This window comes from Paenibacillus sp. JCM 18996 (assembly GCF_055392555.1).
This window is the reverse complement of record NZ_AP043884.1, coordinates 2,616,000-2,673,279: the sequence shown is the minus strand read 5'-3', so window position 1 is coordinate 2,673,279 and position 57,280 is coordinate 2,616,000. Positions and strand designations below refer to the sequence as shown.

The following is a 57,280-nucleotide window of genomic DNA, read 5'->3' as shown; positions in this document are numbered from 1 at the left end:
GAGCAGGAGCAGCTTAGGCTCCTTGACGAGAGCGCGGGCAATGGCGACGCGCTGCTGCTGTCCGCCGGACAGTTGCCCCGGCTTGCGGTCCATCAGGTGGCCGATTTGCACGAGGTCCGCCATTTTGCGAGCCCGGTCCAACGCTTCGCGTTTGGGCATTTTTTTCATTTTGAGGGGGAATAGAATGTTCTGCTGAACCGTCATATGCGGATATAACGCGTAATTTTGGAAAACCATTCCGATTTCACGGTTCTCCGGTTCTACACGGTTGACATTGCTTCCATCGAACAAAATTTCTCCGCCAGTCGGTTTATATAATCCAGCGAGCATAAAAAGCGTTGTGCTCTTGCCGCAGCCGCTCGGTCCGAGCAAAGCGACCAAATCCCCGCTTTCCATGACAGCGTTCAGCTTGTCTACTGCGACTGCGCCTGGAAATTGCATCGTTATGTCCTTTAACTCGATACGCAGGTGAGATCCCCCTTTCTATATAAATACGAGATGCGATAAACCGGCAAACAGGTTACATTGTACCACAGGTTTATTTTCACATTGTTAAGCTGGTATTAAGGAGGAGTAAAGCGGGCCTCCAGATTGTGGAAGTGGAGTCGAGTGGGAGCAACGCGTTAATAATGGAATAATTTGTAGAAAAACTGTAAATGTGGGCGAAAATTAGAGGAGAGACGAGTTGAACGGGCAAAATGGGAGAATAAAGAAATATCTGAATATTTACACAATTTTAACAATGGGCTATACTCAAAGTGTACCAAATAACCCAGGGATTTCACCTCACAAGTTTAGACGGATATTATTCAGTATTAGGCCATTGCAGGTGTTAAACCAGTGCTTGCCGCAGGCAATGCCGTTCACCTGAAAGTGAATTAAAGCCTAAACTGATTAATATAAACAGTTTAACCTGAAAGGGGATAGTCCAATGAATTAGGTAAGCGAAGCATGTTTTATTGCAGGTTACAAATTCGGGGAAAAGCAGGTGACAGCTTTTTCAGTAAGCTGCAGGCATGCGGGAACTCACCAAGGAAAGTGCAGGGTTTGGTTGGACATGCCGGTCATGTCTGTGGGATCAGCAAAATTAAAGGCATGCAGGGCATGTAAGGAAAGGAAGACTAACAAAATTGAATAGAATGAGCACGAAGTAGCTCCGTTTATGACGATATGAACGGGGCTGCTTTATTTGTGTGCGATCCTATCCGATTGGTTTTAGAAGAATTCCGCAGAAAGTTTTCCATAGATGTATTTATTTCGACATAAGCGGCTGTGAAAAAGGTTTAAGCCAGTTTCAGCGGGCTGAACCGGTTTTCCTCTTTCGCGACCGTGCGATATAATAGGAAAAGAGTTTTTTATAGATAAAAATCGGGGAGTGGAGATATTTTGACTTATCATGAGTTATTGGGACGCCAGAGTGAAATGTTAAGAAAGAACATCCAGCAGCAGCTCATTTCAAAAAATCAGAATGGACTGAACGCGCAGCAAGGCTTTCTTCTAAAGCAAATGATCAAAGAATATCACCAAAAAACGCATGAGATCCATTCCATCAAGTCCGGAGAGTGATCTTTCGAAAATGAGGGTGCCGCTTTAGGCACTCTTTTTTTTGTGGGATCATTTTGTCAGCGAAAATATGGAAAAATAATAGATTTAGAGGTAGAATAGAAGAGCGAACCTGCGTTCGTAAGGAAAATGAGTGCAGGAGGGATTTGTTCGAGATGTCCTTTGAGTTTCAAGCCGGCCTGTATCCTGAACGTCCCGGTTGTTATATCATGAAAAATTCGGAGGGGCGCATTCTTTACGTGGGAAAATCCATCAATTTGCGCAGCCGGCTCCGGTCCTATTTTCAGCAGAGGCAAACCCGTAAACGGATGGTACAGCTCGTCCGGGAAATTGCCGTGATCGAAATTGTGCTGGTCAATAATGAGGCGGAGAGTCTGCTGCTCGAGAACAACTTGATCAAGATCCACAAGCCCCCCTATAACCGCGCGTTAAAAAGGGACAACAGCGGATACGCATACCTGCAGCTGACATCTGAGAGGCTGCCCCGGCTTGATGTATTCTACCGAGACAGACGCGAGGGTGCGGATCGCATTGGGTCAGCCGGCGAAAAGCGGCAGCCTAAGGAACAAGGCCACCGGTTCGGCCCGTACAGAAGCTCGCGGTTTCGGAACGAAGTGCTGGAATTTGTAACGGATCACTTTCGTCTGAGGACATGCACAAACATGCCCAAGCGAGCCTGTCTGCTGTATCATATCGGCAAGTGCAGCGGCGTGTGCGAAGGCCTGATTTCGGAAGCCGAATATCGGGAGGACGCAGGCCAGGCAGCCGCGCTGCTGGCAAATCAGGGCGAAGAGCTGATTGCGGCGATGTACCGCAGGATGGAACAGTACGCCGAACGGCTCGAATTCGAGCAGGCAAATAATATGCTTCGCCATATCCGCATTCTGGAGCAGGTGCCGGGCAAACAGATTGTCGACAGGGAGGCCGTCATTGACCAGGATGTGCTCTATTTCGGCGACGGCCGGGTGATGGTCGCCAAGGTGCAGGAAGGGATGCTGCGCGATTTCCAACTGTTCGAGCTGGATCAGCGGCACGAAGAATCCGCGTGCGACCGGTTTGTTATATCCCGCTACGCCAACGTGCGGCCTGACGAGCTCATCGTCAATACAATCGGCGATGTGGGCAGGGTGCGCTCCGCGCTCCGGCATGCCGGAGGCAGGACGGTGAAGATAACGCAGCCGAAACGGGGCTTGAAATATGACCTGCTCCAATTATGCAAGGATAATTTCGAATACCGGATGAATTCCATTCCATCCGCCAACCAGGAGATTATATGAATTTGACGCCGCGATTTTCCGAAGAGGCGACGGTTACTCTGCTCATTTTTGTGCTGCTGTTCGTCCTTCGAATTCCATATATCGGGAGCTCTCCCTATGAATATGAGTCTTGGAGGCAGTCGGATACCGAGGCAATCGCACGCAATTTTGTCGAGGCCCGCTTCAATATCTTTTTCCCTCAGCTGAATTATCAGGGCCCCCTGCCGAACTATGTTCAATTGGAGCTCCAGATCATTCCCTTTTTAATCGCAATTTTATACAAATGCTTCGGCTATCATTATGAATTGGCAAGAATTATACCGGTGCTGTTCTTTTTAGGCTCGGCTCTCTTTGTCTATCTGACAGCTAGACGTTATTATTCGCTGCGCACAGCGTGGCTGGCGCTTTTGTTGTACGGCACGGTCCCGGTTAATTTGCTTTACTCCCGCGCAATCATGCCGGAATCCGCCGCATTGTTTTTTTTTACCGGCGCCTTTTATTTTTTTAGCGAGTGGATACGGCTTGAGAGATTTTCTATTCTTATTACCGCAGCTGTATTCACCTCATTCGCGATTCTAGAGAAAGTCCCGACTGTCTTTGTAGTGATCCCGATGGCGGCCATGGCGGTGGTGAAGTATAAAAAGAGTGCATTTATCAAAAGGGAATTCGTCGTTTTTGCCCTTATCGCGATAGTTCCGGCTGTATTATATTATTTATGGCTGCAGATGATCGCCGAGAGCGCGTTTGTCTCGGGGATCGCGACCAAGCATATTATTCCGCAAATGTTAACGTCGATTTTTACCAAAAAGGCGCAGCTGTTTTTTATCCGGGATTTCCCAAGAACTTTTACTTGGTATATAGTAATATTGGGAATAGGCGGTTTTTTTTCAATACCCTGGAAGGAAGATTTTCCCATAAAATGCTTCGCGTTAGCGATGGCGCTTGAACTCGTTACCATTGCGGCTGTGATTCAGTTCAACTATTATCTGATCTTCTTCGGTCCCCCGCTGGTTATGTGCGCTGCAAACCTTTTGGACCGTCTAATGCGGTCGTCCTTTGCCGGAAAGCTGCTCAGCTGCGCGGTGCTGGTTTTGTTTGCGGTTTCTGCTTATGGGCATGTGCATCCTTTAATCGGTGCGCAGGACGAGAAAATTTTGAAGCAGGCGCAAATAGTTGAAACCATAACCGATAAGAAGGACCTGATCGTCTCCGGTGTGGATGACCCGAGTCTTTTAAACGCGAGTCACAGAGCCGGCTGGCGCGTGATGAACTCCATTCCTGCGGATCCTGTCACGGAGCTCAATTTCTTTGTGGCGGGTGGCGCGCGATATTTTGTGCCGTTAAATGGATATATCGAGAATGATCCTGACGGCAGGTTAAGGATTTACCTGGATACACATTTCACCAAAATCGAAGCGGAGAAAGGATATGAGATTTATAAATTAACCGGAAAGTAACGCACAATCCGCTTTTTGCCAACCGATCAACAGGGTAATAAACCTTTAAAAATCATATTTGGACTGGGAGCTTGCCATGGATAACCAGATTATTGTCGGACTTCCCGCTTTTAACGAAGAATCAGCCCTGCCAAGAATTATAGAAAAAATCAATCTGCTCGGTCCCGAGATGAGAAATGCGCTGCAGATCGTCGTTGTGAATGACGGCAGCACAGATGATACCGGCCGGGTTTTGCAGGAATTATCGGAAGCGTTTTCGTATGTAAGCTTTGTCACCCATCCAAGCAACCTGGGGCTGGGACAAGCGATGAACACTTTATTCGAATATGTGGTTGAACATTACAGCAGCGGCGATATCCTTTTTACATTAGATGCCGATAATACGCACAATCCGTGCATTATTCCCATTATGGCCGACAAGTTGAAGGCTGAAAAACTGGATCTTGTAATCGCTTCACGTTTTGTTCCAGGAGGAAAGGAGCTTGGCCTGTCCTTATCAAGAAAAATGCTCAGCAGGGGAGCGAGGCTTTTTTTCAAGCTTTTCTTTCCGATCGAGAACATCAATGATTATTCCAGCGGATTCAGAGGCTACAGCGTCCAATATTTGAAGAAGGCGATCCATGCTTACCATGGCAATCTTATTACTTCGGGCGGTTTTGAATGTACAGCGGAAATTATCGCCAGGTTCAGCAAAATCGGGGTGAAAGCGGCGGAGTACCCTTTGGTGCTTGAGTACGATTTAAAGGAAGGCAAAAGCAAGATGAGGGTGATGCGCACGATAATGGGGTATTTCAATCTTGTACGCAAAGTAAAGAGACCGTCAGAGACGAATAACGAGAAAGTGAACAATATGATATGAACCAGCTTTTTCTCATCCTGCTTTCGGTGGTCTTGGGGGCAGTCGGGCAGGTGCTTTTAAAATTGGGGGCCAATAAACTGGTCGGATTTTCGCTTGCATATCCTCATCTTTTCAGGAATGTGCTTCTCATTTTTAAAGCTCCCGAAATTCTCATAGGCCTCGTTTTGTTCGGTACCAGCTTCCTGCTGTGGATCCAGGTGTTGACCAAATCGCAGCTCAGCTACGCTTACCCTATGGTCAGCCTGGGGTACATTATTGTCGTGACACTTTCCTACTTTTTGTTCCATGAAACCTTCACTTTAAGCAAAATCATAGGCGTCATAGTTATTCTAGTCGGGGTCATTATCATTAACAGGTAGGCAAAAAAAAGCATCGGCTGCGGCAGGCTGGTGCTTTATTTGGCTAATTTGAACCGGGCGGCAGACTGAAGCGGAAGGCGGTTAGCTTTTTCCAAACAAACACATACTAAACTCCTATTCTAACACAAGGTGAAAACAGATTATGGCGGATATTGTTGAGATTATAATAAGATGCTTCGTCACTTTCCTTTTACTGCTGCTGCTGGCGCATTGGATTGGCAAAGAGATGATCGGCCAGATGACATATCTGCATTATATGTCGGCGATTACCCTAGGGTCGATTGCGGGAAATATGGTGTTTAATATCAAGATCAAATTTGTGGATTTTCTCGTGTCCATTGTGCTTTTCGGTGTTATTACCTGGGTACTGGCGTTCATTTCTTTCCGGAACCGGAAGACAAGGAAATGGATTGAGGGGGAACCCACGGTCATTATAAAAAATGGCAGAATCTTGGAAGATCAGATGAAGAAATTCAGCTATACGATCGAACTCTTGAATCAGGGACTGAGGAAAAAGGATATTTTTGATATGAATGAAGTCGATTTTGCGGTGCTCGAGGCGGATGGCAGCTTGTCGGTGCTGAAAAAACCGGAATATTTGCCGGCCGCCAAAAATGATCTGGGCAGCGCCAAGCCCAAGCAGACTCAGTATCCGGTCGAATTGGTGATGGAAGGCCGAATCCTCGAAGACAATCTGAAAGACGCAGAGATCACAGAGGATTGGTTGAAGAACGAGATGGACAAAAGGGGACTTGCGCTGGAGGACATTTTTTATGCGTTAAAAGGGACGAAGGGGCAGATATACTTCGATTTGTACGAACAAAAGCGGAAGTAAAAATTTAACGCTTGATTTTTTTGTTGAGGTTATTTACCATAGGTTAATATTAATTGAATATCAGACCTCATCAGAACGGTGAGGTAGAGGTCGCGGTTTTTATCAGTAGCCTGGTGGAGGTCCCAGCTTAAGACCCTTGATGCCGGAGGAAAGGAAAAACCGCCGAAGTCCGCGCGTACTGGCCGTGCGGGTTGGGGCCGCTGCCGAAAGGGGCGGAACTGTCACATTTGCGGGATAAGCAGATGTGTTGAGCTATCTTTTCAAGTATGATGAGGGTAATGACAGCCGCCCGGAGTCTGATACGATCCCCTCATAGTAGACAGAAAAAAGAAAGCCATTTACTATGTCTATTGTGGAGGGGATTTTTTCTATGGGCGAAATAGCGAGAACATACGATGTTGCATTCAAGAAAAAGGCAGTAGACCTTTATCTTAAAGAAGGAATGGGCTATAAGACCGTAGCGAGGGAATTAGCGATTGACCCTTCCCTTGTTCGTCGGTGGGTGAAGAATTTTGAGGCAGAGGGCATAAAGGGGCTTGAGGAAAAACGGGGAAAAGCAAATGGCCCTGGAAAAGGCAGACCGAGAACACGACCCGAAGATCCGGAGGTGAAGCTGAAACGTCTTGAAGCGGAGAATGAACTGCTAAAAAAGCTCTTAAAAATGTGAAAGGAGGCATGGATGCTGTACAAAGCGGTAAAAAGTTTGCCATTATCCAGGAATTAGCCAGCAAGGGTTACGATGTCATCTTGCTATGTGAGCTGGCCCAAGTGTCCAGAAGTGGTTTCTATAGATGGAAAAAACGACAGACATTTGTGTCCCAAAAACAACGGGAAGACGAGGCAATTAAAGGGAAAATGTTAGAATGCCATGGACAATTGAAAGGGATTTATGGATACCGTCGTGTAAAGGTCTGGCTTATGCGGAAACATGGGCTGCACCTCAACCATAAGCGTGTGCAAAGGCTCATGCGAGAGCTAGGGATAAAGGCAGTCATTCGAAAGAAAAGACCTTACTACGGCAAGAAAGAGGCTTACGTTATCTCGGACAACCACCTTAACCGGGAATTTACAGCCTCTAATCTAAATGAGAAGTGGGTAACCGATATTACTTATCTAATTTTCAATGGACAGAAACTTTATTTGTCTGCGATTAAAGACCTGTACAACAATGAGATTGTAGCCTACCACATCAGTCGCAGAAACGATTTAAAGCTGGTGTTTGACACGATCAGGAAGGCAAAGAGAAAACGGAATGTGAAAGGGATCCTCCTGCATAGCGACCAAGGCTTCCAGTACACGTCTCGTCAATTTAACAACTTGCTTAAACGATACCATATGAAAGGTAGCATGTCCCGAAAAGGAAACTGTTGGGACAATGCATGTATGGAGAACTTTTTCAGTCATTTTAAGTCAGAGTGCTTTGATCTTTATTCCTTTCATTCGGTTGAACAAGTAAAGCACGCTGTTCAACGTTATATCCATTTTTATAACAATGAACGTTTCCAGAAAAAATTAAACAACCTGAGTCCTTATGAATACAAGACTCAGGCTGCTTAAAAGTTCTTTTTAATAGCTGTCTACTTGACAGGGGTCACATCAGTCCGGGGACAGCTGTTTTTTTACGTTAAAGGAGAGAATCGAATTGGCACAATCCAAAGTAAACCGTCCACCGTCGACGAGCGGAGGCATGAATAAGAGTACGAACGGGCGAACATCCGGCAGCTCTCTGAAAAGATCTTTGAAATCCAGACACATGGCGATGATCTCTCTCGGGGGCTCTATCGGTACCGGTTTATTCCTTGCGAGCGGGGGGGCGATTCATACGGCCGGACCGGGTGGAGCTCTGCTCGCTTACATCGTCATCGGCATCATGGTGTATTTCCTTATGACCTCCTTGGGCGAGATGGCTACCTATATGCCGGTCTCCGGCACGTTCAGTACGTACGCGACACGGTTCGTAGACCCGGCATTCGGTTTTGCCCTAGGCTGGAATTACTGGTACAACTGGGCGATTACCATCGCCGCTGAATTGTCCGCCGCAACCTTAATAATGAAGTTCTGGTTTCCGGGCAGTCCATCCTTGTTATGGAGCGGTTTATTCCTTGTGCTGATGCTGGCTCTGAATCTCCTTTCAGTCAAAGGATACGGGGAAACGGAATACTGGCTCGCGCTGATCAAGATCATTACCGTTATTGTATTTATCGTTGTCGGTATTCTGATGATCGTGGGCATCTGGGGTGGACAGGCGGTCGGCTTCCGCAACCTCACTGTCGGTGAGGCTCCGTTTCCGGGCGGGTTCCTTGCCGCTCTGGGCGTGTTCATGGCGGCAGGCTTCTCGTTCCAGGGAACGGAGCTGGTCGGAATCGCCGCGGGGGAAAGCGAAAATCCGAAGAGCAGCGTCCCTAGGGCAATTCGTTCGGTATTCTGGCGCATTCTGCTGTTCTATGTGCTGGCTATTCTTGTAATAGGACTGCTGATACCTTACACGAATGAAAACCTGGCAAGCGACAGCGTTACGATGAGTCCTTTTACGATTGTCTTCGAGAAAGCGGGACTAAGCGTCGCGGCATCCGTGATGAACGCGGTTATTCTGACGGCTGTGCTTTCAGCGGGAAATTCGGGAATGTACGCCTCGACCCGTATGCTATGGGTGCTCGCCAAGGAAGGGAAGGCTCCTAAATTTTTAGCGGTGTTAAATAAAAGAGGTGTGCCGGTCGCGGCGCTGTTAGCTACAGGAGCTTTGGGCTTGCTGGCGTTCCTCTCCTCCCTCTTCGGAGACGGAATAGTGTACACTTGGCTGCTCAACGCCTCCGGTATGTCCGGTTTTATCGCCTGGCTGGGTATCGCGATCAGCCACTACAGATTCCGTAAAGCCTATACCGCCCAAGGGAAGCAGCTGCAGGCTCTGCCATACCGGGCCAAATGGTTTCCGTTCGGTCCGATTCTTGCGGGGATGTTATGCCTCGTAGTTATCGTCGGACAGTGTATGGGCGCAATCTCCGACGGGAAAATCAACTGGCCTTTCCTGGTTGCATCATATATCGGTATTCCGCTGTTCCTGGCCACTTGGCTCGGCTACAAGTGGAAGCACCGCACCAAGCTGCTGAAGCTGGAAGAATGTGTGTTTGACGATGAATTGAGAAGTTAATATGATTAATCGAAGCAGCCCCCCGCGGCTGCTTTTTTGTAAGAATAAGAAAGCATAAATCCGTGGGCTCCGGGCTCTGCAGATATTACTCTGTTTTTCTTAACCAGGTTCTAGGGGGTAATTAGGGGGTAAGTAATATCTTGAAAATTAGGGAACAAACCCTATAATTTATGTTTTAAACAACAGCCGCAAGGGAGGAGCCCAGATGAGCAAACCCAATCAGAACCCGATATTATTGTCGTTTCCGGAAAGCTTTGAGACACAACGATTGCTGATCCGCTCACCGATGTACGGCGACGGGGTTTTAGTGCATAAGGCTCTGCATGAAAGCGCAGCGGAACTGAGGCCCTGGATGCCTTGGACTCAAAATTTGCCGTCCCTTGAAGAATCGGAAGTGAATGCGCGGATGGCGAGGCTACATTTTTTGGAAAGGTCCGATCTGCGCCTCCATTTGATCCATAAAGAAACAGGTCTTTTTATAGGTTCCAGTGGTCTTCACCGCATTGATTGGAATTCGCGAAAATTTGAAATCGGATATTGGATACATACCTCATGGAGCGGTCAGGGACTTATGACTGAGGCGGTTGCGGGAATCACAGCTTTTGCGGTGGGGGAGCTCCAGGCCAATCGGCTGGAAATCCGCTGCGATGCCAGAAATACACGAAGCCTCAAAGTCGCGGAAAGGCTGGGATTCACCTTGGAAGGGGTTTTACGCAGTGAAATGCGTGACGTCTCCGGGGAATTAAGAGATACGTTGGTATTCGCCAAAGTGAAGGGCAGAGAATTTTAGTGGAAGCTCGAAAGCTGGGGCATACAAATGAATTTACACACTGTACTCGGGGTACTGGGATTCAGAATTTTTGTGGAAGACAGGGCTCAAAAGCTGGGCTGTGCAGGTACATGGCTTGTGAGCGGACTAAAAAGAAAAGAACAAGCACACCGGTTTTATGAAGATTTAGGATATGAAGTAACTGGACACAGGTTTGTGAAAATGTTTGGGAGGCAGGAATGAATACAAAAGGAGGGGATACTGCCATGTCGTCATCTAGCAAATACCGCGCAACGGGCGCCGCTATTTTGGTTGGATGCCTGTTGTTTGCCATTTCTTCCGCATTTCATCCGCCTGCGGCGAATCCATGGACGGGCAGGGAAGTCATCCGGATGATTGCCCAATCTCCCGCTCATTGGCAATGGGATCATATTGGAATGCTGGCTGCAGTTGTGCTCCTGTTCACAGGCCTGTCTTGTGTTGAATCGTTTGCAAAAGAAAGGGCGTCGGCCCGGCTGGCCGCACGCTTCTTTACGGCAGGCCTTTCGATATGGCTGGTTATCCTGTCTATGGAGCTAACAGTTATGCCCGTTGTGTCAACGTATTGGGGAGGCGAGCCTGAGGCCGGTGCGGCTGTCATATCGGAGGGGCTGTTTGCGTTAGGCATCGTTGCGGGTGACTTCGCGATGGGACTCGCGTGGTCTGGAATCGCTTTATTAGGGGTTGCTATGCCGGGGCGGGCAGGTGTCACAAGGAGATTCGCGCGGCTGGGAGTCATAACAGGCATTTGGGGGACGGCGGGGATTGCCGCATCTCTTTTGCTGCCGGACTATAGTCTGCCGATTTTACTGGCGACTTCCGGGCCGGCTTTTGTCTGGACGGTTCTGCTCGGTTGGCGTCTGTATAAACATACACCGCTTCATGCAGATTAATCTGTGAGGAGGATGGTACAGTGACTGCATTTAATTATCAGGATGATGGTTTAGAAGCCGATGTTTACGGAGTGCTCGGGGAAGAGATGGAGGTTGACTCTGATGTGAACGAGGATCCCGGCAGGGAATTGCAATTGGACGATTCGTATGAGGTATGGTATCGAAACATCGGTTATTGGGTGGAGCAGAAGGATGAGATCACCCAGGTTCCGCAGACAAATGCATTCGAAGCGGCAACAGGAGAGCAGGAAGAGTAGCTGGAGTGGACTCACCACACGGGCTCATTTCTTTCTTTTGTATTCGACTACAGCAGCTGCTTCAGCTCCTTTTTGTATCTGCGGATGCGTTGTGAACCCGGAGGGGCGAGCCGGCGCGGATAACCGATTCTGAGCTGCCGGATGTAGGGATAGGGAACCAGCAGCAACGCGTACAGCAGATGCAGATCCGCCGCGCTCAAAGGGCGCTTTCGGTCATAGTACTCGACCCAGCGGAGCATTTCTTTACCTCGCCAAGGGAAATTACGGTGAAGAAGGTGGGAAAGGTCGAGCATTCTGCAATTTAACGAGGTATTGTCAAAATCGATCATATGAAGCGTCCGGGTGGAATCCAGCACCAGATTCGGATAATTGTAGTCTCCATGCACATAAGCGAGTGCAGACTGCTCTTGTTCCATGGCCGTTCGCACCATAGGATGGGTGAGCTGCAGCAGCGCTTCTTCGCAGAGGGACTGAAACCGGGTTGTGCCCGGATGGGTGTTCAATATTTGTCGATACTGCTCAATCTTGGCTCCTGACCAGCCGTAACGTATCCTCCCCTGTGGGGGATCATGCACAAGCGGGCCCTGCGCGAGAGAGTGGAACCTGGCCAAGAGGCGGATCGCTTTTTTAAAATCCCGTTTGTGCCGAAAATCAGGATGTTCTCCTATCACCCAGTTGCTCAGCATGTAGTGGACATTCTCCCTTGTCAAGAAGGAGGAGCCCTGCAGGGTAAGAAGCACATTCGGGCTGTTAGGCAGGCCCGCTTCATTAATGTGCTTAAGGATTAGCGCAATAAATTCAACCTCGGGCTCGGGCGCCTTAAAGCTCTTCAAGCACAAAACGCCGTGCGTATCCGTAAACAACCGGTAAACATCCCGGATACGCTCCCATCGTGCAATGGCAAGGCCATACTCGCGTTCAACTTCCGATAGGATGATCATCCTTGATCACCATTCTTATCCACCGGTGATGAATCTGGAGCCGACGGCTGTAGCCCGGCCCAGTCATCCATCAGCCGGATCGATTTAAGACGGTCGTCCCACGTTACTTTCAGCACACGATACACCTCCCGTTCTTTACGTAGGAGAAGGTCGGCTGCCGCTATCCAGGCTTCCCTCGGCAGACGGTAAAAGGCGGCTATCAAACGGCGCTGCTCAGGCTTTAGCGGGTTGATTTCCTCATAGCCCCGAAGCAAAGACTGAATGAGATGCGTCTGGTAACTTGTGTTGTTCAGCAGCGTCTTGGCGATCTCATAATAGATGGAGTCCATTCTTAAGCGCTCCCAATCAATGAGGAACAAGCCGTCCGCCCGGATAACCACATTAGGATAGGTTACGTCTCCGTGCACCAGGGCGGGAAAGTTGTCTTCTTCCTCCATGATTTTCTTCACGTCAGCCTTCCGGAACACCTCCCACGCTTCCTCGGCTAACCGGATGCACTCCTTTCCGTGCTTGCGGAACCATATGCCCCTGTTCCTGACTTTCCGAAGCCTGGCCAAGCGCAGCCGGAACAAGCGGTCCTGGTTTATAAAAAAACGCATTTGCGTCAAAGTGCGCAGGCCCATCGCAGGGAGTGCCTCCGCCGTGCAGGCCGTATGGAGCCTGGCCAACGCTCTTCCCAGATTTGCGAAGTCTTCTTCGTTTAATTCCAGGTTGCGTCCCTCTACCCACTCCATCATATAATAATAAGACTCGTTATGATTCACCCAGCTTCGTCCGGAGGAGGTTTGCAGCCAGGAGGGCATATGGGGATACCCGCTCTGCTTCAGTAAGTCCGCATAAGAAAAAAGCCGTCTGATCTGCTTTCTCGTCGATAATCCGGGCTCAAGCATATTTCTGTAAAAGGCTTTGACGGCAAAGTCCCCTTTGTTCGTGGTCGCTCGGAAAGCGGAATTTTTCTTATAAAGCGAATCATAGGGTTTAACGCGGTCCAGCTTCATTCCATACTTTTGTGTAACAGCCTTGCATAGGTTGAAAGTACGTTTTGTCAAAATCGCACCTCCGAATCGATTGATAGAGCGCTGTAATAGTCTATTCGGCGGATGGCGGAAGGTGCGGAATAATAATATTTTAATTTTATGACGTTAATAATGTAGGCCCGTTAAGGGCGCCCAAAAGCGGAAGGATGATTTCATTGAATGATGACCCGCAAGATTATTTATACACTTATGTATGCCATGAGGATGAGATCCCGCTTTGCGGGTTGGAGCTGCGGAGCTTGTTCGGGATAGAAGCGCGGGGGGGATTTTTGCTCAGCGCGAAAGACGTGGATGTGAGCCGGAGCCCTTTTGTGAAGGCAAAGGTCCGTGTCCTGTACGATGGCGTTAGCCTAGAGTCGATCATTCGGCAGCTCGGCGGGCTGGAGCCAGGCGGGGCTTCATTCAAGGTTGTGTTTGTGGAAGCCGAGCTTAAATTGCCATATGAGGAAAAGCTGCAGGTCGAGCGGGAAGTGGGAGCGAACATCGGGGGAAGAGCCGATATGCGTAAACCGGAGAAGCTGTATGGTATAGCTTATGCGTTAGGCAGATGGAGGTTTGGCGAGTATACCAGGAATGACGCAGTATGGCTGCGTCACAAGGACAAGCCTCAGAATTATTCCACCGCGCTTAGCACGCGTATGGCGAGAGCTGCGGCCAATATTGCCGTGCCCGATCCAGCCGGCATCAAAGCCATCGATCCCTGCTGCGGCATCGGCACGGTATTGATAGAGGCGCACTCCATGGGCATCGACATCGTCGGGTGCGACATGAATCCTCTGGCTGTGCAGGGGGCGAGGGCGAATCTGGCCCATTTCGGCTTTCCCGGCGTAGTTGAGCTGAAAGATATGAAGGAGCTGTCCGGCCGTTATGACGCCGCGATCCTCGATCTGCCTTATAATTTATGCTCGGTGATATCGGAGGCGGAGCAACTGTCCATGCTCCAAAGCGCCCGGAGGCTTGCCGGCAGAGCCGTCATCATCACGACTGAACCGATCGATTCGCTGATCGAAAGCGCTGGCTTCCGCATTCATGACCGCTGTGCCGTCAGGAAGGGAAGCTTCTCCCGGCAGTTGATCGTGTGCCAGTAGCTCGAACCGGGCAGTCTGATAGAGGTGCGCGGGGCAAAGATAGCCAACCGGCTGCATTGGATGGACATAGCACTCCTGCCCGCTCTCCTGCTGCTTCAGCTTTTACAGCTGCTCGCAGGAAATAACAAGCCTGCAGCGGAGCGATTCGCCGGAGGGTATCAGCGTGAGCTCGCGCTTGCGGTTCAATTCGTCGGGAGGAGCCATCCATGGCTCGACGCATACAAAGGGTTTGTCCGGAACGGACCAAAGCATCACATAGGCAAATTCGTCGCTGTAGCTCATGCTTATGCGGTGTTTTTTCGTCGGCATGAAGGAAATGCGTCGTGTGCGGGCATCCAGCAGATTGGCCGACTCAACCATAGTGCTCAAGTCGAGGCGCCCTTGGTACGGCTTGACCAGGTGGTCGTTATAGTCCATATATGAGGCGGCGTCCGTGTCATAGGCAATGTCTTTGCGGTCGGCGGCAAAATAGGGATGAAACCCTGCGTACATCGGCATCGCTTCAGAGGACAAGTTTTTGTACTGCTGTTCAATGTGAAGCTGAGCGTCTTTCAATGAGTAGGTGAACAGCAGCTCAAATTCAAAAGGAAAAGCCTCCAAAGTCGAAGCGCCGCTCTTCAGCTTTAAAGTTAGAGAGGCTCGCCCGTCTTCGCTGGATTGGGCCACTTCCCATGGATGCGTTCTTGCCACACCATGATTTTTCATCGCATACGTCAGGCCCTTCCATTCATACTTCCCGTCCGACAGAAACCCGCAGATCGGGAATAGCACCGGAATGCCGCCGCGGATATTCGCCTTGGGATCAAGGAACGTGTTCCTGTCCAAATAAAGCAGCTCTTCCCCCCGTACCGAATAATTCAGCACAATACCCCCGCGCTCGGGACAAACGGTCACCCTGGAGGACGTCGCCTTTTCTTTTAGCTCATAGAGTGTATAAGTATCTTTGGTGCTGGTCACTTCATAGGCAGACATCAGTTTTCTCCTTTGCATGGTAATGGCATAATCGGATAAAAGGCACCGGCTGAGACAGCCAGTGCCCTGCACTATTTGAGATAAAGGACAGGTTAAGACTTAAGCACGTCATGGTCCACATAACGCTCGCCTTTCAGCTCGCTGATCACATTGATCGCGACTTTGGCCCCGTCACCGGAGGTGATGATCGTGTGCATACTTACGCCGGCCACCGTTCCCGCGGCCCAAATGCCCTGCTCACTCGTTTGGCCATTGGCATCGGTTTCGATGATCGTTTTGATGCGCGGCTCGGTGCCGGGTTTGGTCCGCAGCCCGATTTTCTCGGCCAGATCGGCCATCATGCCAGTTGCGAGGATGACATGCTTGGCCTGGAAAGTACCGTTATCGCTCTCCACCCGGAAGCCTTCCTCTTCTTTGACTACATCGGCCACTTTGCCTTCTATGAGCTCTACTCCGAACTTGACGGCCTGTTTCCTGCCAGTTTCAACCAGGTCCGGCCCCGAAATTTCCATTACACCATAATGATTCTCGATCCACGCCCTTTTCGTAACGCTCTGGTTGCTGTCGATCAATAGCGTCTTCAGGCCCGCTTTTCCGCAAAATAAAGCTGCGCTCGCGCCTGTCGGCCCCGCGCCGATAATGGCTACATCGTGCATGTACAACATCTCCTTCTTTCTTATTTTTTTGTGTCTCCATTGTCACTTTAACAAATTTACTATAAAAAGGAAAGTTAAGAGCACGTGCCGAACCAGATTGCGCGGCAAGAAAAGGGCTGACCGCCTATGGCTTCTTTTTTAACCCGGAGACGGCCAGCAGCAGCAACGGATAGCCCAGACCGATGATGAAATAGGGAATCGTTATTGAAGTCAGAATGACAGTAAGGTGATACGTAATGTTCGGGCTTATTACTATGGAAAGCGGAACAAGAAGCATGGCGAGCGGATAAGTCAGCGGCTTATAGTGTTTCAGGTTAAAAGTATGGGCAAAAGAGAGAGCGGCGCAATAAAAAGAAATCGTCAGCTTAAAAAAAATGGAAAGAAACCATGCACCTCCCAAAATTACTTCGATCCGTGTCAGAAACTCGCCGACTTTTATTTTTCTCGCCAAGGCAATAGTCGGATAAATACTGATCCCCAGGTATCCCCCTCCCAGCACCAAAACAGTGAACGCAGTGATTAATACTAAAATGCCTCCGCCTATGAGGGTTCCTGCGATGTATCCGTTCCTGGCTTTACCCGGTTGATTGAGACTGGGAATGAGCATCAAAAATATAAATAATTCAAGAAAGGGAAAAGCGATAAACGGGAGCGAAGCCCGCAGATCCTGTATCAGCCCCAGCTCCAGGACGGGCCGCACGTTATTTATTTTTATATCGGGTATGAGAGCAAAGATCATGGTCAACAGCAGCAGGATCACCCACGAAAAAAAGATTTCCGCACTGCGCGCAATCACCGGAAGGCCCAGACGTGTGCCTATGGTGATAATAATCATAAACATGATATGGATCGCCAGTATTGGCGTATCTTCGAGAATTTGGGTAGTGACAAAATCGCCCATATTTCGAAGGATTAAAGCGCAAAGAATAAAAATTCCGATAAAGAGCAGAAAGGAGACGGCCCTTCCCGCCCGTTTCCCTAACAATTGGTCGCTGTATTCCATGAGGGTCAAATCGGGAAACCGTTTTCCCAACGTACCGTACAGCCAGACGGCCAGCAGCCCCGCAAGCAATCCGAGAATCGCCGCAAGCCAGGCGTCTTGTTTGGCACGGGTAAAAAGCAGGCTGGGAGCCAGCAGAATCGATGTGCCGATCGTAAACAGGACAACAAGAATGCTGAACTGCCGCACTGTTAATTTTCCTTTCTCAAGCATGGGCGTCAGATCTCCTCCGGTCGGTTCTATCGCGCTACTGTATCTATGGTTCTCTTTGTGAAATATTTCTAAACGTGTTTGGTACGGAAGACTTCCTGGATTTTGCTTTGCCGCTTCGGAAGGTAATATCTTTCGCGCGATTTGGACAATATACGGAAAACTAGAAGAAAAGCTCTTTAGTTACAGAAGGTAGGTTCGAGCGGGATGAATAAAACGAAATTATCCGCGCATCAATTATTTTCCTTAATAGTTTTATTTGAACTCGGAAGCGCGATCGTCGTCGGTGTGGGAAAGGAAGCAAAACAGGACGCATGGCTGGCTGTTCTGCTCGGTATGGTTGCTGGACTTGGCCTGTTTATGATTTACGGCTGGCTGCACAAACTTTATCCGGAGCTGAGCTTGAGCAATATTTTGGAAAAGGTGCTGGGCAAATGGTTAGGCCGTTTGCTTGGCGTTCTGTATATCCTTTATTTTCTTTACATTTCTTGTCGGCTGCTCAGGGATTTCGGAGCGCTCTTGTTAACGGCTGCTTTACCCGAGACCCCTATCTATATTGTTACTTTCATGATGGCTCTCGTGATCGTCTACGCATCTTATTTAGGAATAGAAACGATAGGCAAAACCGGGGAGCTTTTATATATTTTTACGATGATGTTGGGACTTGCGGGACTCGTGCTTATTTTGATATCCAATGTGATGAAAGCGGAGAATTTGATGCCTGTTTTGGAAAGAGGATGGAAGCCGGTTGTGAACGCAGCCTTTCCGCAGGTTTACACCTTCCCCTTTGGAGAGATGGTTATCTTCACTATGCTTATGCCTTATTTGCACGATCCCCGTCGAGCCATCCAGACAGGACTTAAGGGGATGCTGCTGAGCGGACTCATCCTGACGCTGATGAGCGTAATTTATATAGGTGTCCTTGGTGTCTACGGGATGGAGAACGCGGTCTTTCCGCTGTTAAAAATGACCGCCCGAATCCAGGTTGGAGACTTCATCCAGCATTTGGAATCTATTGCGCTTGTCATATTGATTGTCGGAGGATTTCTCAAATGCCTCCTCTTTTTTTACGGGGCCGGAATCGGTTTGAACGGGTTTATTCCTTCTAAGAAAGGACGCGCGTACATTTACCCGGTGACCGGGATCGCCATATGGATGAGTTCCCATTTCATAGCGCGCAGCTTCCCGGAACATCTCAGGATCGGGCTGAAGATCGTGCCGCTGTATGTACATCTTCCTTTTCAAACTGTTATCCCGGTTCTTCTGCTGATTGTGGCGAAGATCAGAAAACGATCCTGAATACTTGCACAGAAGGAAGGGAACCGCATGAATTATTTTTTTAAAAGGAAAGCTAAACGATACCCGTCTTCAAAAAGCGGCACAATTAAGCAATCCCGCGACCGGCAACCTTTAACTTGCAATATCACCGATACTGTGGACCGCATCCGCGAGAGTTTTAAGGACATGGACGATCTTATTGTAAGAGAAACCCGGCTGGCCGCGTTTCCGGATATCCGGCTTGCACTGGTCTACATTAAGGGTATGTCTGATACCGCTTCTCTGCAGCAGGGTTTTCTGTCGGAACGAGGCGCGCGGCCCCATCCTGATGCGTTTATCGATCAAGATGTCGTGGATTACATCAAAGAAGCCGTCCTTAACCTGTCGGAAACAGAAGAAATCCGTGATTTCGATGCGCTGAACACGGCCATTATGTCGGGAGACGCGGTGATTCTCGCGGAAGGCCATGCATTGGCACTCGCTGTCGGAATGAAAGGCGGGGACAGGCGGGGAGTGGAGGAACCGAACACGCAGTCGGTCATCCGCGGTCCGCGGCAGGGCTTCACGGAGACGATCGGCATCAATACCACATTGGTGCGGCGTATAATCAAAGACACCCGGCTCCGGATGGAAAGCAGGCAGCTCGGCAGGATCACAAAGACCAAAGTAGTGACGATGTACATTCAAGGCATTGCCAATGACAGTGTTCTTGAAGAAGTCCGCTCCCGCATGGACAAGATTGATATCGAAGCCGTTTTGGAAAGCGGCTATATTGAGGAGCTGGTACAGGAAACGAAATTTACTCCCTTTCCTACGGTATTCAATACCGAACGTCCGGATGTCGCAGCAGCTTGGCTGCTGGAAGGCCGTGTAGCGATTTTTGTTGACGGGACCCCGTTCGTGCTGCTCGTTCCGGCTCTGTTCGGCCAATTCTTTAACGCTCCGGAAGATTATTATCAGCGTGCCGATTTCGCCACACTTTTGCGCCTGCTGAGATATTTAAGCTTGTTTATCGCATTACTCGCGCCTTCCATTTACATTACCTTTACCACTTTTCACCAGGAATTATTGCCGACTACCCTATTGGTCAGCTTGGCTGGACAGAGGGAGGGAGTGCCTTTTCCTGCGTTTGTCGAGGCGCTGATGATGGAAATTACTTTCGAGATTTTGCGGGAAGCGGGGGTCAGGATGCCTAAAACAATCGGCCAGTCCGTATCCATTGTAGGCACTCTGGTCATCGGCCAGTCGGCGGTAGAAGCGGGCATAGTCTCTCCTGCCATGGTGATCGTCGTTGCCATTACGGCGATTGCCAACTTTGTTATTCCCGCATTCAGTATGGGGATTTCCATTCGTATGTTACGTATGGCGATGATGGGACTCGCTGCTTCTTTTGGCCTGTTCGGCTTGATTCTTGGCGTGATCGCGCTCATTCTTCACTTGTGCAGTCTGCAGTCATTCGGCGTTTCTTATATGTCGCCTTTTGCACCGTTGGTTCCAGCGGAGCTGAAAGATTCCATCATCCGCCTGCCCAGAAGGATCAAATTGTTCGGTTCCGGCTCCACCGGCAAGAAAAAGTCCGCCAGAAGACAGAAGGGCACGATCCCTAGTCCGGAAGAGGAGAAGCGGCCATGAAATTGTTCCTTCGTTCTTTCCCCATCCTGATGCTGTTGTCTTTCACGCTTACCGGATGCTGGAGCCGCAGAGAGCTCAATCAGCTGGCCATAGCCGCAGCGGTTGGCATCGATAAGACGGGCAGTCAATATGAAGTTTCCTCGCAAATCGTAAATCCCGGAGAAATTGCGAAACAAAAGGGAGCGGGAGGGAGGGCGCCGGTCGTTACTTATTCAACAAACGGGGCCACGGTGCTGCAGGCATTGCGGAGAATGACCACCGAATCGCCCAGAAAAATCTATTTTGCCCACTTGCGGATCATTGTCATTGGAGAGGAATTGGCGAAGGAGGGAATTGCCGAAATGTTGGACTTTCTTGTAAGAGATCAGGAGGTGCGGGGGGATTTCTATGTCGTTATTGCCAAAGGAGGAAAAACGGCGAAAGAAATATTGAGCACCTTCACGACATTGGAAAAAGTACCTGCTAACCATCTGTTCACTTCTTTAGAAATGTCGGAAAGAAAATGGGCCGCCACCGGGAAAATCACTTTAAATGAGCTGATTTCGAATATCATAACCGAGGGAAGGCATCCGGTCCTGACGGGAATTGAAATTAGAGGAAACAGTAAGATAGGCACCAGCAAAGAGAATACGCAAAATGCGAAAACGCCTGCCGTTCTGCGCTATTCAGGAATGGCGGTTTTTAAACACGATAAACTGATCGGCTGGTTAAACGAGCAGGAAAGCAAAGGGTACAACTACACCCAGGGCCATGTGCAGAGCACCGTAGTCGTCTATGCTTGTCCCGAAGGCGGCGGAGGAACGATGTCAACGGAAGTGGTCCGTACGAAAAAAACCGTCAAGAGCAGGATGGTGAACGGAAAACCGGTGATCAACGTCAAAATCAAGGGCGAGGGGATCGTGGGGGAATCCGGATGCAAGATCGATATGACCAAACCGGAGACGATCAGCGAATTGGAAAGAAAAACGAATGAGGATATAGAAGGCAAAATCCAGCAAGCGATCAATGTCATAAAAAAGAAGTACAAATCGGACATTTTCGGATTCGGGGAAGTCGTTCACCGGTCCTATCCGAAAGCCTGGAAGGAATTAAAGAATGATTGGGATGAACAAATAGGGAGTCTTGAGGTCAATGTGGATGTGGATATCAAAATCAGACGCTTGGGCACCATTACCCAATCCATTGAACAAAAAATAAAGGAGTAAGCTGATGTGGGTCACCGGAGCAATACTGGCAGTGGCTGCGGTAATTATATATCTGGAAGTGCCGCGGCTGGCGAAGGATAAATTGAAAAAAGAGATGTGGTGCTTTTTTATTCTGCTTATTGCCGGAGCATGCTTAAGCATTGCCCTCGGCATGAATGCGCCTGTTCCCAATCCCATAGATTGGCTGGCTTTTGTGTTTGGGCCGATGACGGTGAAACTTCTGGGGCGGTAAACAGTCGGAAAGCCCGCAAAGGGGAAGAATTTAGTTTCCAAATCATCCCTTCTTTTGATATAATAAGAATTAACAAGTTAAGCGCTTAACTGAAATGGGTTAAGCGCTGTTAAACACCCTGAATGTAACCGCTTACCAATACGGTTCCTTAAACTTTCGGAAAGTAGGGATGGCAGGATGAGCACGATTCGGCTTACGATGGCCCAGGCGCTGCTGCGCTTCCTGGACAGGCAGTACATCTCCATAGACGGGCAGGAGACTAGATTTGTGAAAGGAGTCATGGGCATATTCGGACATGGCAATGTGACGGGGATCGGCGAGGCTTTGGAGCGAGCCGCAGGGGATCTGCTGTTCATTCAGGGCAAGAATGAACAGGGAATGGTCCATGCGGCGGCTGCTTTCGCCAAGCAGAACAACCGCAGGCAGATCTTCGCCTGTACGACGTCGATTGGGCCGGGAGCGTTAAACATGATAACCGCAGCCGCGACGGCAACGGTCAACCGGATCCCGGTGCTGCTTCTTCCGGGCGACAATTTTGCCTCAAGGCAGCCCGACCCGGTACTGCAGCAGTTGGAAGTGGCCGGCGACTATACGGTTTCGGCGACCGACCCGTTTAAGGGAGTGAGCAAGTATTGGGACCGCATCGTGCGTCCCGAGCAGCTGATGACGGCCGCGGTGCAGGCTATGCGGGTGCTGACGGACCCGGCGGAGACGGGGGCCGTGACGCTTGCGCTGCCGCAGGACGTCCAGGCGGAAGCGTACGATTATCCTGCAGCCTTCTTCGAGAAGAAGGTGCACTATATTGACCGCAGGCCGCCTGCGGCGGATGCGGTGAAGCGGGCGGCGGAGCTGATCGCCGGCAGCAAAAGGCCGCTGATCGTGTCGGGCGGCGGCACGCTTTATTCTTCCGCGGAGCGTGAGCTCACGGAATTCGCGGAAGCGTTCGGCATTCCCGTGGCGGAGACACAGGCAGGCAAGAGCGCTTTGCCATGGGGCCACCGGTTGAACGTCGGCGCGGTCGGAGTGACAGGCTCGCTTGCGGCGAACCTGTTGGCCAAAGAGGCGGATCTCATCATCGGGGTCGGCACCAGGTACTCGGATTTTACTACGGCGTCGAAATCCGCGTTCGCGAATCCGGGTGTCCGGTTTGTGAACATCAATATAAGCGGTTTTGATTCGGCAAAGCTGAACGGGGAGGCCATTACCGCGGATGCCAAAGAAGCGATCAGCGCACTTGGGAAAGCGCTGTCATCATCGAATTATCGAAGCGGATACGAAGCGTCGGAGATGTGTCGGCTCAAGGAGCAGTGGGACCGGGAGGTGGACCGCTTATACGGCCTGGAGCACGGCGAAGGATTGGCCCAGACGAGGGCGCTCGGCGTGATCAACGAGACCATCGATCCGTCGGCAGTGATCGTCTGCGCCGCCGGCAGCCTGCCCGGCGACCTGCACCGGCTGTGGAGGCCGACTGCGCCAAAGACGTATCACATGGAATACGGCTTCTCCTGTATGGGATACGAGGTCAGCGGAGCGTTCGGCGCCGCCTTGGCCGAGCCGGCCCGCGAGGTTTACGCGCTTGTTGGGGACGGCAGCTACCTGATGCTGCATTCCGAGCTCGTTACGAGCCTTCAGGAAGGGCGCAAAATTACGGTGCTGCTGTTCAACAACCACGGGTTCCAATGCATCCACAACCTGCAGAGGGGCCACGGCAGCGATGGCTTCGGCAACGAATTCCGCTACCGGGAAGAGGCCGTCGGTACCTATACGGGCGGCTATCTGCCGATCGATTTCGTGTCGCATGCCCGCAGCCTGGGAGCCAAGGCATACAAAGCGGAAACGGCGGAACAGCTCAGGGACGCGCTGCAGCAGGCCAGACAGGAGCAGGTGACCACCTTGGTAGAGATCCCTGTTGTGCCGGGAACGAACACGGACGGCTACGAGTCCTGGTGGCAGGTCGGCGTGCCGGAAGTATCCGTAAGCGGCAAGGTTCTGGAAGCGTACGAAGAGATGAAAGCCCGCATTCAGGCGGCCAGGAGCTTTTAAACATAAAGGAGGACATACCGATGCTAGAGCTGCCGTTTAAGCTGGGCATCCATCCGATCAATTGGGTCGGAGAGGATGTCAAGGAGCATGGCGAGGGCACCCGTTACGAGCAAATATTGGACGACATCCGGCTGCTTGGACTGACCGGAACGGAAATGGGACGAAAGTACCCCGCAGACACCGAAACGTTGAAGCGGGAGCTGTCGAAGCGGGGCATCCAGCTGGTTTCGCAGTGGAAGTCGGTGCTGTTCTCCGATCCAGCTTTTCGCGAAGAAGAACTGAAAGCATACCGCAAGCATGCGGAGTTTCTAACGGAAATGGGCAGCACGGTGATCAGCACGGCGGAGGTGGGCGGCTCGCTGCATTTCGATCCCCGCCGTACTTCCCATGAAAAAGAAGTGCTGCGCCTGGGCGAAGCGGGCTGGCAGAGTCTGGCGGAAGGTCTGAACGCCGCCGGCGCGATTGCGCAGGAATACGGCTTGAAGCTGACCTACCATCACCATGGGGGGACGGTCGTGGAGCAGCCGGAGGAGATTGACCGCCTGATGGAGCTGACCGATCCTTCGCTCGTCTACCTGCTGTTCGACACCGGCCACGCCTATTACGGCGGCGCGCAGCCTCTGGATGTGCTGCGCAAGCATTATGACCGGATCGCTTACATCCATTTAAAGGATATCCGGCAGGAGGTGCTGGACGAGGCCAGGGCTGAGCGGGCCAACTTTATCACCTGCATCCGCAAAGGGGTCTTTACGGTGCCGGGAGACGGCTGCCTCGATTTCGCCCCGGTTTTCCGGGAGCTGCTTCAGCGTGGATACAACGGATGGGCGATGCTGGAAGGCGAGCAGGATCCGGCGGAGCATAACCCTTACGAATACGCCAAAAGATCGCTGGAGTATATCGAGTCTCTCATTTCACAGGAAAGAAGGTCCTAGCCATGACTTATGTACCCTTTTCGGCGGAAAAGCCGCTGGATTTTGTCGCTGTCGGCCGGCTGTGCATCGATTTGAACGCCAATGAAATCCACCGTCCCATGGAAGAAACGATGACGTTTACGAAATATGTCGGCGGTTCTCCGGCGAATATAACGATCGGCATGGCCAGATTGGGAATGAGCACCGCCTTTATCGGCAAAATTGCGGACGACCAGATGGGCCGCTTCATCGAAGCTTACCTGCGCCGCAATAACATCCGCACCTCCAATGTAGTGACCGATCATACCGGAGCGGTCACGGGGCTCGCTTTTACGGAAATCAAGAGCCCGACGGACTGCAGCATCCTGATGTACCGCGATAACGCGGCCGATCTCTTGCTAACGCCTGCCGAAGTGCAGGAACCGCTGATCGCGCAGTCGAAGGTGCTGCTGATCTCAGGCACCGCTCTCGCCCAAAGCCCGTCCCGGGAGGCGGTGTTCCAGGCGCTGAGCTACGCCAGGAAGCACGGGGCCGTGATTGTTTTTGACCTGGATTACCGGCCTTATACGTGGACTTCTCCCGAAGAAACGGCGGTTTACTACAACCTGGCTGCCGAAAAATGCGACATCATCCTCGGCACACGGGAAGAGTTCGACATGATGGAGCGGTTTGACGGCAACACGGAGCACAGTGACCAGGTGACGGCGGGCAAATGGTTCGATTACTCGGCCAAGATCGTTATCATCAAGCACGGCAAGGAAGGTTCGATCGCTTACACACGGGACGGGGCCGGCCACAAAGCGAAGAGCTTCCCGGCCAAGGTCGTCAAGACGTTCGGTGCGGGAGATTCCTACGCCGCAGGCTTTCTCTATGGCGTAATGCAGGGCTGGCCGATTGAACGATGCATGGAATTCGGCAGCGCTGCCGCCTGCATCGTCATTTCCAGCCACAGCTGCTCGGACGCCATGCCGACAGCCGAACAGGTGCACGATTATATCGACCGCTGCAATCGCGGAGAGATTACGGATGAGTCCGTCCAAATGAAAGGGGAACCTGCACGATGACACAGCCGCAAACTTTGAAAAACTGGATTGGAGGGCAGTGGACGCCATCCGTGTCCTCCAATAGCGAGCCTGTATACAACCCGGCAACGGAGGAAGTTTTGGCTTATGTCCCTATGTCCGGCAAAGAGGATGTCGATCGGGCCGTAAGCGCGGCCAAAGAAGCTTTCAATACCTGGAGCCGCACTCCGGTTCCGCGACGTGCCCGCATCTTGTTCAAGTACCAGCAGCTGCTGGTCGGGCACTGGGAGGAGCTTGCGAGGCTGGTCACGCTTGAGAACGGCAAAAGCTACAACGAGGCACACGGCGAAGTGCTGCGCGGCATCGAATGCGTCGAATTTGCGGCAGGAGTGCCTACGCTGATGATGGGCAAGCAGCTGCCGGATATCGCCACCAACCTGGAATCCGGTATGTACCGGTACCCGGTCGGGGTGGTGGGCGGCATAACGCCGTTTAACTTCCCGATGATGGTGCCGTGCTGGATGTTTCCGCTGGCTGTCGCCTGCGGCAATACATTCGTGCTGAAGCCGTCGGAGCGCACCCCGCTTCTAGCGAACCGGCTTGCGGAGCTGTTCAGGGAAGCCGGCCTGCCGGACGGTGTGCTGAACATCGTACACGGCGCGCATGATGTGGTGAACGGCATCCTTGAGCATAAGGACATTAAAGCCGTCTCCTTCGTCGGCTCTCAACCGGTGGCGGAATACGTGTATAAAACCGCTTCATCCCACGGCAAGCGGGTCCAGGCGCTCGCGGGCGCCAAGAACCACTCCATCGTCATGCCGGATGCGGACCTTGACAGCACCGTGACGCAAATCATCAGCGCCGCCTTCGGTTCGGCGGGTGAGCGCTGCATGGCCTGCTCCGTAGTAGTGGCCGTCGGCAATATTGGCGACAAGCTTGTCGACAAGCTGGTGCAGGCGGCGGGCGAACTTACGATCGGCAACGGCCTGGACGAAGGCGTGTTCCTGGGTCCGGTCATCCGCGCTCCGCACAAGGATCGTACGATCTCCTACATCGAAACGGGGGAAAAAGAAGGTGCTCTGCTTATCCGCGACGGTCGGAAAGACGCGACGTCGGACGAAAAGGGCTACTTTGTGGGGCCGACGATTTTTGACCGCGTGGAGCCCGGCATGAAAATTTGGGAGGATGAAATCTTTGCGCCGGTGCTCTCCATCGTGAGAGCCGACACGCTGGAGGAAGCGATTGAAGTGGCGAATCGTTCGGAGCTCGCTAACGGCGCCTGCCTGTTTACGAAGGACGGCAGCAATGTTCGCCTGTTCCGGGAAACCATCGACGCCGGAATGCTTGGAATCAATCTGGGCGTACCTGCGCCGATGGCGTTCTTTCCTTTTTCCGGCTGGAAGAAATCGTTCTATGGGGATCTGCACGCGAACGGTTCGGACGGTGTGGATTTCTATACGCGCAAGAAGATGGTAACCGCCCGCTGGTAGTGCCGACTTCAGCTAAAGATTTATCGAAATTTCCCCGGAAGGAGTGGAACGCCTTGGCGCTCGTTTCGATGAAAGCGATGCTGCAGCAGGCTTTGGACGGCGGATATGCCGTAGGCCAGTTTAATTTGAACAATCTTGAGTTTACGCAGGCGATTCTGCAGGGGGCGCAGGAAGAGAAAGCGCCGGTTATTCTGGGCGTCAGCGAGGCGTACATTCCGTATATGGGCGGGCTGCCTTGCATAGCGGGGATGGTCCAAGCGCTGGCAGAGCATTACGATATCACGGTTCCTGTGGCGCTGCACCTGGACCATGGCTCCAGCTATGAAGTCTGCCTGCGGGCCATTCATGCCGGTTTCACCTCTGTGATGATCGACGCTTCGCATCATCCGCTGGAGCGCAATATCGGTATCACGGAGCGCGTCACGGAAGCGGCGCACGCGCTGGGCGTCTCGGTGGAAGCCGAGCTCGGACGGATTACCGGCAGAGAGGACGATCTGGTGGTGGAAGAGGCGGAAGGGATGTACGCTGTGCCGGAGGAATGCCTGCGTATGGCGCGAGAGACCGGGATCGACTGCCTGGCTCCTGCGCTCGGATCGGTGCATGGACCTTATCGCGGACAGCCGAGGCTCGGCTTTGAGCGGATGGGACAGATCCGGGAACTGACGGGCTTGCCCCTTGTGCTGCACGGCGGAAGCGGGCTGCCCGATGAGGAGATTCGCCAGGCGATCTCGATGGGCACCTGCAAGATTAATGTGAATACCGACAACCAAATGGCCTGTACCGCCGCCATCAGGCAATATTTGAACGGTCACCCGGAAGCTTACGATCCGCGCAATTACTTGATTCCGGCTCGGGAAGCGGTGAAAGCCTCGGTGATCTCGAAAATCCGTTTGTTCGGCTGTTCAGGCAAATCGGGAGGAAGCGAACAATGAAAAAGATCAAAATCGGAATTATCGGAGCAGGAAGAATCGGCAAAATTCACGCGGAAAATCTGCTGAAGCTGCCTGAGGCGGAGATTGCCGGAATCAGTGATTTGTATGCGGGCCCCGTTCTGGAAGCGTGGGCAGCCGAGCGCGGAATTCCTTTTGTAACCAAAGACAGTGCGGCCCTTATCGCTCATACCGGAATCGATGCCGTGTTTATTTGCTCCTCTACGGATACGCACGTTCCTTTGATCAAGCAGGCGGCGCAGGCAGGGAAGCATATTTTTTGCGAAAAGCCGGTTAGCATGGACGTCGCGCAGACGGAAGAGGCGCTCGCAGAGGTGCTTAAGGCGGGAGTAAAACTGCAGATCGGCTTCAACCGGCGTTTCGACCATAATTTCAAGCGGGTCCGCGAACTGGTGCAGGGAGGAACAATCGGGGAACCGCATATTGTGAAAATCACTTCCCGTGACCCCAATCCGCCTCATGAGGACTATATCAAGGTATCGGGCGGCATTTTCATGGACATGATGATCCACGATTTCGATATGGCCCGTTATTTGTGCGGAAGCGAAGTTGAGGAAGTGTGGGCGCAGGGCGCGGTACTTATTAATTCAGTATTTGCCGAGCATGGCGATGTGGACACGGCGATTGTCACGCTGCGCTTTAAGAACGGCGCGCTCGGAGTGATCGACAACAGCAGGCAGGCGGTATACGGTTACGACCAGAGGGTGGAAGTGTTCGGCTCCAAAGGCAGTGTCGCGATCGCCAATGATCACCCGAACACCGCCGAAATCAGCACGGCAGAGGGGATTGTGCGCGACAAGCCGCTGCATTTTTTCCTGGAACGGTATAACGGAGCTTATGTGGAGGAAACGCAGAAGTTTATCGAATGTTTGCTGAAGGAGGAGCCTGTGCCCGTGAACGGATACGACGGAATCCAGGCGGAACGGATCGCTCTGGCGGCCAAGCTGTCCCTCAGCCTGGGAAGGCCGGTCAAAACGGGCGAGGTTTATGATCTGCTCAAGCAAACGCTGGTAGAACAATGATCGGCGGAAGTAACGATGATAATCCGCGAGAAACAATGATAAGCTAAAAGCACCAATGATAGGTCGAATGATTATCGGAAGGAGAAATGTGTATGTCTGAGCTGATTGTGAAACCGCTGTCTTCCCCAAACGAAGATGGAAGCGTTCTGAACATCACCCCACAGACCGCGGGATGGGAATATGTCGGTTTCGAAATCGTCCGGCTTTCAGAGGGCCAGCTACTGAGCAGGGAGACAGGGGGTCGGGAGGTGTGCCTCGTGCTGCTCAGCGGCAGGGCGGATGTCAGCACCCGGGAAGAACAGTGGCGGAACGTCGGAGAACGCATGAATGTGTTTGAGAAAACGCCCCCTTATTCCGTATACGTGCCGAACAATGACCGGTATGAGGTGCGGGCGGAGACTCAGCTTGAGCTCGCAGTATGCTCGGCGCCCGGCCGGAGCGGCCATAAGGCGCGTCTGATCGGGCCTCAGCAAGTGAGTGTGGAAATGCGCGGATACGGAAATATCCAGCGTCAAGTACACAATATTTTACCGGAGCAGGAGCCTGCCGACAGCTTGCTCGTGGTCGAGGTGTTCACGCCGCAAGGGCATTGGTCCAGCTATCCGCCCCATAAACATGACCGCGACGCGCTGCCGGACGAATCGATGCTGGAGGAAACATACTACTTCCGGGTGGAGCCTGAGCAGGGTTTTGCAATGCAGCGGATTTACACGGACGACAGGTCCCTGGATGAAACGCTGATCGTCGGCGACGGGCAGGCAGTGCTCGTGCCTCGCGGATATCATCCGGTTTCGGCTCCTCCGGGATACGGAGTGTATTACCTGAATGTCATGGCCGGTCCGAAGCGCATGTGGAAGTTCCATAACGATCCGGATCATGCCTGGATTATGGCGAAGCCGCAGAAAGATTGATGAAAGCGACCATATACGATATTGCCCGTGAAGCCGGCGTGTCTATCGCGACGGTTTCCCAAGTGATCAACGGCAAAGGAAAGATCAGCGAGGAGAGGCGCAGCGAGATTATGTCGATCATGAAGAAGCTGAATTACCAGCCCAGTGTGATCGCCTCCGCCTTGACCGGCAAAAAGACTTACACTTTAGGACTTCTCGTTCCCGATATCTCGAACCCTTTTTTCGCCGAAATCGCAAGAGCCATCGAGGATGAAAGCGAGCAGCTTGGCTACAGCCTGATCATTTGCAGTACGGACAACCGGGACGAACGGGTGGAGAGGTATTTGAGGCTTCTGCTGCAAAAGAGCGTCGACGGCTTGATCATCGGCACCGGGATGGATAACAAAGAGCTGCTCGATCCCCTGCTGGAGCGCGGCATCCCCGTCGCCATGATCGCGCGGGAAATGCCGTCCCGTTCCGTCCATACGGTGGTTGTCGACGATTTCACAGGCGGCGTGCTGGCGGCACGGAATCTGCTGGAGCTGGGTCATACCCGGATAGCCGTGTTGGCGGAACAAGAGAAAGTCGTCTCAAGCCGGGAAAGGGTGAGGGGCTTTCGGCAGGCCATGCTGGAACGCGGACAGGAGTTGCCCGGCTCGTGGGTGTGCAGCTGCAACTACGCCATCGAGGACGGGAAGCTCTGGACGCTGGAGCTGCTCCGGCAGAGCGATCGTCCGACAGCACTGTTCTGCTGCAACGACCTGCTGGCCATCGGTGCGATCCAGGCCGCCAGGGAGCTGAGCCTGCGTCTGCCGGCCGACCTGTCGGTTATCGGTTTCGATAATACGATCCTCGCTTCGGTGACGGATCCTCCGCTGACGACGGTCGCCCAGCCTATTGACTCGATGGCTACAACGGTGGTCGACTTATTGATCGGGCAGATCAAGAAGGTTTCCTCCGCTCGGCAGCGCATAGTCCTGCAGCCCGAGATTATTGTACGAGCATCCACTGCCGCACCGGCAGCCGGCTTGCAGAAATGAGAAACCCTATCGGAGACTAATAAAGCGATGAGAGTAAAAAAAGAATAGCTGCCTGATTAGGCAGCTATTTGCATTTATTCGTGCATTATTGAGCTGAGGAATACGAGGCCATTTTTATGGTCTAAGACTTCTTGACGTTGAGCTGCAGTTGAGCTACTGTCTTCTTCAGGGCATGTTGAGGTTCAATAAATCATTTTTCCCAGCGGGCCTTCCTCATCGATCATATCCTGAATCTCATACACCGAGACAGGAAAATACTGAAAGCCGTACACATAAGCCGCAATCTCATACAGTTGAAAGAACAGAACAAGCGCTTTATCGGCGATATAAAAATCCTGGTCCGGACGAATCCCCTTGAAAGGCTCCAATAGATTGATGTTTCGCGCTTGAATCTGGGCCTGGACAATGGTGGAGAGCTTTTTTACATAATCGGTTCCCGGTTTAAAAAGGTCACGAAGAGAGAACAGAGTCCCCGTATTTACATCAAAAGTGAGCGGCTTCTGCAAAGTCATCCCATGCGCCCCGCCGGAAAAAGCGTAATTGAACAAGCTGAGGCTGAGTATTCTCCGTTCATTCGTTTTCAGCTCATAGTAACCGCTCGATTCCGTATTCGGATTTTGCGGATACCCCTGCTGATGGGCAATTTTGCCTACTTCGGCACTGATTGTCTTGTTTATTTTATGATAGCTTGGGGAATCCGGCAGTTCGGCGATCAGGGGATACTGCACATCGAGCTTAGGCCTGACAAAACGGTACGTTTGTATATTGACGGGAAGCAGCTCTTTGTTCATGCGGATCATCCTTATTTTTGTACTATGTATATTCCGTGCTGGGCGTCCGGGTTCGCTCACAAGCGGGCATTTCATAAAAAGTGAACATTTGTGTTACAATTAGTAAGTAACGATTCCAACGGGAAAGGACGAGAGAGACGTGCTGTTTACACCTTATACAGTGAAAGAGCTTACTCTGAAAAACCGGATCGTCATGTCGCCTATGTGCATGTACTCCTGCGAACAAGAGGACGGAATGGTGAACAACTGGCACAGGGTCCATTATCCGAGCCGCGCCGTGGGGCAGGTTGGGCTGATTATCCTCGAGGCTACGGCGGTGACGGCGCAGGGGAGAATTTCCCCGAACGATCTGGGGATTTGGAGTGATGAACATATTTCCGGGCTTCGGGAGCTAGTTCAGCTGGTGCATGAGCAGGGAAGCTCAATCGGAATTCAAATCGCCCATGCGGGGAGAAAAGCGGTAATACCGGGTACTATTGTGGCGCCTTCGGCGATCGCTTTTGACGAAAACAGCAAAGTGCCGGAGGAAATGACGCGGGAACAGATTCAGACGACCATTCAGGCCTTTATAGATGGAGCCCGCAGAGCGAAGGAAGCAGGATTTGACCTGATCGAAATCCATGCGGCACATGGATACTTGATTAACGAGTTCCTGAGTCCGCTTGCGAACCGGCGTGAAGACGAGTTTGGTGGAGACCGCGAGGGAAGGTACCGTTTTCTCGGAGAGGTCATTGACGGAGTCAAAACGATCTGGAACGGTCCGTTGTTCGTCCGGATTTCCGCTAACGAATACCATCCGGAAGGCAATACGATGGACGATTTCGTGTACTTCGCTGAGCGCATGAAGCAGCAGGGAGTGGATCTCATCGACTGCAGCTCCGGCTCAATCGTGCGGGCCCATATCGATACATTTCCCGGCTATCAGGTTCCTTATGCGGAGGAGATTCGGAGACGGGCAGAGATTGCCACAGGTGCTGTCGGTCTAATAACGGACGCCGAGCAGGCTGAGAACATTCTGCAGGAAGGCCAGGCGGACCTGATTTTCCTCGCAAGGGAACTGCTGCGTGATCCTTATTGGCCGCGCAAGGCTGCAAAACAGTTGGGAGTGGAGATCACACCGCCAAAACAATATCTGCGGGCTTGGTCGTAACATTGCAATCGTAAGGCGAGGCTTGGGAATAAAGAAGAGCACTGGTCGTTTGGCCAGTGCTCTGTTCTTTGGCATTTATGCGGGATGCCAGCCTTATTTGGTATGCATCGGGTTGTTGTGATTAGAGAGGCTCGGCAGCATTTTTATTCCCTTAACCATCGGGGACTTGCATACGGGACATAACGGGCTTTCTTCGAAGGAAAAATTCTCTCTCATCCAACAGGTACATGTGTCTGTGCTGCACGTCCAAACAGAAGTTTGTTCTTCTTGAATCGGTTCCATGTTTTTCTTAGAGAAATACAATTGCAAATCCTCCTTATAAGTAGCCGTCTTTTAAGTCCTCAGAATAATTAGAAAAAGAACTGCCTGCGACCAGAGGATCGGGCAGTTCTTTTTCTATGGAAATTACAATTTTACAACGTTCTCAGCTTGCGGTCCACGGTTGCCTTGAACCACGTTGAATTGAACTTGTTGTCCTTCGTCAAGGGTTTTGAAGCCGTCGCCAGTGATTGCGGAGAAGTGTACGAATACGTCTTTTCCACCTTCAACTTCGATAAAGCCAAAGCCTTTTTCTGCGTTAAACCATTTAACTGTTCCTGTTTCCATTTAAGAAAACCTCCAATAATTTGTTCATTGAACTAGATTTAATATGAAAAATTCACATATTACAAAGAGCAACCATTTCCCAGTGGCGACCCTTTTTAATATGTGAATTTGGGTTCCATATATGCCAATGACTTATTATAACATACATTTTTTTATAGTGCCACTAACTTTATCCAATTTTATTTCAGTTCTTAGAATTATTTTACCTGATTGCTTTGTTTTTTATGCCTGTTTTGTTTGTAAAAGATTTGATTGACGCATCTGTGGGCAATTTGGGGCACGCCAAGCTATGATGGGAAATATGCAGATAGCGGAATTCGGGTACGTTATATACTTCGATGCCGGTTGATCTCATTAATGCAGCAAGAAAATTCGCGTATATTCGGACCAATCATGCAATGCCGGCACTGTTTATCGCGAATTGCTGGGAATAAGGCCCGCAATGTCCTATGGTCTGAATGGAGTGCTGGCGATCATCAGTCCAGCTTGAGGCACGAACGGTTACAGCGAGCAATGGCTGTACAACGCGGTCGGCTCCCCGGTGACCCGGGCCCAGAATTGGTTGCCGTAGTCAAAGTGCCACCATTCCTCGCTGTAGTTCGTGAACCCGGCGTAAGCCATCACGTGAAACAGCAGCCGGCGGTGGTCCCGTACAATGCGCTCCTTGTTTCCAAGCCGTCCCGCATGCTGCTCCAACTCCTCATAATACCGGGTGCGGGAACGTTCCGTGAAATCGTCGAAGCCCGTGCCCATTTCCACCATTTTGCCGACTGAGTCCAGCAAGCTTAAATCAATTGACGCACCGGTGAGATGAGGGGAAGGGTGCAGCGAATCAGCCACAGGTCTCGATACATACTTGGAAACGAGCTCTGACAACTCCTCGTTGCCAAGATGCGGGTGATCCTGCTGGAGACGGGAATGGAAAGCTTCATACAGGTACCGCTGCACCTGGATAGGCCTCCAAGCATCTAAGACGGCGAAACGGTAGCCCGAAGGCAGGCCTTTAGCCGCCTGCAGCAGACGTTCAGCCACGCCCCTGCGGGCAAAAGCCCCGTTGACAGCCCCGGGAACGCCGGTTTCAAAGTAAAAAGGCTTTACTTCGATGCGTTTCGACAATCCCTCTAAAGAAACTAACGGTTCCCCGTTATCTTGTATAAGTACATTTCTCCAGCCCGTCACATCCTGTATTGGAGGAATCGGCTTAACCGAGTACATGCGGGACATCACCTTCCTGACAAACCGTGCCCAACCGCAGACACTACCGTTTCACGCCAAGCTTTCCGCCGCCTTTTCCTTTCAGCGCGAGCAGGTTGGTGTCGTAAGAGAACGTCAGGTTCGCCTGCTCCCTGGATCTTTTCAGCGCCAGCTGAATGAGCCGGTCGGTCATTTGCTCGAAAGGTACACCCGTCGGCTCCCACAAATAGAAGGAAAGCGAGCCCGGAATCGTGTTGATCTCGTTCACATAAACTTCTCCCGTGCTCTCATCGATCAGAAAATCGATACGGGACACTCCTCTGCAGCCCAGCTCAAGGAACGTCTGCACCGCAAGGCGCTGGATCTCGGACGTCTGCTCCTCCGTGATATTCGCCGGTATGATGCGGGCTGCGCCGCTCATGCCTTTGGAGCCGTCGTTCATGTATTTATCCTGGTAGCTGAGGATGTCGCTCGTCTTGCCGACTTCCTCGATCACGGAAGGCATGGCTTCTTCATAATCGCCCAACACGGAGCAGTTGACTTCCTTCAGCTCGGTGACCATGTTCTCGACCAGGATCTTGTTGGAGAACTGGGTGACATTTTCGATCGCCTCAATCAGTTCTTCCTGGGTGCCCGCCTTTTGGACGCCAACGCTGGAGCCCAGGTTAGCCGGTTTCACAATGACCGGATATCCGAGCTGCGATTCCACTTTGCCGACGCATGCCTTCCGGTCATCGTTCCAATTTCTGGCGTTGAAAGCGACATAGTCGGTGACAGGAAGTCCTGCGGCGCGCAGGATCGTCTTCATCACCACTTTATCCATCCCCACAGCGGACGAAAGGACATCGCAGCCGGCATAAGGGACTTTGTTCACTTCCAAAAGCCCCTGCAGCGCGCCGTCTTCGCCATAGGACCCGTGCGTCACGGGAAAAGCCACATGGATCTCGTTCACCAGGCTGCTTTTGAACATGCGGGGCTGCGGATCAAGAAGAAGATGCTTGCCGGACTCGTCGGTGGACAGGAGGACCCTTTTGGATTTGGAAAGAAGCGCGGGAAGGTCTTTGTACTGCTCGATATCGGAAAGAAGCTCGCCGGTGTACCAGTCTCCTTTTTTGCTGATATAGATCGGTACGGGTTCGTATTTATCAGAGTTTAATGAGTGCAGGGCCTGCAGCCCGGAGATGACGGAAACCTCGTGTTCCACGGACATTCCGCCAAAAAGTACGCCGACTTTCGTTTTCATGGGACAACCTCCAAATTATTCGTTGTAGTTATCGGGCAGATCATTCTCCAACAGCACGATGCTTCCGGCCTCGGCGACTGTCTGCATATGCTGGAGCGCTTCGTTGAGGTTTTTGGCCACAAAATATTTCGACTCCGGATAAGCGGATTGTTTCAGCGCGTCCTGCAGAGGTATCGTCTGCTTGGTGCCGACCAGGATGATGTAATCGCAAACCTCGGCTGCATGCGCGGCAAAAGCGTGGTTCAGCTCATATTCCTTGTCGCCGAGCTCAATCATTCCGGGAGTGATCAGGATCTTCTTGCCTTCCATCTGCCCCAGCACATCCAGCGCTGCATTCGCACCTACCGGATTGGAGTTGAACGCGTCATCGAGAATGGTGATGTTCCCCGGGTTTTTCTTGAGCTCCAGACGGTGCTGCACAGGCTTGATTTTTCTGACAAAAGAGGCCAGCTTCTCAAGCGGAATTCCAAGCTCCGAGCCTACCGCAGCGCAGGAGAGGATGTTGTAAATATTATGCTCGCCCAGCAAAACCGTCTCAAACTCGGCCGAAGACCCGTCCTTTTTCTCGATGCGGAAACGGGTTCCTTTGCTGCTGATGGAAATATCGCACGCCCTATAGTCCACATCCTCGCTGCGGATGCCGGTTTTGACCACTTTGCAGGAGTTGCGGATTTTATAAGAAGCGATGTTCGGATCGTCGTAATTCAAAAATGCTGTGCCGTCCGCAGGCAGACTCTCCACGAGCTCGAATTTGGTCGCCTGTACGTTTTCCAGCGTTTTGAAGGTTTCCAGGTGCTGCGGGCCGATGGACGTAATGATTCCCATCTTGGGCTGGGCCAGGTCGCACAGCTCTTTAATATCGCCGGTCTGCTTCGCGCCCATCTCGGCAATGAAGATGTCGTGCGTCGGGCTTAAGGAGGAACGGACCGTTCTCGTCACGCCCATCGGGGTGTTGAAGCTCTCCGGAGTCATCAGCACGTTGAACTGTTGCGCCAGCACGGTATGCAGAAAATGCTTCACGCTCGTCTTGCCGTAAGAACCCGTAATTCCGATCACTAACAGATTTCGCATGCTCTGCACGATTCGGCGGGCATCGTTCAAATACCTTTGGTTAATTCCCTTTTCAATAGGGCCGTTGATGGTATTTGCCGCAAAAACAATAAGAGAAGGCATAAGGCTTGCGACGAACAAAAGCAGAAGGCCGAAGTCCCTGTCGGGCAAGCTGTTTGCGATGACAATGACGATAACCGCAAGGATGGCGATGGTTGTAAACAGCCTTTTCACCCTTGGGGTATACACGAGGCTCTTTTTTTCCTTTTCTTTGGACCGGGTTAAAAACAGAACCGCGTACAGCATGCACCACAGAATCAGAGCGAAGACAGGAGCACCGAGCAGCAGAGGAATTACAAACGCCAAAGGAATCCATTCCCTGACGGGAAGGATTTTGGCAAGATTCTGGCGGTTGTACCGGTAAAAGCGGTCGTTCATATACGAGTTCAACTGCAGCATATGGACGCTTCGGCGAATACGGATTCCCGCATAAAGCAGCCATACGGCTGCGGCTAGAACATAGATGACGGCATGGGTCATGATTGAGGGCGGCCTCCCTTGTCGTTGTTCAGGAAATTATTGATGATGATTAAAAATTGCTGCGCTTTGTCTATGTAGGAGAAGTGGCCGGCATTCTTGAGCACGACGAGTCCTGCATCCGGTATTAGCTTTTCCATAAGCTGTCCATCGGAAACCGGCGTGGCCGTGTCGTTCTCGCCCCAAACGAGCAGAGTCGGGGCTTTAATCAAAGGCAGCAGATGGCGCAGGTCAATGTTAACGACTTTAACCATCGTCTGCTGCATTACGCCGGAGACGCTTTTATAATCGGTGGAGCCCAGCTTCGCTTTGAATTTACCCAGCAGATCGTCTGAATATTGGCGTAGACCCGGCAGCTTCAGCAGGTTCTTGGCGGCCTTGTAGGTATATACCCTCACGTAATAGCCCAGCTTGCGCTTCGGTTTGATGCCCGCGCTGTCGATCAGGATGATTTTACGGACCGGCCGGGAGGAGGCGTACATGATGGAGATGCGCCCTCCGTTGGAATGTCCGACCAGAATCGGGTTCTCAATATTTAGGGAGGTTAACCATTTATGCAGAAAATCGGTGTACTCCGGGACTCCCCAAGCCACCGGGGGCTCGTCGCTTTCGCCGAATCCGGGCAGGTCGATCGCGTATGTACGGAAATTTCGGGACAGGAAATCCTGGACCATCCTGAAGCTCTGCAGGTTGGCTCCCCAGCCGTGCAGCAGAACGACAGCGGGCCCTTCGCCCTGTACGGTATAATTTATATGTAAGCCGTCGACAGTTACATTCATCGGATCAACACCCTTTAGATTTATTAAGCAGGACGCGTTATAATGAATCGGATGCGGTAACAAATATATGGAAAATCATGGGATGATTATCCTATTTTACATAAAAAAAGCCCAAATTATTCCTTGGGTCAGGAAGGTCATTGGCCTCTGTATGCGGAAAATTTAAGGTCCGAAATGATAGGAATTCACAACCTTTATCTTAACATAAACGGGTCTATGATGCCAGTTGCAATCGAATAAATTTGAACCAGGCAAAAAACCGGCCCTCCTGCGCAAGGAAAGCCGGGAAACAAACAAAGGTCTGGAGTGAACGGAATATCGGATGGCCCGCAACATCGATTGGTAGAATCTCTGCGTAATCTCCGTTCCGTGGACTTCCAGGGCGGGTACTGTGTATTTAATGATGTCTATCACTTGCTGGTTCAGCATTTCTATCGCCTCGCTTATCGGTTTATGCGTTTATTGTACAGGAGCCTTCAAAACGGCTTAGTGATTTGGATCACAACGTTTGGGGAGATAGTGTGAATTGAATTATGCGATGGGCTAGTCAGCGGGCATAGCCGCTCGCTGGCAATTGACAGCGGGTGTGAATTGAATGAGGCGGATATTCCTGACTTCATCACATTTTGCAGGAACAGGACGTCGTTTTGTTGAAATAGTTACAGCATAACGGGAAGGAGAAAGGCATATGCAAACTATCGAAACGGATATTGTAGTCGTCGGCGGAGGACCGGCGGGAATCAATGCGGCCATTGCGGCCGGACGGAGCGGGGCGAGAACGCTGCTCATCGAGAGATACGGCTTCCTGGGAGGCATGTCGACAATAGCACTGGTCTATCCATGGATGACCTTCCATACGATGGACGGCAAACAAGTGATCGCGGGGACGGCGCAGGAAATCGTGGACCGTTTGAAGGAGTTGAACGCCTCACCCGGGCATGTCCGGGATACATGCGGCTTTGTTAACACGATTACCCCGTACAATCCTGAAATTTATAAAGTGCTTGTGTTGGATATGCTCCGCGAAGCCGGCGTAAAGCTTCTGCTGCACAGCTTTGTGGACGACGTGCAGGTGAAAGGCGACCGGATCGAATCGGTGCGGCTGACTTCCAAATCCGGCAAGATCGACGTCCGGGCGAAGATGTTTATCGATACGAGCGGGGACGCTGACGCAGCATATCTGGCCGGTGCCCCGATCCTCCAGGGCCGGGACCAAGACCAGCTGACACAGCCGATGACGATGAAATTTCGGATGCGCGGCGTGGATTTGGCCAAGGTGAAGCAGTATATGCTCGACCATCCGGACGAGTTTTATAAAAAGACGCCGATCAGCGAGCTTCAGGAGCTACCGCTGACAGCGGTGCAGGGCTTCTATAAGCATTGGAAGGACGCTTGTTTGCCTATCAACCGCGATCAGGTGTTGTTCTTTCCGGGTCCGGGCGAGGACGAGGTGCTGGTCAACACGACGCGGGTACAAGGGCTTGACGGAACCCGGGTGGAGGATTTGACGGAGGCGGAGGAGCTTGGGCGGAAGCAGGTGCTGATGGTCGCCGATTTTATGGTGAAGCGTCTGCCGGGGTTTGAGAAAGCGTCGATTTCGCAGGTAGGTGCGCAGATCGGCATACGCGAGACCCGTCGTCTGGACGGCGTCTACAGCCTGCAAATCTCCGACGTCACCGAGGGACGCCGCTTCGAGGACTGCATCGCGCGGAGCGGGTACCCGATCGATATCCACGACCCGAAGAACAAAGGCGTGACCGCCGCCTGGATCTCGGGCGACGGAGCCTACGACATCCCTTACCGCTGCCTGCTCGCCAAAGGGATCAGCAATCTGCTCGCAGGCGGACGTTGTATATCCACTACGCATGAAGCGCTTGCCACGACGCGTCTCACGCCCAGCTGCATGGCTACAGGCCAGGCGGCGGGAACCGCAGCAGGCATGGCGGTACAGACCGGCATTACGCCGCACGAAGTAAATGTTTCCGATCTGCAGAGGCAGCTTCGCTTGGACGGTGCACTACTGGACTAAATGAAATGATCTTCGAACTCGCTGGAGTTGGGAGGTCATTTTCTATGTACGTGAGATATATTGCGGATTCGCAGGGAGTTGATTTTTAGAGAGTCGAGAGGCTCGTTTCCTGACGATTATAGCCGAACAGGACCTGTGGAACTCCGCAGGATCATACGGGTAGGGATAAGCATTTTTCTGCGCTCCAGCTGGTGTGATTCGATGTTGGAAATCAGTAGTTTGACGGCTTCTTCCCCTAAACGGTGTTCCTGCTGCTCCACGCAGGTCAGCGGGATGGCAGCGTACTCGGAAGACTCATAGTCATCAAAGCATAGTAAAGACATATCCCCCGGAATGCTTTTGCCCAGCTTGTGCAATACATGGATCACATCGAACGCAAACGAATAGTGAGCGGCAACGCACGCCGTGACATTCGGGTTGCTTTCGAAAAAAGAGGTTAAAACTTCAACATTTGACGGGTCCGTTTTCCCGGACTGCACCTTCAAATTTACCTGCAATCGATAGTCTATAGGAATAAAGGAATCCGCGAGCGCCCTGTGGTAACCGTTTAACCGGTCCTCCAGGCTTGTCGTTTGAATAACGGAATTGATATAAGCGATATTACGGTGGCCCAATTCGATTAAATGGTTCGTCGCTTTATAAACTCCTTGCAGATTGTCCGAACAAACGCAATTCGTTTCAATTCCCCGCAAATAACGGTCCACAACGACAAGCGGAAACCGGTCCAGACTCAATTTCAGTATGTCCTCGTTATAGCTTTCGTCCGAGACGGGATAAACAACGATGCCGTCCACCCCAAGTGAAATCATTTCCTTCAGCTTTTGTTTTTCCAGTTCTCTCGAATCGTGTGTTTTGCAGAAAAGCAAATGATAGCCATTCTTGGAAAGCTCGCTTTCGATCCCGCTGACGACATTGGCCGTAAACCGGTTGTCCAGACGCGGCATGAGAAAAGCCACCATTTTTCTTCCATTAGGGGCCGGATCTGCATCCTTCTCGGACAGCACCTGGCTGGCAGTGCCGGAATGGACGAATGAGCCCTTACCGGGAATGCGGTAAATGACCCCTTCGTTAACCAGTTCGGACAGTGCGCCCCGGACCGTAACACGGCTCACCTGAAACTGCTCCGCAAGCTCATGCTCGGATGGGATTTGCTGTTCCGGTAGCCAGCGCTTTTTATGGATCTGATCCAAAACATGCTGGCGTATTTGTTTGTACAGAGGATGTCTTGCAGTTGTCGGTTTCATGAAGGATCTCCTTTTATGCGAAATATATATACATGTAATATAACAAATGAACAGCAATGTTGTATATAAGAAACTTGCTCGTTTACAATATATTAAATTGACTAAAATGTAAGCAATGTCCTATATTCGTATTATCGGCGGAAAGGGCTTTTTATAATACAAATAATACAATTGATACGGGAGGCAGGAATGAGAAAAGGTGTCAAGGTACTGCTGGGGTGCTCGTTGGTTATTAGCATGATTGCAGGTTGTTCGTCTGGCAAGAATGATACACCCAATAAGGATAATGGGAAAACGCCAAGCAATTTTAACGCTTCCGGTTATCCGATTGTGCAGCAAAAGGTTACGTTAAAAATGATGGGACTCAAGGGGCCTATTCAGGGACCGTGGGACCAGATGTTCTTCTTCAAGGAAATGGAAGACAAAACCAACATCCATTTTGAGTTCGACACGCCGCCGAGCGACTCTTACACCGAAAAGAAAAATTTGGCCTTTGCAGGCGGAAACTATCCGGATGTGTTTTTCGGCGGAGCTTTAACGCCTATGGACGAAGTGAACTACGGGAAACAAGGCATTTTGGTTCCGCTGGAAGGTCTAATCGAAAAGTATGGGCCCACGATCAACAAATATTTGCAAGAGCATCCGGATGTAAAACGTTCCGTTACCGCACCTGACGGACATATCTATGCGATTCCGATGATCATGGACGAGCTGCGGGGCAGGGTGCCCAAGCTTTGGGTCAATGCCACTTGGCTGGACAAGCTGGGGAAGAAGGACATGCCTGCCAATACGGATGAGTTGTACGCGTTCTTGAAGGAAATGAAATCCCAGGATTTCAACGGAAACGGGCAGCCGGACGAAATCCCTCTGTCAGCGCAGAATTACAGCTCGCTTCGCGGTATTATGCTCTCATACTTTGGCCACGTCGATACGGGAATCGAAGTCAAGAATGAAAGAGCCGCTTTCGTTCCTTTTGAAAAAGGGTACAAGGAATACCTGCAGTTTATGCATAAGCTGTATTCGGAAAAGCTGCTCGACAACGATATTTTCAGCCAAAAGAAAGAACAGTTCACGGCAAAGGGGAAAAACAATCAGCTTGGCGTATTTTATCACGCGCTCCCGATGCTGGTTATGAATATTAAAGACCCGCAGGACAACAGCAAATTTCCGGTGGTCCCACCGCTCACTAGCAGCGTTAACCAGGAGAAAATGTATCCGGTGGATAACCCGGTCATTCGCGGAACCTTTGCACTTACGGACAAGAATCCGAATAAGGAAGCAATGATACGGTGGGTCGATTACTTGTATACGGACGAGGGATCGAGACTCGCTTATTGGGGAAAAGAAGGCACGCATTACGTGTGGCTTGACGACCGGCATACGAAATGGAAGGTCAACGAATCGGCCATTCCGCAGGGGATGAATACGGAAGAATTCCGCGCCGGCAAGATTACTCCTGATGCAGGCTCCAAGCTGCCGATCATCAAATCCCGCGAGTTTGACGGCAAACGGGAGGATATCGCCAACCGCTATGCCGAGAAAAAGTCGGAGGAATTCCTGCCTTTTGCAAAGCCCCGTTTTCCGCTGGTCTACTTTACCGATAACGAACAGAAGCAAGTCACCGCCATCCAGACGGATCTGGGTACGTATATCGACCAAATGGAAGCCCAATTCATTACCGGGGCGGCAGGCTTCGACAAGTGGGATGAATATATGGCTACGTTAAAAAAGCTCAAGGCCGATGATTTGGTAAAAATCAACCAAGCTGCTTATGACCGCTGGAAGCAAGGAAAATAGACGGCACGCAATTAAGGAAGGGGCCGGGGCGGCTTCTTCCGCGTCCTAAAGGAGGAGTTCTGCAATGCAGCTGCCGGTTGGTCATGCCGTCAAAGCCAAACGATCCGCCGGAAGGCATACGGGGTGGAAGAAGACGCAACATTGGGAATTGTATCTGTTCATGCTGCCGGCAATCCTGTATTTTCTGGTCTTCCATTATGTTCCGATGTACGGAGTGCAAATTGCGTTTAAGGATTTTATTGCGCGTAAAGGCATCTGGGACAGCCCTTGGGTCGGATTGGAGCATTTTAATCGGTTTGTCGAATCGTACTACTTCCCTCAATTAATCAGGAACACGCTGCTCATCAATTTTTATCAATTATGCTTGTTTCCGGTGTCCATCGTTATTGCCTTGTCTCTAAATGAATTAAAGAACGGAAGGATGAAAAAGTGGATCCAGACGATCACCTATGCGCCGCATTTTATCTCGGTCGTCGTAATAACGGGAATGATTGTCACGTTCCTGGATCCCTCTTCAGGGATTGTAAATAAAGTCCTGGAAGCTTTTGGCGGCAAGCCGATTCATTTTATGACTGTACCCGAGTGGTTCAAACCCATCTATGTACTTTCGGGAGAGTGGCAAAATTTGGGCTGGGGCGCTATCGTTTATCTGGCGGCGCTGGCAAGCATCGACCCGCAGCTCCATGAAGCCTCGAAGGTGGACGGAGCCAGCCGGTTACAGCGCATTTGGCACATCAACTTGCCGCTGATCATGCCGACGGCCATTATTTTACTGCTACTCAACCTGGGACATTTCATGTCGGTCGGCTTCGAGAAGATTCTTCTGCTGCAAAACAATCTGAATTTGCCTGCATCGGATGTCATCCAGACTTATGTATACCGAAGCGGTATCCTCCAGTCTCAATACAGCTTCTCGTCCGCGGTAGGCTTGTTTAATTCGGTGGTGAATCTGGCGCTGCTGCTGGTGTTCAACAGATTGGCCAGAAAAGTGTCCGACACAAGTCTTTGGTAAGGGAGGAGCACGAAATGATCCTTGAATCGAAAAGCGACAGGGTGTTTGTCGCACTTAATGCCGTATTCCTGCTGACCGTTGTTGTCATCGTCCTGTACCCCCTGATTTATGTGGTGAGCGCCTCCATCAGCGACCCGGTTGCAGTGAATTCCGGCGCAATGTGGCTGCTCCCCAAAAATATTACATTTGAGGGATTCCACCGGGTTATGCGAAATCAGGAGCTGTGGCTCGGGTACCGCAATACGATTTTTTATACGATAGCCGGGACTGCCCTGAATTTAATTGTAACCATTCCATGCGCTTATGCGCTGTCGAGACGGGAATTGAAAGGCAGTAAAGCGGTGATGATGCTGCTCGTGTTTACGATGCTCTTCAGCGGCGGGTTAATCCCGACTTATCTGGTCGTCAAGGCGCTGGGGATGGTGAATACGGTTTGGGCACTGCTGCTGCCTCAAGCTGCCGGTGTTTGGAATATTGTGGTCGCCCGGACTTTTTTCCAGAGCAGTATTCCGAGGGAGCTGGAGGAAGCGGCGATTATGGACGGGTGCTCCAATACCAGGCTGCTGCTGCAAATCGTCATCCCTTTGTCTGCGCCGATCATTGCGGTGATGGCTCTTTTTTATGGGGTAGGACACTGGAACTCTTATTTCAACGCTCTTGTTTATTTGTCCGACAGGCAGCTGTTTCCGCTTCAGCTTTTTTTAAGGGAGATCCTGATCCAAAATCAAACCGCGGATTCCATGCTGATGAACGGGGGAGATTTGGCGGTGGCGGCCGAGCATGCCCGTATTGCCGATATGGTCAAATATGCGGTCATGATTATGGCCTCGCTGCCGGTCATTGCCGTGTATCCGTTCCTGCAAAAATATTTTGTCAAAGGCATGCTGGTAGGATCGCTAAAGGGCTAGTCCGCAGGCAGGGTCGCCCGACAAAGTACACCGAGAGGAATCGATAACATGAATAACACTTTACGCTTTGTGGTTATGGGCGACACGCATTACGTTCAGCCGGAATCGCATTACCGTGCTTTAAACGGCCATCCGGGGGGAGTCACGGAATATGCGGATATTACACGGAATTACTGGATGACAAGGCATGTGCTGCCCAAGGTCATTAGCGGGATCGCTGCGCTGCAGCCGGATTTCGTGATCCAGACGGGGGACATTATGCAGGGGCACTGCGATGAAGTTTCAGGGGGATTGCGCGAGATGGGGGAAGCGCTCCAAATGCTTGACGGGCTCAGCGCTCCGCTGTATTTCGCTCTCGGGACGCACGACGGCACGGTGGGCAGGCACGGTGAGGAACCGGTCCTGCAGCTGGTGTACCCGGCCATTGGCCGGGCGCTTGGAACCGGACCGGTCTCAAAAGGGTACTATACCTTTGAAAAAGCAGGATCGCTGTTTATCATATTGGACTATACGGTGTTTGCCTCAAATGACGACCAATCTGGGTTTATACGTAGCGTGTTGGCGCAATCGGGCAATTATGAGCATGTTTTTCTCTTTGCACATCCCCCGTTGATCCCTGTCGGCAGGCCCTATTTCACCAAGTTGGAGTTTGTTAATACCATAAAAGAAGTCCTGGCCAAATATCCGATAGACGCTTATTTTTGCGGCCATACCCATAATCAGATCACTTCACTGCACAAAATCGGGGACCACTGGATCCCGCAATTGAAAAGCACGGTGCTCGGTTATCCGGATATGTCTCCCGTACCGTTGACGGATGTGCGGCCGATTCTGCCTGCCCTGGATACGATGGAATACGGCTGGGGATATCTTGAGGATTCCGCACCTGGTTGGTGGGTGATTTCTGTGAACGGCAACGAGGTGCAGGCGGATTGGCATGTGCTGGACAAAGGAGTGCAGGGACAGCTTCGTTGGAGCCGGGGACAAAAGGCGGTCATTACAAAAAAACCATCATTTGCAGCAAGCTCCGGGCTGCCTTTGCCGTCTCTCAAGGAGATTCGGTCCGTTCGGCTCAGAGCTGCCGGCGACAGCTGCAGAGTTCCCGAAGCTTACCGTGTTTTCTTGAATGGAACAGATATTGGCGTACTGCCCCGGTTGGAATATTTCGATGCGCGCCAGTATTTGGAGATCGCACCGGAGTGCTGGCCGCTTCTGAAGGCAAGTAATGAAATGATAATCCGGACTGCCGATGAGCCGATGACGATCGGGGCCATGGTGCTGGAGGTGGAAACGGACAATGGTTGGGTCCGCAGCTCCGTTTCAGGCTATTTTTCGAACACCGACAAATGGGACCGTTGGGGAAAGTGCAATTTCCTTCCGCTTAAAGGGGGAGAAAGCATCCGCCTGGAGCTCGATTTTGCAAAATGACGCAAGGAGGCGCACATGCCATACAAACTGATTGCCGTTGATATGGACGGTACGCTGCTGAATAAGAACAAAGAGATTTCAGAAGGAAATATCCGGGCGATCCGGGAAGCCGCTGAAGCGGGGATCAGGGTAATTCTGGCCACCGGCAGGCCTATTGGAGAGGTCAGATTCTATGCGGAAAAACTGCAGCTGGGCTTGCCTTTAGTGGTGAACAACGGCAGTGAAATTTGGAGAACGTCTGACACGCTTCATGAAAGAAACGAGCTTGACCCGGAGCAGATTATACGGCTTTTCGAACTGATCGAGAAATACGGCGAACGGCTCAACTACTGGGCGCATACCGTAGAAGGACAAATCACGCGGGCAAATATGCCGAGGGATCTCCGCAAGGTGCGCTGGCTTCAGTTTGCAGTCCAGAGCAAGGACGATGTTCTTTTAGCCGAAATACGCGGTCAATTGGAAGAGTGGAAGCTGTTCGAACTGAGCAATTCACACATTACCAATGTGGAATGCAATCCGATTGGAGTGAGCAAGGCAAGCGGACTGCTGGAGGTGTGTACAATGCTTGGCATTGCGATAACAGACACAGTCGCGGTAGGAGACAGCCTTAACGATATCCCGATGATACGTCTCGCCGGGCTCGGGGTGGCCATGGGCAATGCCCAGGAGTCTGTGAAGCTTGCCGCGCAAATAGTGGCCCCAAACCATACCGACGACGGAGTGGCGCTCATTATCCGAAAGTATTTGTTGGAGGAAAAGGAAACGCTGAATTTGATGAAAATCCCGTTTGGCTCTGTCTCCCGTGGATGAACTAAAGCCATTCGGCTTCCCATGCATAACCTGCAGCTGTTCTTGCTGCAGGCTTTTGTTCATGCTCCAAAGTGTACTGGATCTGAAAATAAATGGGTATATTGCTTGCTAGAGGGAAAAAGCCGTATAAAACGGCTGAACATGATCTCCGTATTCGGTGAACACAACAAGCTTGTGCATGCCACGGATTGACGATGTACTTTTTCGTTGGTAAGGTAATTTCATATAAATGAACGAGCATCAGGACGGCGGTGTTGAACTGTGAAGCTGTGCGGGGTTATATTGGCGGGAGGAAAAAACCGCAGGATGGGCGGACAGCCCAAGGCGCTACTGCCTTTTGGCGGGGAGGCGCTGATCGAGCGGCAGATCAAAGAATTGCGGAAAGCGTGTGAAGAGATTATTGTAGTTTCACAGGATGTGCGGATTTCCGCGTACTTGTCGGACTATGACGGCGTGACAATCGTACAGGATCTCATACAGGAGTCAGGTCCGCTCGGAGGCATGCATGCGGCGTTCAACTCGTCTTCTTGTGATATCCATTGGGTGGTGGGCAGCGATATGCCTTTCTTGTCCTCCCGTGCGGCACTATTCATGGTGGAGATAAAGCAGGCCGCAGGCAGCGCTGCCGTAGTTCCTCACATAAACGGAAAGACTCATCCGCTGCACGGAGTATACAGCCGAGGCTGTCTCGCCTCGCTGCAGCAGCTTCTGGAAGAACGCCGACTGCGGGTAATGGAGTTCCTTAGGGAAATTCAGGCGATCGAACTGAAGGAAGAGGCGTTTGCGGAGCGGGGGATCCCTATCCGTTTTGTCGTAAATGCCAACACTCCGGAGGACTACGAGAGGGCATTGTCCATTTACAAGGAACAAATTAAACAGAACCGGTCTCACCACCCGCCGTGCAGCGCCGCAACGCGCGCCGGGAGCGGCTCGTTAGAAAACGGTGACGATCATCGATCTTAAGCGGCTAGGAGCGCACCTATGAATTCAAACAAAGTGATACAGATTGTAGGCTATAAAAACACCGGCAAGACTACGTTAGTGTCCAGGCTGATCTCTGTGCTCAAGCGCAAAGGGATGTGTGTCGGCACCGTAAAGCATGACGGCCATTCTTTCGAAATCGATCACCCTGACTCGGATACGTGGAAGCATCGTGAAGCTGGAGCGGATCTGGTCGGGATCACTTCAAAGCATGGACTGACGGCTTTTGTGGAGCAGCGGGCTTACAGCTTGGAGGACATGCTGGCAAGAATGGAAGCGGCGGACGTGGTCCTTGTCGAAGGATTCAAGCAGGAGGCTTATCCCAAATTGCTAATGGTCAGGACCGCGGAGGATCTTCTGCTTCTTCATTCTGTCCGGAACATTAAAGCGGTCGTTTCCTGGATAGACCTTGACTCCCTGCCTTCGGAGCAGACCCTGGAAGTGCCATGGTTTGGAGTTGATGAGATAGACCGGATTGCAGAATATATGGAAAAAGCTCGTTTGCTTTGAGCCGGCAGGTTATGGCGAAGCGGCAGCGGGGTCTGACCACCGGCCGTGCAGAGCCGCAACGGGCGCAGGGATAACCACGCGCTGGGAAAAATAAGCTGAATTCGCAGGAGTTGAATGTTCAGAGCCCGTAACTTTTCCCAGGAGCTGCGTCCTGGCCTTCGTTTGACAAGAAGCCGTTTTCATTGTATGGTGAAGGTTATATGTCGTACTAGGGAGCTAAAAATCATAATGCCATTTGAGAATTACAGATTGAATGTTTTTGACCCGAAGCTGGAGCCGTTGTTGACAGATTTGTACGCACAGCACCGCATACGAGCCGCTAACATAGATTGGAGTTACCACGAATTTATCCCTTGGGAGCTGGGACGCAGCTTCAAAGAAACACCTTGGTCCCCCGATCAGCGCACTCTTCCCGATCCTATATATACCGCTGTCGAAACTTCGCTTCTCACTGAAGTCAACCTTCCGTTTTTTTACCATCATTTAGCTGTCACCTTTAGAGGCTCCTTGCAAGTGCTGCAAGATTTTATCCATACCTGGGTATCCGAGGAGGATCAGCATTCATCGCTGCTGGAGACATATTTGATCATCACCCGCAACGCAAACCCGCATGAACTGCACCGACTGCGCAAGACCGTGGTGGAGATCGGCTTTGTACCGGATTTCGATACAGCTATGGAAACGATGGTCTATACTACGGTCCAGGAATTGGCAACACTTGTTTTCTATAATAACGTAGCGAAGGCCGCGGCTCCTTACGACAAGAACCTGGCCAATCTGCTGCGCAGACTTGCCAAGGATGAGGCGCTTCATTTTGCTTTTTACCGCGATGCAGTAAAGGGATATCTTGGAGTCGACCATAATTTCATCTATTTCATTCACAAAGCCATTATAAATTTTGCCATGCCGGGTATGGATATGCCGAACTTCAAAGACCGGATGGACCTTATAGCCAAGGAAGCCAACTACGGGCCGGTGTCTTACTTCAACCAGGTGTTCGACCATTTGATGGAAGTATGGAGTGTCGAACAGCTTCAACCGAGCAGGGCGGAAGCGGAAGCGGCGAAGCGGGATTTGCTGGCTTACCGCGCCAAGCTAAAGCGGATTAGCGAAAGAATGGCCGCCCGGGGCATGCATTGAAATCTATGTAATGTGGAGCTGCAAAAACCGGCCGGTTTTTGCACTCTTTTTTTTGTTGATAGGAAATTATGATTACGGCGGCTGCGGGTAAAATGTTGATAAATTCGATAAAGTTCAACGAGGCGCTTATTCAATCATCTTCTCCACTATATCGCCAATGTAAGCCATTGCAGAAATCATCTATATCGCCACACATCTCAGAACGAGAAGCTCAATTGAACCGGTTCCTCGTTCTTGGCAATGGAGGCGTCTTTCCTGCGGTCGCGGTAAGGTTCCAGGGCATTCAACCCGCTGGCCGACAGCAAAGATTGTATCATCTTGGCCACAGGAGTGCGGTAGCTGTCGGGGACATACGCGGAGCCGCGGTACATATCGGCAAATTTGCCGACAAGGTGGGGGTAGTGGCTCTGCAAAGTCTGGAAGAACCACACCTTCACCTCGGATGTGCTGAACCGAAGGAAGGAAGACATGACAAAGGCAGCCTTTGATTCCACAGCCCCTTCGATCAATTGCTTCAAATCATCTTCGCAGTCGGTTATGAACGGCAGGATCGGCGCCATAAATATTCCGGCCGGTATTCCCTCGCTGTTCAGCTGTTTAACGGTCTCCAATCGCTTGGACGGAGAAGGTGTAGAAGGCTCGAACTGCTTCCAGATCGTCCTGTTCAATGTACTGACACTGATATTCACAGATGTGATATTCATCTTCTTGAGCAGATCGAGATCTTTAAGAATCAGCGGAGACCTTGTGGTTACACTGGTCGGGATTTCATAACGGGCCAACAGCTCCAAGCAGGCGCGTGTCAGGCCGGCCGTCGCCTCGACGGGCTGGTAAGGATCAGTTGCCGTACCTATCGCTACGTTGCCCAGGCCGCTGAGTCCTTTCCTCGTACGGCTCAGCTTCTCCAATTGGGCTTCCAGCGCCTCGGCTGCATTGGATTTGAGAAAAATGTGGTTCTGAAACGTGTCGTCCGCTTCCTCCCCGAGAAAGGAGTGGGTCGAGCGGGCATAGCAAAAACTGCACCCATGCTGGCAGCCGCGATACGGGTTGATCGACCATTGGAACGGCATCATGGGTGACTTAACGGCATTAAGTATGGTCTTGGACTGCAAAGTGTCGTAGCGTACAATACGGCGCTGCATGAATACACCTCTTTTTCAAACGAATGCGAATATATGTTCTTATTTTAACAGAGTCCGAGTAATAAAGCAAACCGTTAAGTAAACTGCGGACGGAGTGTATACGAAAAGGAAATTAACTGGCATGCCGTCAACGACCCAGTATTTTTTAGAAGACCAGATTTGTGTAAGCCAGATAAGATTTACCGAGGCGGTAATAATAGTCGACGACCTTCGCGTTCAAGTCCCTGTATTTGAGCGGTACGGGCGGCAAGGCATCCGCCTGCTCCTGCGTCCAAACCGCTTGGCCCGGTGCCACGAAACGGTTGTCGGCAATATGAACATGCTCAGCGATCACCGATCCGTGCATAATGACGCAGCTGCGGCCGATGTCAGCCATATAGATGGAGACATTTTGCCCGACGAATGTGTTGCGCCCGATGAACAAGGGGCCGTGTGCGCAAGTATGGTGAAGAATGCTCACGTCCCCATCTATATAGACGCCGACCGGGTGCCCGTTGATCAGCATGGTCTCTCCGGGATGGCAGTGGATAATGACATAATCCTGCAGATTGGTGCGGGGTCCTATGTAGCAAGGAGGGGAAGCGTCGGCGCGGATAATATTATGAAATCCCACGAACACATCGTCGGCCACAAAAACGTCTCCGACAATCATCGAGCCGGTGCCTAACACGGCGATGTCGCTGATATTGGGGTAAGCGGGGACGGGAGCTTCGGCCATGGGAGGATTCGGGGCGATAATCTGCATGAGCGGGTAGACGCCTGGTTGTCTATGCATCGTACTTCAACTCCTTTGTAAGAAGCTATGAAAGGGGCCCAAGGATCATGCAAGTACGAAGCGACACCGGAGCAGAGTATTTTTCGTGGAAACGAAGCGCTGCGAAGCACGGCATAGGTTTTGCAGCGGATTGATCAAGATGTCCAAAATTATGGCATTAAAGCTTAAGTATAATCCAGAGCAAACCCATAATTAGTTAGTAGGTTGTCTGCTGCATGATATGGGGAAAATCCTTATTCCGGATGAAATACTAAAAAAAGAATCCTCATTATCGGAGACAGAGTGGGAAAAAATAAGACGTCATCCCGTGTCAGGAGCGAATTTGGCTGCAAAACTTGGAATTCAAAATCGACACGTGATTGAAACCATACAAAAATCTCTTTTTGCGTTTACAAAAATAGGGTTTTTTTTATTGCAGTCGGCGGGGAACGCAGCGTAGGTCTGTTACTTGCTTTTGGCCAATTGATTCAGGGCCTCGTCGATCGTCGGATCCGGGCTGAGGCGGGCTTTAGTCCGGCTCAGGCGGGCGAGCCCGGCTGCTTGCGCGCGACTGCGTCGAGCAGCAGCTCGTCTTTGGCGGCATCCTGGCTCTCCCACGTCGCTGCGAAGCGGACGCGGTGGGAGACGCCCAGGATGTCGTAGCTTGCGGCCAAGTGCTGTCGGGCGGAGCCGACAATGAGCGTATGCAGCCGCAAGCTTTTGCGCTTGCCGAGCTCGGCAAGCCGGTCGCGCATGGCGGGCGATACGTGCCCGACACCGTCGGTGACCATGACGAGATCCGCGTCATGGAAGGCGGGCGTGCCGCCCACGAGCTCGGCGGCCCGCTCAAGCGGCGCGTCGAAGTGCGTGCCGCCGCCGAAGGCGAGCTGAGCGAGCGCATAGAACGCAGGCCAGTTCGGCCTGCGGTGGTAAAGCGCGCGCTCCTGCAGCTCGCCGCGCGCGCCGAAAAGCAGCAGCACGAAATCGCGGCGCTCCGACAGCGTGAAGGCGGCGAACGTCATCACGAACAGCTGCGCCAGCTTCAGCTTGGTGCCCTTCATCGAATGGGACGTGTCGATCATGCAGACCACCGGCCCTTTTTGCGGCTCTTCTAAAGTGCCGGTGACATTGTAAGTCATCAGCTTGCCTTCCAGCCATTTCAAGGCAAAATACGCCTCAAACTCTTCATCGGCGAGCAGACTGGCTTCGCTCGGCAGCATATGCGTGATGTCGCCGGACTGCCTGAGGTCGTCGTACGCCTCAGGCACCCGCTCGGCCTTGCGCCTTCTGCGCCGGGCCCGCAGCTGATGCAGGCTGCGGCCGACCTCGCGCAGAAACTCGATCAGGTCGGGATGCCGCTTCAGCTTCCCGACCCATTCGAGATACCGCTCGAACGGCTGCCGGCGCAGCCGTCCCAGCTCGCTCCCCCAGCGGCGGTTCGCAATCCGCTGGCTGGCTTCGAGCAGCTCGTGCACATTCAGGCTGTCCCGTTCCTCTTCGGAGAGGGTCTCCTTCAGCGAACGGTTCAGCCACTGCCCGAGCTCCGCCTCGAGCGCCGCGAGCGTCTCGCTGTCCCGCCGCTCGAACGCCGCAAGCTGCCTTTGCCTGCGCGCCAGCTCCTCCTGGGCCAGCTTCAGCTTCGCCCTCAGCTTGTCCCGCTTCATGAATTCCCGCCGCATCTCCTCCTGCAGCGCCACAATGCGCTCCTTTAGCTCGGCGATCTCCGACTCCACGAGCGGCCGCGAATCGAGGGCGGCTTGCTTCTCTTCCACGACCTTCTTCCCTTGATGCAGCGTGAAGCCGACCAGCTGAAGCTGCTCGATCTGCTCCTTGGACAGCCGTTCATTCATTTGCGCACGCATGGAGTCGGGTCCCTGCTGCCGCTTCTTCTCCATGCCGATCGCAGGCTGCGATTCTGTCTTTTTCCTGCGCGCCTCTTCCTGCTGAAAGCTATTCGTTAGCCACATTAACGATTTAACGGCTGTTTTGAAGGAAGCGCTTAGCTGTCCCGCCGTGCGGGGATGGATGGTGCGGTAGAAATACTGCTTGCGCAGCGTTCCGACCAGCCAGCGGTGAAACGGGTCCGCTTCGCTTCCCGCGTCTGTTTCCGGCTTCGCCAGATAAAAACAGAAGAAAAAATCCTCCAGCAATTCCAGCGCAAACCAGGGAACCTGCCCGCTCGCTGCAGCCACCCAGTCCTTTGCTTCAGGGGATTGGGAGAGGTAGTCCTGAAGCAGTACCCTGTCAACCTGCGTGCTCCGGATCATAGGCCCAGCCTCCCGTTCTACAGCGTGTAATCATAAGAAGCTCCAGGAATATCCCGGTCAAAAAGTGTGCGGTACAGCTTCTGTAGTGCCTGCAGATGCTTCTCTCCTTCGATGCGGAGCCCTATCATCTGGACCGCGATTTTGCCGGCGTCGAGAAGGAGGAAGTTGTTCTCCAGCAACTCGTCCTGCAGCCGGCTTTCCCGCTGCTGCCATTGTATGAGCTTGCCCCGCAGGCTGCGACCTGTGTCCTCCAATTCGGAGCCGCACTCTTCGAGCAGATCACGCAGCCGCACGGTGGCGTCATGGCCGAGCTTCGCCCCCATCTCCTTTTTGAACTGAAACGAATGCAGCTCCTCTTCATGCCTCTCCCACTTGGAAACGACCCGGGCGGAATGCTGCAACGGAAGCTCGTTTTCCATCTCCTTTTGCAGCACAGAACGAAACACTCCGTCAAAAAGGGCACGCACCTCCACCAGATCCTCCGGCTCGTCCCAAAGCATATGCGGAGTAAACACGGTGTCGAGCAAATCGACAGAGGTCCGGCCGTTCAAGGCTGCCGAGGCTTTCCAGAGGGAACCGATTTTCTTCCACCGACGGTCGGAGATTCGGTACTCTTTTTCCTCAAGGGCGGTCTTGAGCTGGAACAGCATAAAAATGTACGCTTCCCCGATCGTCACATCTTCCGCCGCGCTGCGTACGGCTTCAATATCATCCAGGCTCAATAAAGAAGGGACTGGCCTCTTCGGAGCCTGGAACATGAGCTCATAGCTGGAAATTTGCTGAAGGAAGCCTACTTCGTAACGGATCAGGAAGCGGTCGTAAAGCGCGTCGAGCAGCTCCGAATCTTCCGGCAGTTCATTGGACGCGGCGACAAGAAAGAGGAGGGGAGAGGGTTCCTTTATCCGTCCGTTAAAAAACACCCGTTCGTTCAAAATTGACAAAAGCGAGTTGAGGATCGCACTGTTCGCCTTGAAAATCTCATCCAGAAAAGCGAAAGAGGCACACGGCAAATAGCCTTCCGTCTGCCTGGTATAACGATCCTGCTTAAGCGCCTGCAAAGACACCGGGCCGAACATTTCATCGGGGGTAGTAAACCGGGTCAGCAAATAGTCAAACCAGCCGCCCGTGCCGAATACATCAGCCAAAGCGCGTGCCAACTGGGATTTCGCCGTTCCCGGAGGGCCGACAAGCAGAATATTTTCCCCGCCCATGGCTCCGAGAAATAACAGCCGGATCAATTCTTCCCGTTCGAGAAACCGTTTCTCCAGATGAGAAATCGCTTCCAATATATGTCTGCGTATTTGTTGGATATCTTTCATCGGTTTAGCCGCCGCTTGCCCTACGATATGTAGGGGAGCCAGGCGTAACCCCCCTTTCTGCTGCAGCCTTTCTATCTATTGTAACAGACGGGAAGGTTTATGTCCTTACCGCGCGTGCTGCTTCTGCTTATGGCGCATTTTGGTTTCGCCTGTTCCTTGACCTGCTTACTGCCGGCGTGATTCTATCATCCGTTAGTGCCGCCCAAATTGACACGCTTCTTCGTCGAATGGTTCTCGGTGCCCTCAGTCTTCTGTCCGTCCATAGGCAGCTGCACCAGCTCCCACTCGGTCGCCCCCAGAATCGGATCCGAAGGAAATTCATCGCCTCTTTTCAGCAGCTCCTCTCTGCCCCATTCCGTCTCATAAATTCCATCCGTCTCGATCGTTTCCCCGGAAACCGGGTTCATGCGTTCTTTTGCCATAAAGACACCTCTTTCCTTGAAAGTTATCATGCTTCTTGCATTAGAGTATCCGTTTTTGTGCGCCTTTATTTGAAAGGCCAAAGTATGATCGAGGGTTTGCTCAGGATAGTTTATTTTGACTATAAAAAACGTATGTTAGCGGTAAAAATAATAGAGACTGCGGAGTAATTTTTTGGATATTAAAATAGATGATTTAACTGGACCTGAAGTGGCTGCATTAGTAGGGGAACATCTTCAGGGTATGGCGCAACATTCACCGCCGGAAACTGTACATGCCCTAAATCTTGATGAATTGCGAAAACCGGAAATTACATTCTGGAGTGTGAATTATGAGTTTATTTTTGTGCCGCCCTCCTTAAGGGAGCATTGTTAAATCGTCCGTTATTTGAGCACAAGCGTGTAATCGCCAGTTACAGAGGGCACGTAAGCAGGACAGCGACAGCACTAACGGCGAACGGGCTATTGGAAAAAGCTTCTACGCAGGCTGTCCGGCCAGCTTCTCGAGCGTGCCCATCAGCGGAACATAAATCTCTCCGTCACGGAAGCCCATATCTCCGAGGGGGACTTGCTTCACTCCAGCTGGACTGGCGGTCCGGATCCGATGATTGGCCAAATCGTACTCGATCGTTACAAAATCCTTTCTTACAATGGCCTTATGCCGCTGTTCGTCCCATATGACCGTTCCTCCTGCAGCCTCTGCAAGAGGGCGGAGAGGCACCCTGACGTCCCCGTCGCTGTATTGATACTGATGAAAAACAACCCTAGCGGAGGCCACTATCACCTCTAAAGGAAGATGGCTGTTGACATCCTGCGAGCCCGGCACAGCCGCTGCTAAGGCCGCGTGCACACGGGCTCTGTTGAGATATAAAGCGTCCAGGTCCGCCGGCCATTGCTGGGTCCACTTCAGTTTTCCGACAGGAAACTGCACTGGTGCCACCTTCGGAGTGAGCGGTGCAAAAGCGTACCCTTTCTTTTTGTAAAAGGAAATGATCTCCGGCAGCGCCTTTACCGTTTCCTTGTGGCCCGGTCCGTCGTGCAGCAGAACAACCAGTTCGTGCTTCAGAGGCTGTGTGGCGACGGTTTGGACGATCTGCCCGGCAGGAACGTGATTGC

General features: G+C 51.8%; 55 protein-coding genes, 2 pseudogenes and 1 riboswitch (2 of these 58 only partly in view). Of the genes and pseudogenes, 37 read left to right on the top strand and 20 right to left on the bottom strand.

What is annotated here, in order from left to right; translation table 11 throughout:
• Positions 1–441 carry the 5' portion of an ABC transporter ATP-binding protein gene (locus ACZ5N7_RS13090; protein ID WP_464654747.1) on the bottom strand. Its footprint begins 636 nt before the window's first position, so only the first 441 of its 1,077 coding nucleotides appear in the window; its start codon is at positions 439–441; its stop codon lies beyond the left edge, outside the window.
• A gap of 945 nt (positions 442–1,386) precedes the next feature.
• On the opposite strand from ACZ5N7_RS13090, the gene ACZ5N7_RS13085 reads away from it, so the two are divergent.
• The 12 genes from ACZ5N7_RS13085 to ACZ5N7_RS13030 all read left to right on the top strand — a co-directional run bounded on the left by ACZ5N7_RS13085 (position 1,387) and on the right by ACZ5N7_RS13030 (position 11,435).
• Positions 1,387–1,566, top strand: a complete 180-nt coding sequence (locus ACZ5N7_RS13085; RefSeq protein ID WP_464654745.1) for a hypothetical protein — start codon at positions 1,387–1,389, stop codon at positions 1,564–1,566.
• Positions 1,567–1,718: 152 nt separating this feature from the next.
• Entirely contained in the window at positions 1,719–2,840 is a 1,122-nt protein-coding gene (locus ACZ5N7_RS13080) for a GIY-YIG nuclease family protein (protein WP_464654743.1), read from the top strand.
• Positions 2,841–2,842: 2 nt separating this feature from the next.
• Positions 2,843–4,276: an ArnT family glycosyltransferase gene (locus ACZ5N7_RS13075; RefSeq protein ID WP_464654742.1), complete on the top strand. Its 1,434-nt coding sequence runs from the start codon at positions 2,843–2,845 to the stop codon at positions 4,274–4,276.
• A gap of 76 nt (positions 4,277–4,352) precedes the next feature.
• Positions 4,353–5,135: a glycosyltransferase gene (locus tag ACZ5N7_RS13070; RefSeq protein WP_464654740.1), complete on the top strand. Its 783-nt coding sequence runs from the start codon at positions 4,353–4,355 to the stop codon at positions 5,133–5,135.
• Positions 5,132–5,494, top strand: a complete 363-nt coding sequence (locus ACZ5N7_RS13065) for an EamA family transporter (RefSeq protein WP_464654738.1) — start codon at positions 5,132–5,134, stop codon at positions 5,492–5,494. The genes ACZ5N7_RS13070 and ACZ5N7_RS13065 overlap by 4 nt, the downstream gene beginning before the upstream one ends.
• A gap of 142 nt (positions 5,495–5,636) precedes the next feature.
• The gene (locus ACZ5N7_RS13060) at positions 5,637–6,329 is read left to right on the top strand and encodes a DUF421 domain-containing protein (RefSeq protein WP_464654736.1); all 693 of its coding nucleotides are present in this window, start codon (positions 5,637–5,639) and stop codon (positions 6,327–6,329) included.
• A gap of 76 nt (positions 6,330–6,405) precedes the next feature.
• Positions 6,406–6,592: riboswitch (Lysine riboswitch) on the top strand.
• Positions 6,593–6,699: 107 nt separating this feature from the next.
• Positions 6,700–6,996: a transposase gene (locus ACZ5N7_RS13055; protein WP_464659191.1), complete on the top strand. Its 297-nt coding sequence runs from the start codon at positions 6,700–6,702 to the stop codon at positions 6,994–6,996.
• Between the two features lie 8 nt (positions 6,997–7,004).
• A complete protein-coding gene (locus ACZ5N7_RS13050) occupies positions 7,005–7,886 on the top strand; it encodes an IS3 family transposase (RefSeq protein ID WP_464654018.1) in 882 nt (293 codons plus the stop codon).
• 130 nt (positions 7,887–8,016) lie between these two features.
• Entirely contained in the window at positions 8,017–9,477 is a 1,461-nt protein-coding gene (locus tag ACZ5N7_RS13045) for an amino acid permease (protein WP_464659267.1), read from the top strand.
• A gap of 205 nt (positions 9,478–9,682) precedes the next feature.
• Entirely contained in the window at positions 9,683–10,267 is a 585-nt protein-coding gene (locus tag ACZ5N7_RS13040; protein ID WP_464654734.1) for a GNAT family N-acetyltransferase, read from the top strand.
• A 245-nt stretch (positions 10,268–10,512) separates the two neighbouring features.
• Entirely contained in the window at positions 10,513–11,178 is a 666-nt protein-coding gene (locus ACZ5N7_RS13035) for a hypothetical protein (protein WP_464654732.1), read from the top strand.
• Positions 11,179–11,198: 20 nt separating this feature from the next.
• Positions 11,199–11,435, top strand: coding sequence for a hypothetical protein (locus ACZ5N7_RS13030; RefSeq protein WP_464654730.1), 237 nt, complete (start codon positions 11,199–11,201; stop codon positions 11,433–11,435).
• Positions 11,436–11,482: 47 nt separating this feature from the next.
• Here ACZ5N7_RS13030 and ACZ5N7_RS13025 read toward each other — a convergent pair whose 3' ends face one another.
• On the bottom strand, positions 11,483–12,376 hold the full coding sequence (locus ACZ5N7_RS13025; RefSeq protein ID WP_464654729.1) for a phosphotransferase: 894 nt from the start codon (positions 12,374–12,376) through the stop codon (positions 11,483–11,485).
• Complete coding sequence (locus ACZ5N7_RS13020) at positions 12,373–13,425, bottom strand: phosphotransferase (RefSeq protein WP_464654727.1); 1,053 nt, start codon at positions 13,423–13,425, stop codon at positions 12,373–12,375. The genes ACZ5N7_RS13025 and ACZ5N7_RS13020 overlap by 4 nt, the downstream gene beginning before the upstream one ends.
• Before the next feature lie 143 nt (positions 13,426–13,568).
• On the opposite strand from ACZ5N7_RS13020, the gene ACZ5N7_RS13015 reads away from it, so the two are divergent.
• Entirely contained in the window at positions 13,569–14,501 is a 933-nt protein-coding gene (locus tag ACZ5N7_RS13015; RefSeq protein WP_464654725.1) for a TRM11 family SAM-dependent methyltransferase, read from the top strand.
• Positions 14,502–14,603: 102 nt separating this feature from the next.
• On the opposite strand, the gene ACZ5N7_RS13010 is transcribed toward ACZ5N7_RS13015, so the two are convergent.
• The 3 genes from ACZ5N7_RS13010 to ACZ5N7_RS13000 all read right to left on the bottom strand — a co-directional run bounded on the left by ACZ5N7_RS13010 (position 14,604) and on the right by ACZ5N7_RS13000 (position 17,342).
• A complete protein-coding gene (locus ACZ5N7_RS13010; protein WP_464654724.1) occupies positions 14,604–15,473 on the bottom strand; it encodes an aldose epimerase family protein in 870 nt (289 codons plus the stop codon).
• Between the two features lie 92 nt (positions 15,474–15,565).
• Entirely contained in the window at positions 15,566–16,129 is a 564-nt protein-coding gene (locus tag ACZ5N7_RS13005) for an NAD(P)/FAD-dependent oxidoreductase (RefSeq protein ID WP_464654722.1), read from the bottom strand.
• Between the two features lie 124 nt (positions 16,130–16,253).
• Entirely contained in the window at positions 16,254–17,342 is a 1,089-nt protein-coding gene (locus tag ACZ5N7_RS13000; protein ID WP_464654720.1) for a GerAB/ArcD/ProY family transporter, read from the bottom strand.
• Between the two features lie 204 nt (positions 17,343–17,546).
• Between ACZ5N7_RS13000 and ACZ5N7_RS12995 the strand changes: the two genes are divergently transcribed.
• The 12 genes from ACZ5N7_RS12995 (at position 17,547) to ACZ5N7_RS12940 (ending at position 31,054) form a co-directional block, all read left to right on the top strand.
• The gene (locus tag ACZ5N7_RS12995; protein ID WP_464654718.1) at positions 17,547–18,638 is read left to right on the top strand and encodes a GerAB/ArcD/ProY family transporter; all 1,092 of its coding nucleotides are present in this window, start codon (positions 17,547–17,549) and stop codon (positions 18,636–18,638) included.
• A 27-nt stretch (positions 18,639–18,665) separates the two neighbouring features.
• Positions 18,666–20,249: a spore germination protein gene (locus ACZ5N7_RS12990; protein ID WP_464654716.1), complete on the top strand. Its 1,584-nt coding sequence runs from the start codon at positions 18,666–18,668 to the stop codon at positions 20,247–20,249.
• Complete coding sequence (locus ACZ5N7_RS12985) at positions 20,246–21,454, top strand: Ger(x)C family spore germination protein (protein ID WP_464654715.1); 1,209 nt, start codon at positions 20,246–20,248, stop codon at positions 21,452–21,454. The genes ACZ5N7_RS12990 and ACZ5N7_RS12985 overlap by 4 nt, the downstream gene beginning before the upstream one ends.
• Before the next feature lie 4 nt (positions 21,455–21,458).
• Positions 21,459–21,686, top strand: a complete 228-nt coding sequence (locus tag ACZ5N7_RS12980; protein ID WP_464654714.1) for a hypothetical protein — start codon at positions 21,459–21,461, stop codon at positions 21,684–21,686.
• A gap of 177 nt (positions 21,687–21,863) precedes the next feature.
• Positions 21,864–23,729 carry a 3D-(3,5/4)-trihydroxycyclohexane-1,2-dione acylhydrolase (decyclizing) gene (iolD, locus tag ACZ5N7_RS12975; protein ID WP_464654712.1) on the top strand — a complete coding sequence of 622 codons (1,866 nt, stop codon included), beginning with the start codon at positions 21,864–21,866 and terminating at the stop codon, positions 23,727–23,729.
• Between the two features lie 20 nt (positions 23,730–23,749).
• The gene (gene iolE, locus ACZ5N7_RS12970; protein ID WP_464654710.1) at positions 23,750–24,661 is read left to right on the top strand and encodes a myo-inosose-2 dehydratase; all 912 of its coding nucleotides are present in this window, start codon (positions 23,750–23,752) and stop codon (positions 24,659–24,661) included.
• A 2-nt stretch (positions 24,662–24,663) separates the two neighbouring features.
• Positions 24,664–25,704 carry a 5-dehydro-2-deoxygluconokinase gene (iolC, locus tag ACZ5N7_RS12965; RefSeq protein WP_464654708.1) on the top strand — a complete coding sequence of 347 codons (1,041 nt, stop codon included), beginning with the start codon at positions 24,664–24,666 and terminating at the stop codon, positions 25,702–25,704.
• Positions 25,701–27,152 carry a CoA-acylating methylmalonate-semialdehyde dehydrogenase gene (locus tag ACZ5N7_RS12960; protein WP_464654706.1) on the top strand — a complete coding sequence of 484 codons (1,452 nt, stop codon included), beginning with the start codon at positions 25,701–25,703 and terminating at the stop codon, positions 27,150–27,152. The genes iolC and ACZ5N7_RS12960 overlap by 4 nt, the downstream gene beginning before the upstream one ends.
• 53 nt (positions 27,153–27,205) lie before the next feature.
• On the top strand, positions 27,206–28,084 hold the full coding sequence (gene fba / locus ACZ5N7_RS12955) for a class II fructose-1,6-bisphosphate aldolase (RefSeq protein ID WP_464654705.1): 879 nt from the start codon (positions 27,206–27,208) through the stop codon (positions 28,082–28,084).
• The gene (iolG, locus tag ACZ5N7_RS12950; protein ID WP_464654703.1) at positions 28,081–29,124 is read left to right on the top strand and encodes an inositol 2-dehydrogenase; all 1,044 of its coding nucleotides are present in this window, start codon (positions 28,081–28,083) and stop codon (positions 29,122–29,124) included. Before fba ends, iolG begins: the two co-directional genes overlap by 4 nt.
• Positions 29,125–29,216: 92 nt before the next feature.
• Positions 29,217–30,035: a 5-deoxy-glucuronate isomerase gene (gene iolB / locus ACZ5N7_RS12945; protein ID WP_464654701.1), complete on the top strand. Its 819-nt coding sequence runs from the start codon at positions 29,217–29,219 to the stop codon at positions 30,033–30,035.
• Entirely contained in the window at positions 30,035–31,054 is a 1,020-nt protein-coding gene (locus tag ACZ5N7_RS12940) for a LacI family DNA-binding transcriptional regulator (RefSeq protein WP_464654699.1), read from the top strand. The genes iolB and ACZ5N7_RS12940 overlap by 1 nt, the downstream gene beginning before the upstream one ends.
• Before the next feature lie 182 nt (positions 31,055–31,236).
• On the opposite strand, the gene ACZ5N7_RS12935 is transcribed toward ACZ5N7_RS12940, so the two are convergent.
• On the bottom strand, positions 31,237–31,845 hold the full coding sequence (locus ACZ5N7_RS12935; protein WP_464654698.1) for a DUF3298 and DUF4163 domain-containing protein: 609 nt from the start codon (positions 31,843–31,845) through the stop codon (positions 31,237–31,239).
• Between the two features lie 139 nt (positions 31,846–31,984).
• Here ACZ5N7_RS12935 and namA point away from each other — a divergent pair, with 139 nt between their 5' ends.
• Positions 31,985–32,995 (top strand): NADPH dehydrogenase NamA, encoded by a 1,011-nt coding sequence (gene namA / locus ACZ5N7_RS12930; protein ID WP_464654696.1) that lies wholly within the window; start codon positions 31,985–31,987, stop codon positions 32,993–32,995.
• 93 nt (positions 32,996–33,088) lie between these two features.
• Here namA and ACZ5N7_RS12925 read toward each other — a convergent pair whose 3' ends face one another.
• From ACZ5N7_RS12925 to ACZ5N7_RS12900, 6 genes are all read right to left on the bottom strand, one after another.
• Complete coding sequence (locus tag ACZ5N7_RS12925; RefSeq protein WP_464654694.1) at positions 33,089–33,298, bottom strand: cold-shock protein; 210 nt, start codon at positions 33,296–33,298, stop codon at positions 33,089–33,091.
• A gap of 102 nt (positions 33,299–33,400) precedes the next feature.
• Positions 33,401–33,601 (bottom strand): cold-shock protein, encoded by a 201-nt coding sequence (locus ACZ5N7_RS12920; RefSeq protein WP_464654692.1) that lies wholly within the window; start codon positions 33,599–33,601, stop codon positions 33,401–33,403.
• A gap of 501 nt (positions 33,602–34,102) precedes the next feature.
• A complete protein-coding gene (locus ACZ5N7_RS12915; RefSeq protein ID WP_464654690.1) occupies positions 34,103–34,816 on the bottom strand; it encodes a M15 family metallopeptidase in 714 nt (237 codons plus the stop codon).
• A gap of 43 nt (positions 34,817–34,859) precedes the next feature.
• The gene (locus ACZ5N7_RS12910) at positions 34,860–36,038 is read right to left on the bottom strand and encodes a D-alanine--D-alanine ligase family protein (RefSeq protein WP_464654688.1); all 1,179 of its coding nucleotides are present in this window, start codon (positions 36,036–36,038) and stop codon (positions 34,860–34,862) included.
• 15 nt (positions 36,039–36,053) lie between these two features.
• Positions 36,054–37,628 (bottom strand): UDP-N-acetylmuramoyl-tripeptide--D-alanyl-D-alanine ligase, encoded by a 1,575-nt coding sequence (locus ACZ5N7_RS12905; RefSeq protein ID WP_464654686.1) that lies wholly within the window; start codon positions 37,626–37,628, stop codon positions 36,054–36,056.
• Positions 37,625–38,404 (bottom strand): alpha/beta fold hydrolase, encoded by a 780-nt coding sequence (locus tag ACZ5N7_RS12900; RefSeq protein WP_464654685.1) that lies wholly within the window; start codon positions 38,402–38,404, stop codon positions 37,625–37,627. The genes ACZ5N7_RS12905 and ACZ5N7_RS12900 overlap by 4 nt, the downstream gene beginning before the upstream one ends.
• A 688-nt stretch (positions 38,405–39,092) precedes the next feature.
• On the opposite strand from ACZ5N7_RS12900, the gene ACZ5N7_RS12895 reads away from it, so the two are divergent.
• Entirely contained in the window at positions 39,093–40,433 is a 1,341-nt protein-coding gene (locus tag ACZ5N7_RS12895) for an FAD-dependent oxidoreductase (protein WP_464654683.1), read from the top strand.
• Positions 40,434–40,549: 116 nt separating this feature from the next.
• Here ACZ5N7_RS12895 and ACZ5N7_RS12890 read toward each other — a convergent pair whose 3' ends face one another.
• Positions 40,550–41,677 (bottom strand): GntR family transcriptional regulator, encoded by a 1,128-nt coding sequence (locus tag ACZ5N7_RS12890; protein ID WP_464654682.1) that lies wholly within the window; start codon positions 41,675–41,677, stop codon positions 40,550–40,552.
• Between the two features lie 189 nt (positions 41,678–41,866).
• On the opposite strand from ACZ5N7_RS12890, the gene ACZ5N7_RS12885 reads away from it, so the two are divergent.
• From ACZ5N7_RS12885 to ACZ5N7_RS12850, 8 genes are all read left to right on the top strand, one after another.
• The gene (locus ACZ5N7_RS12885) at positions 41,867–43,474 is read left to right on the top strand and encodes an extracellular solute-binding protein (RefSeq protein WP_464654681.1); all 1,608 of its coding nucleotides are present in this window, start codon (positions 41,867–41,869) and stop codon (positions 43,472–43,474) included.
• Between the two features lie 64 nt (positions 43,475–43,538).
• Positions 43,539–44,486, top strand: coding sequence for an ABC transporter permease (locus ACZ5N7_RS12880; protein WP_464654679.1), 948 nt, complete (start codon positions 43,539–43,541; stop codon positions 44,484–44,486).
• Between the two features lie 14 nt (positions 44,487–44,500).
• On the top strand, positions 44,501–45,394 hold the full coding sequence (locus tag ACZ5N7_RS12875) for a carbohydrate ABC transporter permease (protein ID WP_464654677.1): 894 nt from the start codon (positions 44,501–44,503) through the stop codon (positions 45,392–45,394).
• 48 nt (positions 45,395–45,442) lie between these two features.
• On the top strand, positions 45,443–46,822 hold the full coding sequence (locus ACZ5N7_RS12870) for a metallophosphoesterase family protein (protein ID WP_464654676.1): 1,380 nt from the start codon (positions 45,443–45,445) through the stop codon (positions 46,820–46,822).
• Positions 46,823–46,837: 15 nt separating this feature from the next.
• A complete protein-coding gene (locus ACZ5N7_RS12865; protein ID WP_464654674.1) occupies positions 46,838–47,632 on the top strand; it encodes an HAD family hydrolase in 795 nt (264 codons plus the stop codon).
• A 261-nt stretch (positions 47,633–47,893) separates the two neighbouring features.
• On the top strand, positions 47,894–48,595 hold the full coding sequence (gene mobA, locus ACZ5N7_RS12860; protein ID WP_464654672.1) for a molybdenum cofactor guanylyltransferase: 702 nt from the start codon (positions 47,894–47,896) through the stop codon (positions 48,593–48,595).
• 18 nt (positions 48,596–48,613) lie between these two features.
• Entirely contained in the window at positions 48,614–49,123 is a 510-nt protein-coding gene (gene mobB, locus ACZ5N7_RS12855) for a molybdopterin-guanine dinucleotide biosynthesis protein B (RefSeq protein ID WP_464654670.1), read from the top strand.
• A 228-nt stretch (positions 49,124–49,351) separates the two neighbouring features.
• The gene (locus ACZ5N7_RS12850) at positions 49,352–50,263 is read left to right on the top strand and encodes an acyl-ACP desaturase (RefSeq protein ID WP_464654668.1); all 912 of its coding nucleotides are present in this window, start codon (positions 49,352–49,354) and stop codon (positions 50,261–50,263) included.
• Positions 50,264–50,460: 197 nt separating this feature from the next.
• Here ACZ5N7_RS12850 and ACZ5N7_RS12845 read toward each other — a convergent pair whose 3' ends face one another.
• Positions 50,461–51,405 (bottom strand): SPL family radical SAM protein, encoded by a 945-nt coding sequence (locus ACZ5N7_RS12845; protein ID WP_464654666.1) that lies wholly within the window; start codon positions 51,403–51,405, stop codon positions 50,461–50,463.
• Between the two features lie 145 nt (positions 51,406–51,550).
• Positions 51,551–52,180 carry an LbetaH domain-containing protein gene (locus ACZ5N7_RS12840; protein WP_464654664.1) on the bottom strand — a complete coding sequence of 210 codons (630 nt, stop codon included), beginning with the start codon at positions 52,178–52,180 and terminating at the stop codon, positions 51,551–51,553.
• Positions 52,181–52,385: 205 nt separating this feature from the next.
• Here ACZ5N7_RS12840 and ACZ5N7_RS12835 point away from each other — a divergent pair.
• Positions 52,386–52,619, top strand: a pseudogene (locus ACZ5N7_RS12835) (HD domain-containing protein); the annotation flags it as partial.
• Positions 52,620–52,698: 79 nt separating this feature from the next.
• On the opposite strand, the gene ACZ5N7_RS12830 reads toward ACZ5N7_RS12835, so the two are convergent.
• The 3 genes from ACZ5N7_RS12830 to ACZ5N7_RS12820 all read right to left on the bottom strand — a co-directional run bounded on the left by ACZ5N7_RS12830 (position 52,699) and on the right by ACZ5N7_RS12820 (position 56,167).
• Positions 52,699–54,426, bottom strand: coding sequence for a hypothetical protein (locus ACZ5N7_RS12830; protein WP_464654663.1), 1,728 nt, complete (start codon positions 54,424–54,426; stop codon positions 52,699–52,701).
• 17 nt (positions 54,427–54,443) lie between these two features.
• On the bottom strand, positions 54,444–55,745 hold the full coding sequence (locus ACZ5N7_RS12825; RefSeq protein ID WP_464654661.1) for an AAA family ATPase: 1,302 nt from the start codon (positions 55,743–55,745) through the stop codon (positions 54,444–54,446).
• A 185-nt stretch (positions 55,746–55,930) separates the two neighbouring features.
• Complete coding sequence (locus ACZ5N7_RS12820; RefSeq protein ID WP_464654659.1) at positions 55,931–56,167, bottom strand: hypothetical protein; 237 nt, start codon at positions 56,165–56,167, stop codon at positions 55,931–55,933.
• A 172-nt stretch (positions 56,168–56,339) separates the two neighbouring features.
• Between ACZ5N7_RS12820 and ACZ5N7_RS12815 the strand changes: the two are divergent.
• Positions 56,340–56,489: pseudogene (locus ACZ5N7_RS12815) on the top strand (GNAT family N-acetyltransferase); the annotation flags it as partial.
• 153 nt (positions 56,490–56,642) lie between these two features.
• Here ACZ5N7_RS12815 and ACZ5N7_RS12810 read toward each other — a convergent pair.
• Positions 56,643–57,280: the 3' portion of a polysaccharide deacetylase gene (locus tag ACZ5N7_RS12810; protein ID WP_464654658.1), read on the bottom strand. Its footprint extends 544 nt past the window's final position; only the last 638 of its 1,182 coding nucleotides appear in the window; the start codon falls outside the window, past its right edge; the stop codon is at positions 56,643–56,645.

Coding starts and splice junctions, on each gene's coding strand:
- ACZ5N7_RS12985 (WP_464654715.1), top strand. CDS start 20,246: ATGAAATTGTTCCTTCGTTCTTTCCCCATCCTGATGCTGTTGTCTTTC.
- iolC (WP_464654708.1), top strand. CDS start 24,664: ATGACTTATGTACCCTTTTCGGCGGAAAAGCCGCTGGATTTTGTCGCT.
- ACZ5N7_RS12820 (WP_464654659.1), bottom strand. CDS start 56,167: ATGGCAAAAGAACGCATGAACCCGGTTTCCGGGGAAACGATCGAGACG.
- ACZ5N7_RS13055 (WP_464659191.1), top strand. CDS start 6,700: ATGGGCGAAATAGCGAGAACATACGATGTTGCATTCAAGAAAAAGGCA.
- ACZ5N7_RS13025 (WP_464654729.1), bottom strand. CDS start 12,376: ATGATCATCCTATCGGAAGTTGAACGCGAGTATGGCCTTGCCATTGCA.
- iolE (WP_464654710.1), top strand. CDS start 23,750: ATGCTAGAGCTGCCGTTTAAGCTGGGCATCCATCCGATCAATTGGGTC.
- ACZ5N7_RS12995 (WP_464654718.1), top strand. CDS start 17,547: ATGAATAAAACGAAATTATCCGCGCATCAATTATTTTCCTTAATAGTT.
- ACZ5N7_RS13060 (WP_464654736.1), top strand. CDS start 5,637: ATGGCGGATATTGTTGAGATTATAATAAGATGCTTCGTCACTTTCCTT.
- ACZ5N7_RS13010 (WP_464654724.1), bottom strand. CDS start 15,473: ATGTCTGCCTATGAAGTGACCAGCACCAAAGATACTTATACACTCTAT.
- iolB (WP_464654701.1), top strand. CDS start 29,217: ATGTCTGAGCTGATTGTGAAACCGCTGTCTTCCCCAAACGAAGATGGA.
- ACZ5N7_RS12885 (WP_464654681.1), top strand. CDS start 41,867: ATGAGAAAAGGTGTCAAGGTACTGCTGGGGTGCTCGTTGGTTATTAGC.
- ACZ5N7_RS12840 (WP_464654664.1), bottom strand. CDS start 52,180: ATGCATAGACAACCAGGCGTCTACCCGCTCATGCAGATTATCGCCCCG.
- ACZ5N7_RS13045 (WP_464659267.1), top strand. CDS start 8,017: ATGAATAAGAGTACGAACGGGCGAACATCCGGCAGCTCTCTGAAAAGA.
- ACZ5N7_RS12825 (WP_464654661.1), bottom strand. CDS start 55,745: ATGAAAGATATCCAACAAATACGCAGACATATATTGGAAGCGATTTCT.
- ACZ5N7_RS13050 (WP_464654018.1), top strand. CDS start 7,005: ATGGATGCTGTACAAAGCGGTAAAAAGTTTGCCATTATCCAGGAATTA.
- ACZ5N7_RS12830 (WP_464654663.1), bottom strand. CDS start 54,426: ATGATCCGGAGCACGCAGGTTGACAGGGTACTGCTTCAGGACTACCTC.
- ACZ5N7_RS13005 (WP_464654722.1), bottom strand. CDS start 16,129: ATGCACGATGTAGCCATTATCGGCGCGGGGCCGACAGGCGCGAGCGCA.
- ACZ5N7_RS12865 (WP_464654674.1), top strand. CDS start 46,838: ATGCCATACAAACTGATTGCCGTTGATATGGACGGTACGCTGCTGAAT.
- ACZ5N7_RS12870 (WP_464654676.1), top strand. CDS start 45,443: ATGAATAACACTTTACGCTTTGTGGTTATGGGCGACACGCATTACGTT.
- ACZ5N7_RS13065 (WP_464654738.1), top strand. CDS start 5,132: ATGAACCAGCTTTTTCTCATCCTGCTTTCGGTGGTCTTGGGGGCAGTC.
- ACZ5N7_RS12895 (WP_464654683.1), top strand. CDS start 39,093: ATGCAAACTATCGAAACGGATATTGTAGTCGTCGGCGGAGGACCGGCG.
- ACZ5N7_RS12920 (WP_464654692.1), bottom strand. CDS start 33,601: ATGGAAACAGGAACAGTTAAATGGTTTAACGCAGAAAAAGGCTTTGGC.
- ACZ5N7_RS12910 (WP_464654688.1), bottom strand. CDS start 36,038: ATGAAAACGAAAGTCGGCGTACTTTTTGGCGGAATGTCCGTGGAACAC.
- iolG (WP_464654703.1), top strand. CDS start 28,081: ATGAAAAAGATCAAAATCGGAATTATCGGAGCAGGAAGAATCGGCAAA.
- ACZ5N7_RS12990 (WP_464654716.1), top strand. CDS start 18,666: ATGAATTATTTTTTTAAAAGGAAAGCTAAACGATACCCGTCTTCAAAA.
- iolD (WP_464654712.1), top strand. CDS start 21,864: ATGAGCACGATTCGGCTTACGATGGCCCAGGCGCTGCTGCGCTTCCTG.
- ACZ5N7_RS13080 (WP_464654743.1), top strand. CDS start 1,719: ATGTCCTTTGAGTTTCAAGCCGGCCTGTATCCTGAACGTCCCGGTTGT.
- ACZ5N7_RS12890 (WP_464654682.1), bottom strand. CDS start 41,677: ATGAAACCGACAACTGCAAGACATCCTCTGTACAAACAAATACGCCAG.
- ACZ5N7_RS12845 (WP_464654666.1), bottom strand. CDS start 51,405: ATGCAGCGCCGTATTGTACGCTACGACACTTTGCAGTCCAAGACCATA.
- ACZ5N7_RS12880 (WP_464654679.1), top strand. CDS start 43,539: ATGCAGCTGCCGGTTGGTCATGCCGTCAAAGCCAAACGATCCGCCGGA.
- mobB (WP_464654670.1), top strand. CDS start 48,614: ATGAATTCAAACAAAGTGATACAGATTGTAGGCTATAAAAACACCGGC.
- ACZ5N7_RS13035 (WP_464654732.1), top strand. CDS start 10,513: ATGTCGTCATCTAGCAAATACCGCGCAACGGGCGCCGCTATTTTGGTT.
- ACZ5N7_RS12935 (WP_464654698.1), bottom strand. CDS start 31,845: ATGAACAAAGAGCTGCTTCCCGTCAATATACAAACGTACCGTTTTGTC.
- ACZ5N7_RS12875 (WP_464654677.1), top strand. CDS start 44,501: ATGATCCTTGAATCGAAAAGCGACAGGGTGTTTGTCGCACTTAATGCC.
- ACZ5N7_RS12850 (WP_464654668.1), top strand. CDS start 49,352: ATGCCATTTGAGAATTACAGATTGAATGTTTTTGACCCGAAGCTGGAG.
- ACZ5N7_RS13070 (WP_464654740.1), top strand. CDS start 4,353: ATGGATAACCAGATTATTGTCGGACTTCCCGCTTTTAACGAAGAATCA.
- ACZ5N7_RS13000 (WP_464654720.1), bottom strand. CDS start 17,342: ATGCTTGAGAAAGGAAAATTAACAGTGCGGCAGTTCAGCATTCTTGTT.
- ACZ5N7_RS13040 (WP_464654734.1), top strand. CDS start 9,683: ATGAGCAAACCCAATCAGAACCCGATATTATTGTCGTTTCCGGAAAGC.
- ACZ5N7_RS12905 (WP_464654686.1), bottom strand. CDS start 37,628: ATGACCCATGCCGTCATCTATGTTCTAGCCGCAGCCGTATGGCTGCTT.
- ACZ5N7_RS12915 (WP_464654690.1), bottom strand. CDS start 34,816: ATGTACTCGGTTAAGCCGATTCCTCCAATACAGGATGTGACGGGCTGG.
- ACZ5N7_RS12940 (WP_464654699.1), top strand. CDS start 30,035: ATGAAAGCGACCATATACGATATTGCCCGTGAAGCCGGCGTGTCTATC.
- ACZ5N7_RS12960 (WP_464654706.1), top strand. CDS start 25,701: ATGACACAGCCGCAAACTTTGAAAAACTGGATTGGAGGGCAGTGGACG.
- ACZ5N7_RS12900 (WP_464654685.1), bottom strand. CDS start 38,404: ATGAATGTAACTGTCGACGGCTTACATATAAATTATACCGTACAGGGC.
- ACZ5N7_RS12980 (WP_464654714.1), top strand. CDS start 21,459: ATGTGGGTCACCGGAGCAATACTGGCAGTGGCTGCGGTAATTATATAT.